The sequence below is a fragment of the Microbacterium sp. CIAB417 genome (genome assembly GCF_022788845.1).
Genome location: NZ_JAHZUT010000004.1, coordinates 393,654 through 448,349, shown reverse-complemented (window position 1 = coordinate 448,349; position 54,696 = coordinate 393,654). Strand labels below are relative to the sequence as shown.

The 54,696-nt window shown below is 69.9% G+C and carries 55 protein-coding genes (2 of these 55 running past the window's edge); 23 read left to right on the top strand and 32 right to left on the bottom strand.

Annotated features, from left to right (window positions below):
• The 5 genes in view from KYX17_RS19600 to KYX17_RS19580 are tightly spaced (at most 40 nt apart) and all read right to left on the bottom strand, a layout consistent with a single transcriptional unit that may run on beyond the window.
• Positions 1-255, bottom strand: the beginning of a protein-coding gene (locus KYX17_RS19600) for an SDR family NAD(P)-dependent oxidoreductase (RefSeq protein WP_243228752.1). It extends 525 nt beyond the left edge of the window; the window shows 255 of its 780 coding nt (coding positions 1-255); its start codon is at positions 253-255; the stop codon falls past the left edge of the window.
• A complete protein-coding gene (locus KYX17_RS32335) occupies positions 252-1,334 on the bottom strand; it encodes an enolase C-terminal domain-like protein (RefSeq protein ID WP_243228750.1) in 1,083 nt (360 codons plus the stop codon). Before KYX17_RS32335 ends, KYX17_RS19600 begins: the two co-directional genes overlap by 4 nt.
• Positions 1,331-2,092 (bottom strand): SDR family NAD(P)-dependent oxidoreductase, encoded by a 762-nt coding sequence (locus tag KYX17_RS19590; protein ID WP_243228748.1) that lies wholly within the window; start codon positions 2,090-2,092, stop codon positions 1,331-1,333. Before KYX17_RS19590 ends, KYX17_RS32335 begins: the two co-directional genes overlap by 4 nt.
• A 40-nt stretch (positions 2,093-2,132) precedes the next feature.
• Complete coding sequence (locus tag KYX17_RS19585; RefSeq protein ID WP_243228746.1) at positions 2,133-3,545, bottom strand: hypothetical protein; 1,413 nt, start codon at positions 3,543-3,545, stop codon at positions 2,133-2,135.
• Positions 3,542-4,897 (bottom strand): MFS transporter, encoded by a 1,356-nt coding sequence (locus tag KYX17_RS19580; protein ID WP_243228744.1) that lies wholly within the window; start codon positions 4,895-4,897, stop codon positions 3,542-3,544. Before KYX17_RS19580 ends, KYX17_RS19585 begins: the two co-directional genes overlap by 4 nt.
• A 96-nt stretch (positions 4,898-4,993) precedes the next feature.
• Between KYX17_RS19580 and KYX17_RS32330 the strand changes: the two genes are divergently transcribed.
• Positions 4,994-5,659: a GntR family transcriptional regulator gene (locus KYX17_RS32330; protein WP_243228742.1), complete on the top strand. Its 666-nt coding sequence runs from the start codon at positions 4,994-4,996 to the stop codon at positions 5,657-5,659.
• A gap of 61 nt (positions 5,660-5,720) precedes the next feature.
• Here KYX17_RS32330 and KYX17_RS19570 read toward each other — a convergent pair whose 3' ends face one another.
• From KYX17_RS19570 to KYX17_RS19535, 8 genes are all read right to left on the bottom strand, one after another.
• On the bottom strand, positions 5,721-7,856 hold the full coding sequence (locus tag KYX17_RS19570) for a peptidase C14 (protein ID WP_243228740.1): 2,136 nt from the start codon (positions 7,854-7,856) through the stop codon (positions 5,721-5,723).
• Positions 7,853-8,818, bottom strand: a complete 966-nt coding sequence (locus KYX17_RS19565) for a hypothetical protein (RefSeq protein WP_243228738.1) — start codon at positions 8,816-8,818, stop codon at positions 7,853-7,855. Before KYX17_RS19565 ends, KYX17_RS19570 begins: the two co-directional genes overlap by 4 nt.
• Before the next feature lie 2 nt (positions 8,819-8,820).
• Entirely contained in the window at positions 8,821-9,819 is a 999-nt protein-coding gene (locus tag KYX17_RS19560) for a hydroxyacid dehydrogenase (protein WP_243228737.1), read from the bottom strand.
• Positions 9,816-10,877, bottom strand: coding sequence for a dihydrodipicolinate synthase family protein (locus tag KYX17_RS19555; protein WP_243228735.1), 1,062 nt, complete (start codon positions 10,875-10,877; stop codon positions 9,816-9,818). The genes KYX17_RS19560 and KYX17_RS19555 overlap by 4 nt, the downstream gene beginning before the upstream one ends.
• Positions 10,877-11,911 carry an NAD(P)-dependent oxidoreductase gene (locus KYX17_RS19550; RefSeq protein ID WP_243228733.1) on the bottom strand — a complete coding sequence of 345 codons (1,035 nt, stop codon included), beginning with the start codon at positions 11,909-11,911 and terminating at the stop codon, positions 10,877-10,879. The genes KYX17_RS19555 and KYX17_RS19550 overlap by 1 nt, the downstream gene beginning before the upstream one ends.
• 17 nt (positions 11,912-11,928) lie before the next feature.
• A complete protein-coding gene (locus tag KYX17_RS19545; RefSeq protein ID WP_243228732.1) occupies positions 11,929-12,807 on the bottom strand; it encodes a carbohydrate ABC transporter permease in 879 nt (292 codons plus the stop codon).
• On the bottom strand, positions 12,804-13,709 hold the full coding sequence (locus KYX17_RS19540) for a carbohydrate ABC transporter permease (RefSeq protein ID WP_243228730.1): 906 nt from the start codon (positions 13,707-13,709) through the stop codon (positions 12,804-12,806). Before KYX17_RS19540 ends, KYX17_RS19545 begins: the two co-directional genes overlap by 4 nt.
• A 67-nt stretch (positions 13,710-13,776) precedes the next feature.
• Entirely contained in the window at positions 13,777-15,012 is a 1,236-nt protein-coding gene (locus KYX17_RS19535) for an ABC transporter substrate-binding protein (RefSeq protein ID WP_243228728.1), read from the bottom strand.
• Positions 15,013-15,212: 200 nt separating this feature from the next.
• Between KYX17_RS19535 and KYX17_RS19530 the strand changes: the two genes are divergently transcribed.
• From KYX17_RS19530 to KYX17_RS19505, 6 genes are read left to right on the top strand one after another with little or no spacing between them, the layout of a single operon-like run.
• A complete protein-coding gene (locus tag KYX17_RS19530; protein WP_243228726.1) occupies positions 15,213-16,367 on the top strand; it encodes an ROK family transcriptional regulator in 1,155 nt (384 codons plus the stop codon).
• A 17-nt stretch (positions 16,368-16,384) separates the two neighbouring features.
• Positions 16,385-17,371 carry a Gfo/Idh/MocA family protein gene (locus KYX17_RS19525; protein ID WP_243228724.1) on the top strand — a complete coding sequence of 329 codons (987 nt, stop codon included), beginning with the start codon at positions 16,385-16,387 and terminating at the stop codon, positions 17,369-17,371.
• Entirely contained in the window at positions 17,368-18,381 is a 1,014-nt protein-coding gene (locus tag KYX17_RS19520; RefSeq protein WP_243228723.1) for a Gfo/Idh/MocA family protein, read from the top strand. Before KYX17_RS19525 ends, KYX17_RS19520 begins: the two co-directional genes overlap by 4 nt.
• Before the next feature lie 24 nt (positions 18,382-18,405).
• Complete coding sequence (locus tag KYX17_RS19515; protein ID WP_243228722.1) at positions 18,406-19,623, top strand: aspartate aminotransferase family protein; 1,218 nt, start codon at positions 18,406-18,408, stop codon at positions 19,621-19,623.
• The gene (locus KYX17_RS19510; RefSeq protein ID WP_243228721.1) at positions 19,620-20,369 is read left to right on the top strand and encodes an amidohydrolase family protein; all 750 of its coding nucleotides are present in this window, start codon (positions 19,620-19,622) and stop codon (positions 20,367-20,369) included. Before KYX17_RS19515 ends, KYX17_RS19510 begins: the two co-directional genes overlap by 4 nt.
• Positions 20,366-21,169 carry an amidohydrolase family protein gene (locus tag KYX17_RS19505; protein WP_243228720.1) on the top strand — a complete coding sequence of 268 codons (804 nt, stop codon included), beginning with the start codon at positions 20,366-20,368 and terminating at the stop codon, positions 21,167-21,169. Before KYX17_RS19510 ends, KYX17_RS19505 begins: the two co-directional genes overlap by 4 nt.
• 9 nt (positions 21,170-21,178) lie before the next feature.
• Here KYX17_RS19505 and KYX17_RS19500 read toward each other — a convergent pair whose 3' ends face one another.
• A complete protein-coding gene (locus KYX17_RS19500; RefSeq protein ID WP_243228719.1) occupies positions 21,179-22,189 on the bottom strand; it encodes an NAD(P)-dependent alcohol dehydrogenase in 1,011 nt (336 codons plus the stop codon).
• Positions 22,190-22,263: 74 nt separating this feature from the next.
• On the opposite strand from KYX17_RS19500, the gene KYX17_RS19495 reads away from it, so the two are divergent.
• Both KYX17_RS19495 and KYX17_RS19490 read left to right on the top strand, forming a co-directional pair.
• Positions 22,264-23,058, top strand: coding sequence for an SDR family NAD(P)-dependent oxidoreductase (locus KYX17_RS19495; RefSeq protein ID WP_243228718.1), 795 nt, complete (start codon positions 22,264-22,266; stop codon positions 23,056-23,058).
• 81 nt (positions 23,059-23,139) lie between these two features.
• On the top strand, positions 23,140-23,865 hold the full coding sequence (locus KYX17_RS19490) for an alpha/beta fold hydrolase (RefSeq protein WP_243228717.1): 726 nt from the start codon (positions 23,140-23,142) through the stop codon (positions 23,863-23,865).
• 3 nt (positions 23,866-23,868) lie between these two features.
• Here the strand turns inward: KYX17_RS19490 and KYX17_RS19485 are convergent, their stop codons facing one another.
• Positions 23,869-25,314, bottom strand: coding sequence for a lipase maturation factor family protein (locus KYX17_RS19485; RefSeq protein WP_243228716.1), 1,446 nt, complete (start codon positions 25,312-25,314; stop codon positions 23,869-23,871).
• A 99-nt stretch (positions 25,315-25,413) separates the two neighbouring features.
• Here KYX17_RS19485 and KYX17_RS19480 point away from each other — a divergent pair, with 99 nt between their 5' ends.
• Entirely contained in the window at positions 25,414-26,016 is a 603-nt protein-coding gene (locus tag KYX17_RS19480; protein WP_243228715.1) for a bifunctional 4-hydroxy-2-oxoglutarate aldolase/2-dehydro-3-deoxy-phosphogluconate aldolase, read from the top strand.
• A gap of 52 nt (positions 26,017-26,068) precedes the next feature.
• Here KYX17_RS19480 and KYX17_RS19475 read toward each other — a convergent pair whose 3' ends face one another.
• The 7 genes from KYX17_RS19475 to KYX17_RS19445 form a co-directional block, all read right to left on the bottom strand.
• Positions 26,069-26,980 carry a glycine betaine ABC transporter substrate-binding protein gene (locus KYX17_RS19475; protein WP_243228714.1) on the bottom strand — a complete coding sequence of 304 codons (912 nt, stop codon included), beginning with the start codon at positions 26,978-26,980 and terminating at the stop codon, positions 26,069-26,071.
• A 41-nt stretch (positions 26,981-27,021) separates the two neighbouring features.
• Complete coding sequence (locus tag KYX17_RS19470) at positions 27,022-27,930, bottom strand: glycine betaine ABC transporter substrate-binding protein (protein WP_243228713.1); 909 nt, start codon at positions 27,928-27,930, stop codon at positions 27,022-27,024.
• 101 nt (positions 27,931-28,031) lie between these two features.
• Positions 28,032-28,946 (bottom strand): glycine betaine ABC transporter substrate-binding protein, encoded by a 915-nt coding sequence (locus tag KYX17_RS19465; protein ID WP_243228712.1) that lies wholly within the window; start codon positions 28,944-28,946, stop codon positions 28,032-28,034.
• Between the two features lie 56 nt (positions 28,947-29,002).
• Positions 29,003-29,917, bottom strand: a complete 915-nt coding sequence (locus KYX17_RS19460) for a proline/glycine betaine ABC transporter permease (RefSeq protein WP_243228710.1) — start codon at positions 29,915-29,917, stop codon at positions 29,003-29,005.
• Positions 29,917-31,227, bottom strand: a complete 1,311-nt coding sequence (locus KYX17_RS19455) for a glycine betaine/L-proline ABC transporter ATP-binding protein (RefSeq protein WP_243228708.1) — start codon at positions 31,225-31,227, stop codon at positions 29,917-29,919. Before KYX17_RS19455 ends, KYX17_RS19460 begins: the two co-directional genes overlap by 1 nt.
• A gap of 330 nt (positions 31,228-31,557) precedes the next feature.
• Complete coding sequence (locus KYX17_RS19450) at positions 31,558-32,703, bottom strand: class I SAM-dependent methyltransferase (protein ID WP_243228706.1); 1,146 nt, start codon at positions 32,701-32,703, stop codon at positions 31,558-31,560.
• A gap of 9 nt (positions 32,704-32,712) precedes the next feature.
• Entirely contained in the window at positions 32,713-33,033 is a 321-nt protein-coding gene (locus KYX17_RS19445; protein WP_243228704.1) for a helix-turn-helix transcriptional regulator, read from the bottom strand.
• A gap of 16 nt (positions 33,034-33,049) precedes the next feature.
• Between KYX17_RS19445 and KYX17_RS19440 the strand changes: the two genes are divergently transcribed.
• The 7 genes from KYX17_RS19440 (at position 33,050) to KYX17_RS19410 (ending at position 38,144) form a co-directional block, all read left to right on the top strand.
• The gene (locus KYX17_RS19440; protein ID WP_243228702.1) at positions 33,050-33,526 is read left to right on the top strand and encodes an SRPBCC domain-containing protein; all 477 of its coding nucleotides are present in this window, start codon (positions 33,050-33,052) and stop codon (positions 33,524-33,526) included.
• Between the two features lie 39 nt (positions 33,527-33,565).
• Positions 33,566-34,237 carry a TetR/AcrR family transcriptional regulator gene (locus tag KYX17_RS19435; protein WP_243228700.1) on the top strand — a complete coding sequence of 224 codons (672 nt, stop codon included), beginning with the start codon at positions 33,566-33,568 and terminating at the stop codon, positions 34,235-34,237.
• Positions 34,234-35,262: an ABC transporter ATP-binding protein gene (locus KYX17_RS19430; protein WP_243228698.1), complete on the top strand. Its 1,029-nt coding sequence runs from the start codon at positions 34,234-34,236 to the stop codon at positions 35,260-35,262. The genes KYX17_RS19435 and KYX17_RS19430 overlap by 4 nt, the downstream gene beginning before the upstream one ends.
• Positions 35,255-36,058, top strand: coding sequence for an ABC transporter permease subunit (locus KYX17_RS19425; protein ID WP_243228696.1), 804 nt, complete (start codon positions 35,255-35,257; stop codon positions 36,056-36,058). The genes KYX17_RS19430 and KYX17_RS19425 overlap by 8 nt, the downstream gene beginning before the upstream one ends.
• A gap of 123 nt (positions 36,059-36,181) precedes the next feature.
• Entirely contained in the window at positions 36,182-36,571 is a 390-nt protein-coding gene (locus KYX17_RS19420) for a GntR family transcriptional regulator (protein WP_243228694.1), read from the top strand.
• Positions 36,568-37,458 (top strand): ABC transporter ATP-binding protein, encoded by an 891-nt coding sequence (locus tag KYX17_RS19415; protein ID WP_243228692.1) that lies wholly within the window; start codon positions 36,568-36,570, stop codon positions 37,456-37,458. Before KYX17_RS19420 ends, KYX17_RS19415 begins: the two co-directional genes overlap by 4 nt.
• The gene (locus KYX17_RS19410; RefSeq protein WP_243228690.1) at positions 37,458-38,144 is read left to right on the top strand and encodes a hypothetical protein; all 687 of its coding nucleotides are present in this window, start codon (positions 37,458-37,460) and stop codon (positions 38,142-38,144) included. Before KYX17_RS19415 ends, KYX17_RS19410 begins: the two co-directional genes overlap by 1 nt.
• 142 nt (positions 38,145-38,286) lie before the next feature.
• Here the strand turns inward: KYX17_RS19410 and KYX17_RS19405 are convergent, their stop codons facing one another.
• On the bottom strand, positions 38,287-38,874 hold the full coding sequence (locus KYX17_RS19405; RefSeq protein WP_243228688.1) for a transcriptional regulator: 588 nt from the start codon (positions 38,872-38,874) through the stop codon (positions 38,287-38,289).
• 74 nt (positions 38,875-38,948) lie between these two features.
• Here KYX17_RS19405 and KYX17_RS19400 point away from each other — a divergent pair, with 74 nt between their 5' ends.
• Complete coding sequence (locus tag KYX17_RS19400) at positions 38,949-40,430, top strand: MFS transporter (protein WP_243228687.1); 1,482 nt, start codon at positions 38,949-38,951, stop codon at positions 40,428-40,430.
• 28 nt (positions 40,431-40,458) lie between these two features.
• On the opposite strand, the gene KYX17_RS19395 is transcribed toward KYX17_RS19400, so the two are convergent.
• Entirely contained in the window at positions 40,459-41,976 is a 1,518-nt protein-coding gene (locus KYX17_RS19395) for an MFS transporter (protein ID WP_243228685.1), read from the bottom strand.
• Between the two features lie 73 nt (positions 41,977-42,049).
• Between KYX17_RS19395 and KYX17_RS19390 the strand changes: the two genes are divergently transcribed.
• Positions 42,050-42,736: a TetR/AcrR family transcriptional regulator gene (locus tag KYX17_RS19390; RefSeq protein ID WP_243228683.1), complete on the top strand. Its 687-nt coding sequence runs from the start codon at positions 42,050-42,052 to the stop codon at positions 42,734-42,736.
• A 158-nt stretch (positions 42,737-42,894) separates the two neighbouring features.
• Here the strand turns inward: KYX17_RS19390 and KYX17_RS19385 are convergent, their stop codons facing one another.
• Positions 42,895-43,113 (bottom strand): SCO4848 family membrane protein, encoded by a 219-nt coding sequence (locus tag KYX17_RS19385; protein WP_243228682.1) that lies wholly within the window; start codon positions 43,111-43,113, stop codon positions 42,895-42,897.
• A 101-nt stretch (positions 43,114-43,214) separates the two neighbouring features.
• Here KYX17_RS19385 and KYX17_RS19380 point away from each other — a divergent pair, with 101 nt between their 5' ends.
• Genes KYX17_RS19380 through KYX17_RS19370 form a run of 3 tightly spaced genes read left to right on the top strand, consistent with a single transcriptional unit; the run spans position 43,215 to position 45,886 of the window.
• Complete coding sequence (locus tag KYX17_RS19380) at positions 43,215-43,814, top strand: RNA polymerase sigma factor (RefSeq protein ID WP_243228680.1); 600 nt, start codon at positions 43,215-43,217, stop codon at positions 43,812-43,814.
• The gene (locus KYX17_RS19375) at positions 43,811-44,251 is read left to right on the top strand and encodes a hypothetical protein (RefSeq protein ID WP_243228678.1); all 441 of its coding nucleotides are present in this window, start codon (positions 43,811-43,813) and stop codon (positions 44,249-44,251) included. The genes KYX17_RS19380 and KYX17_RS19375 overlap by 4 nt, the downstream gene beginning before the upstream one ends.
• Positions 44,252-44,302: 51 nt before the next feature.
• Positions 44,303-45,886: a S8/S53 family peptidase gene (locus tag KYX17_RS19370; RefSeq protein ID WP_243228677.1), complete on the top strand. Its 1,584-nt coding sequence runs from the start codon at positions 44,303-44,305 to the stop codon at positions 45,884-45,886.
• A gap of 5 nt (positions 45,887-45,891) precedes the next feature.
• Here KYX17_RS19370 and KYX17_RS19365 read toward each other — a convergent pair whose 3' ends face one another.
• The 5 genes from KYX17_RS19365 to phnD are packed head-to-tail and all read right to left on the bottom strand — an operon-like array spanning position 45,892 to position 49,864.
• Positions 45,892-46,530, bottom strand: coding sequence for a TetR/AcrR family transcriptional regulator (locus KYX17_RS19365; protein ID WP_243228675.1), 639 nt, complete (start codon positions 46,528-46,530; stop codon positions 45,892-45,894).
• Positions 46,527-47,285 carry a tyrosine-protein phosphatase gene (locus tag KYX17_RS19360; protein WP_243228673.1) on the bottom strand — a complete coding sequence of 253 codons (759 nt, stop codon included), beginning with the start codon at positions 47,283-47,285 and terminating at the stop codon, positions 46,527-46,529. The genes KYX17_RS19365 and KYX17_RS19360 overlap by 4 nt, the downstream gene beginning before the upstream one ends.
• Complete coding sequence (gene phnE / locus KYX17_RS19355) at positions 47,282-48,124, bottom strand: phosphonate ABC transporter, permease protein PhnE (protein WP_243228672.1); 843 nt, start codon at positions 48,122-48,124, stop codon at positions 47,282-47,284. The genes KYX17_RS19360 and phnE overlap by 4 nt, the downstream gene beginning before the upstream one ends.
• Positions 48,105-48,965, bottom strand: a complete 861-nt coding sequence (locus tag KYX17_RS19350) for a phosphonate ABC transporter ATP-binding protein (protein ID WP_243228670.1) — start codon at positions 48,963-48,965, stop codon at positions 48,105-48,107. Before KYX17_RS19350 ends, phnE begins: the two co-directional genes overlap by 20 nt.
• Entirely contained in the window at positions 48,962-49,864 is a 903-nt protein-coding gene (gene phnD / locus KYX17_RS19345) for a phosphate/phosphite/phosphonate ABC transporter substrate-binding protein (protein WP_243228668.1), read from the bottom strand. Before phnD ends, KYX17_RS19350 begins: the two co-directional genes overlap by 4 nt.
• 181 nt (positions 49,865-50,045) lie before the next feature.
• Here phnD and KYX17_RS19340 point away from each other — a divergent pair, with 181 nt between their 5' ends.
• Positions 50,046-52,475, top strand: a complete 2,430-nt coding sequence (locus tag KYX17_RS19340; protein ID WP_243228666.1) for a CHAT domain-containing protein — start codon at positions 50,046-50,048, stop codon at positions 52,473-52,475.
• A 224-nt stretch (positions 52,476-52,699) separates the two neighbouring features.
• Here the strand turns inward: KYX17_RS19340 and KYX17_RS19335 are convergent, their stop codons facing one another.
• The gene (locus KYX17_RS19335; protein WP_243228664.1) at positions 52,700-53,914 is read right to left on the bottom strand and encodes an MFS transporter; all 1,215 of its coding nucleotides are present in this window, start codon (positions 53,912-53,914) and stop codon (positions 52,700-52,702) included.
• Positions 53,915-53,918: 4 nt separating this feature from the next.
• On the bottom strand, positions 53,919-54,696 hold the final stretch of the coding sequence (locus KYX17_RS19330) for a DUF4091 domain-containing protein (RefSeq protein WP_243228662.1). It continues 923 nt past the right edge of the window; only the last 778 of its 1,701 coding nucleotides appear in the window; its start codon lies off the right edge, out of view — the gene reads right to left on this strand; the stop codon is at positions 53,919-53,921.

Sequence of the window (54,696 nt, the reverse complement as noted above, 5' to 3'; positions counted from 1 at the left end):
CGTGCGCCTGGTGATCCCGGCGTTGTTGACCCAGCCGCTCAGCGGTGCCCGCGCCGTCGCCGCTGCAGCCGCGCGCTCGTGCGTCGATCGGTCGGCCGCGTCGCCGAGCACGACCTCGGCGCACAGCCCCTTCTCCACCGTTCCCGATCCCGGCGAGCGCTCCACTCCGACGACGATCCAGCCGTCCGCGGTCAGACGCTCCGCGATCGCGCGACCGATCCCCTTCCCGCTCCCGGTGACGACGACGCTCTTCATCCCATGCCCCTCTCGAATTCGAAGACCGACTCGACGAAACCGAACCCCAGCCCCGGCGCCGCGGTCGGCCGGACCGTCCCCGTGAACAGCGGACCTCCGCGGATGAGGGACGGGGACGGATCGTATGGATTGCCCTCACGGGCGAACGTCTCGACGCCGATCCCGAGGTGCGCGGTGACCTCGGGATACACGTGCCCCGACACGGGCACGCCGCGCTCCCTCGCCCAGGAGATCAGGTCGAGCGCCGGGGTGACCCCGCCGATCGCCACGACGTCGAGACGGAGCACGTCCACCGCATCCTGCTCGACGAGCGCGCGCAGCACGGCCGGATCCGTGACCTCGTCACCGACCGAGAGCCGCATCCCGGTCTCGCGCCGGATGCGGGCGCATCCCGCCACGTCCTCTGGGAGCAACGGGTCCTCGAGCCACGCGAGTTCGGGGTCGCCCCACTGCACGATCTCCGCGAGCGCCTCGTCGGCGTCGCGCCACCCGAACCCGACGTCCACGACGAGTCCGGTCCCGGTCGGGAGGTCCCGGGTGATGCGGGCGATCAGTTCGCGCATGTAGGCCGGATCGGGTGAGCGGGAGATCTTCACGGTGGTCCATCCCGCAGCCTGCTCCAGCACCTCGTCGGCCACCTCCCCGGGGGTGCGATCGGGTGTCGGATAGGCGGCGACGAGCATCGACGGCCGCGGCGCGTCGCCGACGCCGAGCAGGCGCCACAGCGGTTGTCCGGCGCGGCGCGCGGCGATGTCCCACATGGCGATGTCGACGAGGCCGATCGCGCGCCGCACGAGGCCGACCCGCCCCACGATCGCACTGCCCCGAAGCATCCGCTCCCAGGCCGCCCCCGGATCGTCCGCGTCGGCGCCGAGGGCGTGCGGAGCGATGAGCCGGTCGACGATCTGGGCCATCGGCGCTTCGCGGGAGAGACAGTACGCGTGCCCGGTGTTACCGTGCGCGTCGGTCGCACGCACGGCGCTGTACTCCCGCCGCGTCACGGTCATGGCACCGAGCCGCAGGGGTGCGGGCAGCGGCAGCGCGGAGGTCGCGGTGGCGACGGAGACGATCGAGGTCACTGCGGCCTCTTCGCGAGCGGGATGCCGTAGTCCACCATGAACCCGCCATCGACATACAGGGTCTGACCGTTCATGTACCGGGAGTCGGGACCGACGAGGAAGCTCACGGCTGCGGCGATCTCGCTCGCATCGGCGAGACGCCGGGCCGGGATGCGGTTCAGGATCGTGTCGAGGTCGAGCGTGCCCTGGTCGATGCCCTGTCGGAAGACGCCCGTGTCGACGTAGCCCGGAGCCACGGCGTTCACGCGCACCCCGCGCCCGGCCCACTCCGCGCCCGCGGTCGCGGTCAGGCCGATCACGGCGGCCTTCGTCGTCGCGTAGGGCGCCCGGCCCGCCGAACCGCGCGACGAGATGGAGGAGATGTTGACGATCCGGCCGGCGCCGCGCGCCACCATCCGGCGCCCGGCTGCCTGCAGGCACAGGAACACGCCGTGCAGGTTCACGTCGACGACAGCCGACCACTCCTCCCAGGTCAGGTCCTCGATGGCGCGATGGCGCTGGATCCCCGCATTGTTGACGAGGACGTCGATCGGGCCGAGCTCGGCTTCGATCTCGCGGAAGACCCGCTCGACCGCAGACGGGTCGGTGACGTCGAGTTCGCGCCACAGGATGTCGGCTTCCTCTCCCGCCGCGGTCAGGCCGGGAACGCGGTCCGCCGCGACGACACGGTAGCCGTCGCCGACGAGGCGGCGCCCGATGTCCCAGCCGATTCCTGCGGCACCGCCTGTGACGACGGCGATGGGGGCGGTGGGGGTCATGTCTCTCCTCGGCTCGGGTGCGGTGGTGGTTCGTGGTGCATCAGGTCAGAAGACCTCGGATGAGCTCCGCGGCGTGCTCGATCAGCTCTTCCAGCGCGCCGGGCGCGAGCGGGGTCTGCCAGGCCTGGTAGCCGCCGCGCTCGTAGGCGTCCGTCGTGGGCAGGTAGACGAACCCCGGCCCGTTCGTGAGGTTCATCACGATGAGGGCGACGTCGGGGAACCTCGCGCGCAGCGCGCGCTGCAGGAGGGAGTACGCCTCGCCGGGATGCCCCACGATGATCGCGTCGCCGAGCCGCCAGGCCCAGACGGGATGCCTCACGGTCGGTCTCTCGTCGATGTAGCCCTCGCGCAGATTCCGCGCCCGCCCCAGGCGCTCCTCGCGGGATCGGGGGTCGATGTCCTTCCACTCCTCGGCGAGTTCGTCCAGGGTCGGGAGGTCCCGACGCCGCAGCTCGACGCTGCGCGACGCGCCCGCGACCTGTCGGCTGCCGCCGACGGGGCGCGCTTCCCACATCGCCAGCGGCGCACCGGATTCGACGACCCCGGTGAGCGTGACCTCGTTCCCGGGATCCGGCAGCGCGTCCAGCGCTGCGAGGACGGCGTGACCGAGGGAGCGCCCGTGCCGATCCGCGACGGCGACGTCACCGGTGTACTGCTCCCGCGGGGCGAGCTCTCCCGAAGCGCCCTGAACGAACAGGCACGGCGCTCCGGTGGCGGTCTCCACGATCTCGCGCATGCCGCCCACGTAGTCCGGCGAGACGGTGCGGTTCTGCCAGGCGAGGGTCGTCGGGTGGCACGCGTAGTTCACGAGCGTCGCTCGCACCGCGCCCGCGGCATCGGTCACACGACCGATCACGACCGTGTCGTCGGCTTCCTCCCGCGGATTGAAGCCGACGAGCGCGCGCCCGTCGAGGTCGAATTCGCGGTCGGCCGCGAGCGCGCAGCGTCCGCTGGTCCACTCGATGAGGGCGGGAGAGGCGTTTTCGAGCGCTTCGCGCCCGGCGGCGATCCCGGCTTCGGCCAGTGCCTCCAGGTATCCGGGGATGAGGTCTCCGCCGGGAAGGTGGGCATCGGCCGCGCACAGCACGGCTCCCGCATGCGTGTGCGAGAGCGACAGCATGACCTGGTCGTCGACGAGGCCCAGGCCCGCGAGGATCGCGCCGCGCACCGCCCGCTCGTCGGCGACGCGACGCCACCAGGTGCCGTCCACGGCCAGCAGGACGCGCGGGCGGGCGTCGTCGCCGATCAGCGCGAGGGCGCTGAGGGTTAACGGCCGGTGAGCGCCCTCCGACCGCTCCCAGTCCGCCGGCCCCCAGTTCTTGGCGCGGATGCCCGTCGGCGGGGTGATGTCGCGCCGCGCGACCCCCGCGTTCAGCGAACTGCGCGGAACCCGGATGCGAGCGCCGACGGTGATCGCCCCCGCGGTCGCGTCCGTCCCGGTCTCGCGTGTCATTCCTTCGTCCCTTCGACCGCGACGGCCGATGCCGCATCGACCGGCGCGGTGAACTCCGATCGGCGGCTGAGGACGAACCCGATGCACGCACCGAGCAGCGTCAGCGCGGCGATGAGCAGAAGTCCCCAGATCGCCGACCCTGTGGTCTCGCTGATCCAGCCGATCGCGTACGGACCCGCGAATCCCGCGAGGTTGCCCACTGAGTTGATGAAGGCCAATCCGGCCGCCGCCGCGGTGCCGGTCAGGACCATGGGCGGAAGGCTCCAGAACAGCGGTGTCGTCGAGAACAGTGCGCTCATGCCGATGCATAGGGCGACGAGCGACACGGCGGGCGTGGACTGCGCCACGACCGCTGCGATCAGCGACAGCGCGGTGATCGACAGGGTGATGCCGATCTGCAGCGGGATGTTGCCCTGCCGGCGCGCCGCCCTCTCCCACGGGATCATCGCGACGGCGGCGCAGAGGTTGGGCAGCGCGACGAGCCATCCGGTCGTCGAGTTCGAGAAGTCGCCCATGGCCTGGACGATCGTCGGCAGCCACAGACCCAGCCCGTACGCTCCGAAGACGACACCGAAGAAGAGCAGGATCAGTGTCCACAGCCGCCCGTTGCTGAACACCTCGGCCAGCCGGAGCCTGCCGTGGCGCTGCTCGGTCGCGGCCGTCTCGCGCGCGACCGTGTCGGCGATCCATCGCTGCTCCACCGGGGTGAGCCAGCGGGCGTCCTGGGGCCGGTCGGGCAGCCAGAAGAACACGACGAACGCCAGCAGGACGGCCGGGATGCCTTCCAGGACGAACACCAGCTGCCAGCCGTCCAGGCCCCACATCCCGTGCAGCTCCATGATCCAGCCGGAGAGGGGCGCGGCGACCGCATTGGCGATGGGGTTGGAGAGCGCGAAGACGACCAGCACCTGAGTGCGGTACTGGCGGGGGAACCACAGCGTGAGATACAGCAGCACGCCGGGGAAGAACCCCGCCTCCGCGATGCCGAGGATGAATCGGGCGATCGCGAACTGCGTGCTGTCCTGCACGAAGGCGGTCAGCACGGCCACGATGCCCCAGGACACCATGATCCTCGCGATCCACTTGCGGGCTCCGAACTTCTCCAGCAGCAGATTGCTCGGCACCTCGAACAGCAGGTATCCGATGAAGAAGATCCCGGCGGCGAAGCCGAACGCCGCCTCGGTCATCTGCAGGGCCTCGGTCATCTCCAACTTGGCGAAACCGGCGTTGTTCCGGTCGATGTACGCCACGAGATAGAGCAGCCCGAGGAACGGACCGAGCCTCCAGATGGCCTTCTTCATCGCGCCGGCGCCGACTGCGGCGTCGGCGTCGAGAGCACGCGGCTGGGACATGACAACTCCTTCGTCATCGATTCGGGACTTTGCTATAGCATCTAGCAAAGTCCCGAGGTTGTCCAGCGGCCGACCGGATGCCATAGCATCGGACACGTGCGCAGCGTCTCGGACCAGAACATCGCCGAACAGGTCACGGACGAGCTTCGCGCGGCCATCCACTCGGGCGAGCTCGCACCGGGCGAGCGCCTGGTCGAACGCCGGCTCGCCGCGCAGCTGGGTGTCAGCCACATCCCGGTTCGCGAGGCGCTCACGCGGCTGAGCGAAGAGCGTCTCGTGGTCAGGGAACCGCGCCGCGGCGCACGCGTCGCAGAACTCACCGCGCGCGATCTGGAGGAGATCTCCAGCCTGCGGATCGTGCTCGAGCAGTTCATGGCGACCCGAGTGCAGGAGCGCTGGAACGCGGAGTCCGCCGCCAGACTGGGCGCCGTCGTCGATGCAATGTCCCGCGCCGAGCCGGGCGACATCGCCGAGGTGCTCCGCCAGGATCAGCTGTTCCACGCCACTCTCGCCGAGTTGGCCGATCACCGCTTCCTCGATGAGGTGAGTGCGCAGCTCCGCGGTCGGATCGCCGGATTCCTGCACGCTGCGAACGCCGCGCTGGACCCGGCCGAGCAGCAGCAGCACGTGCACAGTCATCAGCAGATCCTCGATGCGATCGCCAGCGGAGACCCGGACCGCGCCCGCGACGTCATCGCGGCGCATGTCACGGCGGCCTTCGCGCGCATCCGCCTGGCCGAGACCGCGGACGCCGAAGGCTGAGCCCCCGGGAACGCCACCGCGGGGACCGACCGATCCGGCCGATCCCCCGCGGCGTTCCCGATCAGACCGCAAGGTTGCCGGCGAGCACGACGTGCTCGGCCTCCTCGGGGACGGTGCGCTTCACGCCGGTCTCGGCGTTGGCGGTGTGCAGGAGCGTGGAGCCGGAGCCGAACGCCGCGGCGGCCAGCTCGATCTCCCCGCCGTCGAAGCGGCAGCCGCTGGCACGATAGTGGTTCTGCCCGCCGGTCAGCGAGATGTGCTTCGCGTCGCCGGTGAACGTGCTGTCCGCGAGCAGGACGCTCAGCACGCCGTCGCCGCTGCGCGACAGCATCGTCCCCTTCGTGCCGGTCACGCTCGTGCCGCCGATGATCTCGACGGACCGATCGCCGGCGGCGGCGACGACGCGCACGCCGTCGAGGTCGACGCCGTCGAAGCGAAGCCGTGTCGACGACGAGGTGAGGCCGCCGTCGCGATCGCCGCCGGTCAGCCGGCCGCCGCGGAACGTCACGGGGGCGCTGCCTCCGAGCGCGATCCCGTTCACCCCGGCCAGCGTCGTGTCCACGAAGACGACCGGCTTCTTCACCGTCGCGTTCGTCAACTCGCCCCCGGCCGCGAACGTGAACTCGGATGCTTCGATGACGGTGGGCCTCCGGGAGGCATCCGATGCCTGCGTGATGATCAGAGTGTCCGTGGCCGAGCATCCGCGCAACTGCGCGCCGTCCGCGTTGATCCACAGCATTCCGGATCCCTCCAGGGACGGCTTGCCGATGACCTTCACGTCCTCGAGGGTGAGGTCGGTCACCTTCACGCGTGCGACGAACCACGAGCAGACGTGCTGACGGACCGTGATCCGCTTCGCCGCCGACCCCCACGCCGCACCCGAGTTCGCGAACGTCATCAGCCCCGAGTTGCCGACGTAGGTGAGGTCGTGCTCGAACTGGCCGTGCGTCACGAACGGTCCCTGATCGTCGCCGTCGCCGTGGCAGTTCTCGACCAGCCCGTACGCGCTCGCGGTCCAGTCGTTCAGGTGCCGGGCATTCGACGTGTGGCAGTTCGCGACGTAGCCGTACAGACAGTAGATCTGCTGAGTGAGGTAGCCGGCGCCGCCCCAGGTGACGGATGTCGGGTTGGTCAGGTTGCAGCTGTCGGTGGTGAAGTACGTGTTCCAGCGCCGCATCACCAGCGGCCAGAACGTCGCCGTGCCGTCGATGTGGTCGACGTCGCAGCGCACCGCGTACTCGAATGCGATCGGATGCGAACCCGTGAACTGGTCCGTGCCCTTCCCCCGGAACCGCAGGTTCGAGATGCGCACGTCCTGCACCGGCTCGACCCGCCTCCAGGTCATCGAACGATCCTTGCCGAGCGGCCAGCCGTTCTGGTAGTTCACCCGGATGTGACGTCCGTCGACGATCTGGGTCACCTGCACCAACCGCTGCAGCTCCCGCTCCCAGCGGCCGGAGAGCGCGTTGACCTCGGCCGCGTACCAGGCGCCGACCTCGAAGAACGAGGAGTCGCCGACCGGGAACACATCGGCCAGATCGGGGACCGCTTCGCCGAGCTTCGCCTCGTGCACGGCATCCGTGACGGTGCCCTGGAAGAAGAGGACGGCGGCGAAGGGGTCGTCCTCGGCGGCGTTCTCGATGCCCTCGGTCGTCATCAGGTGATTGCCGAAGTCCAGGACGATGTTCGATCGGGTCAGGCGGTGCCGACGGACGAAGTTCAGGTCCGAGTGCGCCTCGATCCGGTGGATCGCCGCGTCGTCCACCATGACGTCCAGGGCGTCGTCCGCAGGCGTCTCCGGACCGAAGATCCCGAAGGCGCGGAAGTCCAGAGTCCCGGTGTGCACGCGCACCCAGACGCCCTTCTTGCCCGCCACGACCGTTCCGCCGTTCGGCTTCGGAGCATCCTTCGACACGAAGCGGAAGAGGCCCCCGCCGCCGTCCCCCGGTGTCGCGTAGCCCGCGACGGCGACGATGTCATCGGCCTTCGCGCTGAGCTTCGCCAGGGCGGCGACGTCGGAGGCCGAGGCGGCCTCCCTGGACATCCGCACGATCGCGGGCTGCGCCGCACTCGCCGGCTTCGCGCTGCCGACGGCCGCGATGCCGCCCAGAGCCGCCGCTCCGAAGCCCGCCAGCACCATACGACGAGTGCGCCCGGTGGCGGTCAGCGCCGTGTCGTTCTCGACGATCTCGGTCATGGATCCTCTCTCTCCGCGGCACCGCCGCGATCAGGGGCGGGCGTGCGCCCGCCGGGTCTCCTCCCCAGAGGTCTGCGGCCTCGCGCTGCGGCGGCCGAGGCGATCGTGTTGCGGTACACCGCGAGGGTGCGATCCGGCGCGACCGGGACGACGGCGTGCTCGCCGAGCCGGAGGATCGCGTCGGCCGCTCCGCCGTACCCCAGGCCGTCGGAGTCGTCCGGAAGCACGAGGTCCCGGATCCCGTCGTCCGTCCACACCCGGAGCGCGTACCGGTCCGAACCGCTGACGCCCGAGACGGTCACCGTCACCGCAGTCTCGCCGACGCGGGCGTGCACGGATCCGAGCACTTCGGATGCCGTCCCGATCGCTCCGTAGGTGCGGACGGCCGAGAGGATCTCCGCGTCGGCCCCGGGCATCAGAACGTCGAGCATCTCCCACGCATGGACCCCGATGTTGATCATCGTGCCGCCCGCCCCGGCGGGATCGTCCTGCCATGCCCGGTCGCCGGAGAGGAAGCCGGCGATGTCGTGCTGCGCGTGCACCTCGATGGCGTGCAGCGCCATCCCTCTCAGGCCGGCGGCGAACTCCTCCAGCGCAGGGGCGAAGCGCAGCACGGAGGACGTGAAGCGCGCAGCGGGCGACACGCTCGCCCACCGCTCGAGACCGGCCGGGTCCGCGGCGACCGTCTTGTTGAAGAAGGCGGGAACGCCCGCATCCGCGCAGGCCAGGGCGACGGCCGCGGCACGAGGCGTTCGCACCGTGACGACGACGACGTCCGGCTCGATGGCGAGCAGGCCGTCGAGGCCCTCGTGCACATCGGCGGCGAATCGCATCGAGAAGTCGCTCAGCCTCGCCGGATCGTCCGCATCCCAGACCCCCGCGATCTCCGCACCGCGCGCCACGAGGTTCGCGGCGTCCGCGAACGGATGCGAATGGGCGACACCGGCGAACGCGATCCGCATGCTCAGCCCATGATCGCGCGCTGCTCGCGGCTGATCGCGTGCTCCAGCGGGCGACCCGCGGCGAAGGCCGCGATCTCGGCCGTCACGATCCTCCCCTGGCGCAACCGCCCCTCGTGCGTACCCGCGGCACGATGCGGCGTGAGCAGCACGCCGGGCGCGGTGCGGAACGCGCTGTCCACCGGCAGCGGCTCCTCGTCGAAGACGTCGATCGCGGCCGACAGTCGTCCGGTCGCGAGCTCGGCGAGCAGAGCCCTCTCGTCCACGAGCCAGGAGCGCGCGGTGTTCACCAGCGCTGCCCCGTCCGGCAGCAGGGCGAGCTCCGATGCGCCGATCAGGTGGTGCGTCTCGGGGAGGGTCGGGGCATGCAGGGCGACGACGGATGCCGTGCGCAGCGCCTCGTCCAGGCTGCGCAGCGGCGCGCCGAGCTGCGCAGCTGCCTCCGGATCCAGAGTGGGATCGACGAGCACGGGGTCCGCACCGAGTGCGCGGACGAGCTCCAGATAGGCCCGTCCGGTGCGGGATGCGCCGACGATGACGATGCGGGCGCCCAGGATCTCGTGCTGGACGAGGGACGGGTCCCACCACCCGGCGCCGCGGCGCAGCGCGTCGTGCATCTGCGGCACGCGGTGCAGCAGCGCCAGGGTGAACGTCAGCGAGACCTCCGCGACGGAGCGCGCCATGCCCGCACCGGCCTGGGTGACGACGATGCCGCGGTCGTACAGCTCGTCCGTGACGAAGGGGCGGATGCTGGCGCCGGTGTGCGCGACCAGCTCCAGCGCCGGGAGGCCGTCGAGGACGGACGCGTCGAACGGACGCGCTCCCCAGCTGGTGACCACCACGCGCACCGCGGTCGCATCCGGCACCTCGGCGAGGTCATCGACGCGCAGGAACGCACCGCCGAGCGAACGAGCGGCCTCCGTGAGCGCATCGAGGTCCTCGGGCGCGAAGAACTCCCGCGCGAGCCCCTCCGGCACGACGGCGACGATCGTCGGCGCGCTCATGAGAGCCACGCGTCCCGGTGCTCGGCGATGAAGGCGTCGTCGTGCAGCTGCGGATAGGCCCGTCGCACGCGGGAGATCTCCTCCGCCTGCCCGGGCGACAGCCCTTCCGAGGGGTCCAGGCACCATATGCCTTCGAGCAGACCCTGCTGACGCAGCACCTCGTGGACGCCTGCGATGACGCCGTGGAAGTCGTTGCCCGGGTCGAACACGGCCTGATTCACGTCGACCATGTCCGCGGACGCCGATCCCAGGTCGCGATAGGCCTGCACGTCGCCCGCGGCCGCGCGATGCGCGGTGTCCAGCATCCGGACCGCCGCCCGCGTGCCCACGGCCCACTGACCGAGCAGGCCGCCGACGAAGCGCATCGTCCGAGGCCCCTCAGGGGAGTCGACGTGGAACTCGGCGAGAAGATCGGACACGATCGCGTCGTCATTGCCGGTGTAGAGCGCGATGTCGTCCGCCCTGCCCGACTCGGCGACACCCCGCACGAGCTCGAGCGTGCGGTAGCGGTCGAACGGAGCGGACTTGACCGCGACGACGGACGGGATCTGCGCGAACTCCCGCCAGAACGCCCGGTCGAGCACCGGCCCGCCGATCGCCTCCTGGAGGTAGAAGCCGATGATCGGCAGCACCTCGCCGACCGCGCGGGCGCGATCGAGCAGTTGCGCGTCATCCGCTCCCGGCACGCGCGGGCTCACGAGCACGGCGTCGTAGCCGAGCGAGCGGGCCAGTTCCGCCTCCGCGACGGCCTGCGCCGTGCCGCCGGACACCCCGGCCACCCGGACGACGTGCTCCTCGGCGGCGTCGAGCTCCTCCGCGGCGAGCGCCAGCACGGGTTCGAACAGCGCGTGCTCGGGATCGCGGATCTCGAACTGCGTGGTGTGGACGCCCACGGCGACACCGCCGGCGCCCGCCGCGATGTAGTAGCGGGTCAGCGCGCGCTGGCGCCGCTCGTCGAGGGCGCGCTGGGCGGTGAGCGCGAGCGGATGCGCCGGGATGACGGCACCGGTGGACAGTGTCTTCGCTGCGGCGGCGCGCATCGCGGGAACCACGAGCATCAGAACTTCCCGTCCCGCACGGCCCACTTCGTCGGCTTGGCGATGAGCGGGAGTCCGTCGCGCAGCCACTGCGCCTGCCACTCGATGAGCGTCTCCGCCGATGCGCTCGGGTAGCCGAACAGCGCCATGCACCGCCGCGCGTCGCTGAGCAGCGCCGTGGGCTGGGGATCGTCGACGAAGGCGACCTCGGTGCCGAGCAGATCGGCGAAGCGACGGGCGATCGATTCGACGCTGAGCAGTTCCGGGCCGGTCAGGTTGATCGTGAAGACGTCGGATGAGGCGTGGGCGAGGCTGCGCAGCACGACCTCGTTCGCGTACCCCTGCCAGATGACGTTGACATTGGACGTCGCGAGCGAGACGGGCTCGCCCGCGTGCACGGAGCGCCCGATGTCCGCGAGCACCCCGTAACGGAGGTCGATGGCGTAGTTCAGGCGGATGATCGCCACCCTCGTCCCGCGCTCCTGCGCGCCGAACTCGAACACCCGCTCGCGGCCGAGGCAGGACTGGGCGTACTCGCCGATCGGCGCCGGCGGCACCTGCTCGTCCGCACCGCCGGATGCCGCGGGGACGAAGGGATACACGTTGCCGGTCGACAGCACGGCGATCGCACTGTCCCGGTAGCGGCGCGCGATGCGATCCGGCAGCGCCGCGTTGACCTCCCACGCCCAGGACGCGTTCGTCGCGGCGCCGAACTTCGCACCGACCATGAACACGACGTTCTCGGCGTCCGGCAGAGCGGAGAGGTCGTCGTTCTCGATGAGATCGAAGGGCACGACCTGCACGCGGGCCGCCTCGAGCCGAGCGCGCACGTCGGCGTCGCCGAAGCGGGAGACCGCGTACACGGTGTCCTGGGTCCGCCCGGCCGCGTCGAGCCCTCGCCGCGCGAGCATCGCGAGCGTGGGCCCCATCTTCCCTCCGGCGCCCAGGATGACCAGATCGCCGCTGCCCTTCGCCAGGTCCTCGACGAGTCCGTCGCTCGGCGTGCCGAGAGCCTGCTCCAGCTCCGCCTCGGAGGCGAATCCCTGCTGTGTCACGTGTCCTCTTCCTTCCATCAGCCCTTGATCCCCGTACCGGTGACGCCCTCTTGCACATACCGCTGCGCGACGAGGTACGCCATGAAGATCGGGATGAGCGCCACGACCGAACCGGCCAGCATCACGCTGAGCGGCACGTTCTGCTGCTGCAGCGACGAGATGCCGACGGTCAGTGTGAACATGTCGTTCGACTTCGCGATGATCAACGGCCAGAGGAAGTCGTTCCAGTGCCACAGGAACACGAAGATGCCGAGAGTCGCCAGCACGGGCTTGCACAGCGGCAGAACGATCTGCAGGAAGATCCGGAACTCCCCGGCGCCGTCGATGCGCGCCGCTTCGAACAGCTCGTCCGGCAGTCCCTCGATGAACTGCCGCATGAGGAAGACCGCTTGCGCGTTCGCGAGGGTCGGCAGGATCAGACCCCAGTACTCGTCAACGCCGCCGAGGTTCGCGATGAGGATGAAGGTCGGGATGAGGGTGACGTGGAACGGCACCATGACCATCGACAGGAACGACCAGAAGATGACCTCTTTGCCCGCGAAGCGCTTCTTGGCGAACGCGTACCCGGCCATCGCCGAGAGGAACAGCACGGCCACGACCGAGACGAGCGAGTACACGAGCGTGTTGAACAGCCAGACGAGCAGGTTCTGCCCGCCGAGCACCTGCTCGTAGGAGGCGAGGGACAGGTCTCCCCAGGGAAGCAGGGATGCCGGGAAGTCGACGACCTTGTCGGGCTTGAGGCTGAGCACGACCATCGCGTAGAAGGGGAAGAAGCTGAAGATCGCAGCGAGGCCGAGCCAGAGCCAGCGCAGCACGATGCCCTTCCCGGAGGGCTCCAGCGCGCGGTAGGAGCGCTGCTTGCCCCGCGGGTTCACAGTGGACAGAGCGGTGGTCATTTCTGCTTTCCGATCACGAGGCGCTGGATCAGCGCGACGATGAGGGTCATCACGAACAGGGCGACACCGGCTGCGGCGGCATAGCCGTACTCGAAGTACTTGAAGCCCTGGTCGTAGATGAGATAGACGAGGGAATAACTGGCGTTGGCCGGGCCGCCCTGGGTCATGACGTAGATCACGTCGAACACCTGGAAGGCGGCGGTCGTCTCGATGACGGCGAGGAAGAAGATCGTGGGCCGCAGGTGCGGCAGGATGATGAACCGGAAGCGCTGCCAGCCGCTCGCGCCGTCGACCAGCGCCGCCTCCTCGAGCTCGCGCGGGATGTCCTGCATGGCCGCGATCATGATCATCATCCCGTATCCGAAGCGCGACCAGACCCCGACGACGACGATCGCCGGGATCACGAGCACCGTGCTGGCCAGCCACGATCCGCCGAGCCCGAGGGGCGTCATCAGCGCCGACCACGGGCCGTCGCTGGAGAAGATCCAGACGAAGATCGATCCGGCCAGCACCAGCGAGGTGATGACGGGCAGGAAGAAGATCGAGCGGAAGAAGCGCGATCCGCGGAACGCGCGGCGCACTCCGAGCGCCATGACGGTCGAGAGCACGAGCGAGATGGGCACCGCGAAGACGGTGTACAGCACGGTCGTCGACAGCGCGCGCCAGAACAGCGGATCGGCGATGAGGCGCTGGAAGTGGTCGAGACCGCGCCACGCGATCTCTCCGGAGATGTCGTAGTCGAAGAAGCTCAGGGCGACGCCGGCGATCGCCGGGCCGAAGCGGAAGGCGAGGAACAGGAGGAACGCGGGCAGGACGAACAGGAGCGCCACCCGCGCTTCCCGCCGCGCCAGGACGCGGGTCGTCAGGCCCGGCCGCTTCCTCGTGGGACTGGTCGTGGTCATGTGCTCAACACCTCATTCGGCTCGATGCCGGGACGCGCCCGCGCGGGCGCGTCCCGGCATCAGCGGGTCACTTCAGCAGCGGCTCTGCGGCGGTCGCGGCATCGTTCAGCGCGTCCTCGGGGGACTTCTGCCCGAGCAGCGACGCCTGGACCTCCGGCGACAGCACGCCCATCAGGGCGCGGGAGCTCTCCGCGAGCTCGCCGACGGTCGTCAGCGGGACGTACTGCTCCACCTGGCCGAGCAGCGAGTCCGCCGCGTAGATCGGGTCGGTGTCGAGCGCGGAGAAGAAGCCGGACGCCTCGAGGTACGGCTTGATCACGTCAGCGCTCGTGGCGAACTCGGCGAAGGCACCGGCCGCTTCCTTGTCCCCCGCGCTCTTGAGCATCGACAGCGACCCGACCGTGCCGTAGGCCACGGACTCCTCGTCCGTGAGCGGCGGGAGGACGCGGATGTTCTCCTCACCCCAGAACGGCTCGAGCTCCGGGACCGAGTTGTTCCAGGTGCAGCCGACCGTGCCCTGGGCGATGGCCGTCTGCTCCAGCGGCACGGACGTGGTGAGCGCGTCGGGGTCCAGAGCGCCCATGTCCGCGAGCTCGGTGATGAACTCGAGCGCGCTGACGCCCTCCGGGCTGTCGAACCCGACCTCGCCCTCGTCCGTGTACACCTCGCCCCCGGCCTGCCAGAGAAGGGGGTAGTAGGTCATGTTGAGGGTGTTCTCTGCGGATGCGGGGTAGTTCAGCACGTACATGCCGGCATCGACGAAGGCGGGCGCGATCTCGCGGATGTCATCCCAGGTCTCCGGGAACTCGGTGACGCCGGCCTTGTCGAACGCTGCCTGGTTGCAGATCAGCGTCATGGCGCTGGTGAGCATCGGAGCGCCCATCATGCCCTCGTCGAGAGTGACGGATTCGGTGACGTTCTCGAGGATCTGGTCCTTGTGGCCGTCGCTCAGGTAGTCGTCCATCGGCTCGATCGACGACTCGTAGGCGGTGAGCTGGTCCGGGATGAGGTAGACGAGGTCGGGACCCTTGTTGGCGGCGATCGCGGTCTGCAGGCTCTCGTCGCGGTTCGCCCAGGGGAAGATCTCGTAGTCGACGGTGATCCCCTCGTTCTCCGCCTCGAAGTCTGCGATCGTCTGATCCCAGAACTCCTTGTGGGCGGCCTCGTCGGCGATCACGGGGTACAGCCACACGGTGACGTGCTGGTCGCCGGAGGCCGCGTCCCCGCCTCCAGCCGAACATCCGGCCACAAGGCCGACGGCGGCAAGTCCTGCGACTGCGCCGATGAACTTCTTGACTCGCATGGTGCTCCTTTGCTGAACCGTCCAGGGTGGTGCCATTATGACAGCACGCTGTGATAATTGGTCAAGAGCTCGTATGTAACGAGTTCGTTAACCGCAGAATCACGACCATTACGCGAGCCGACCGCAATGCTCGATTTTCGCGAGAACGGTGTGCTAATTTGTTCGCACGTTCCCGCCGCCATGAAAGGGAGGAAGGTCGAATGAGCCAGCAGCAGGCGCCGACGCCGCTCCCGGTCCGACTCGCCCTTCATCTGCGCGAGCATGGCGCAGCGACGGTCACCGAACTCGCGCACGCGCTGCTCGTGTCCCGCACCTCCGTCGAGACCGCCCTGGGCGCTCTCCTCGACAGCGGTCTGGTGTCCGACGCACCCGCGGCCGAGGCGAAGGGGGCGGGCCGTCCGGCGCGCCGGTTCGCCTTCCAGGCGGACGGCGGCGTCGTCGTGGGCGTCGATGTCGGCGCCCACAGCATCCGGGTCGTCCTCGCCGATCTCGCCGGAACCGTGATCGCGCAGACCACCGCCGCCGGCCTGGCGGCCGACGCCGACGGCGCCGCCCAGGTCGTCCAGGTCGTCCAGGTCATCACGGATGCCGCACAGGACGCCGGGATCCCGCTCGGGCGCTTCCGCGCCGTCGGCGTCTCCCTCCCCGGGATCGTCGACGACAGCGGGCGGGTGATCGCCTCGGTCGTGATCCCCACCTGGGCGGGAATCGACATCGTCGCTCATCTGCGCTCCGCCTTCGGATGCCCGATCGTCATCGACAACGGCGTGCGCCTGGCGGCGGTCGCCGAGCACCACCTCGGCGCGGCCCGGCTCGTGAACGAGGTCCTCTACCTGTCGGTCGGAAACCGCGTCGCGGCCGGGCTCATCTTCGACGGGCGAGCCCGCCGCGGCGTGCACAACGTGGCCGGGGACATCGGACGCCTCGCATTCCGGGGACTGAACGCGCGAACCGGTCAGATCGACTGGCGCAGCGCAGAGTCCGCCGAGGCCGTGTTCCGACGTGCCGAGGAGGGCGATGGGGAGGCACAGGGAGAGCTGAGCTCTTTCGTCGACGAGCTGGCGCACGGCATCGCCACGCTCGTGATGACGGTCGACCCCGCCATCGTCGTCATCGGCGGCGGCCTGTCCCTCGCGCGAGAGCGGCTTCTCGTGCCTCTCCGCGAAGCCGTCCGCCGGCACATCGGGCTGCCGATCGACGTCCCCATCGTCGGCGCGCGCCTCGGTGCAGACGCCGCCGCCCATGGCGCCCTCATCTTCGCCTTCCACCGCTGCATCGCGGATGTCTACGGCATCCCGCAGATGTCCCCTCCCCCGCTGACACCGCTCGCACCGCCCGAGACGGTCGGCGCCTGATCCTGCAAAGGAGCCCCATGTCCGAGCTCAGAGTCGGCCTCATCGGAGCCGGCGGCATCTCGCGCGTGCATGCCGACGCGTGGCGCGCCCTCGGTGCCCGCGGGACCGTGACGTCCCTGGCCGGCGCGGAGGCGATCGCCGCAGAGTACGGCATGAGTGTCGCCCCCGACGTTCCGACGCTGCTCGCCGAGGTCGACGTCGTGGACATCGTCACCCCGAGCAGTACGCACGCCGCCTTCGCCCTGGCCGCGATCGAAGCCGGCGTCCACGTCGTGTGCGAGAAGCCGCTGGCGGCGACCGCGGCCGAAGCGCAGCGCATCGTCGAGGCCGCCGACGACGCCGGTGTGCGCCTGTTCCCCGCCCACGTGGTCCGATACTTCCCCGAGTACGCGCACATCAAGGCGCGGATCGACGCCGGCGAGATCGGCGAGGTGGCGACCCAGCGCTTCTTCCGAATGGGTTCGGCGCCCGCCGCACCCTGGTTCTTCCAGGAGAGCAGCGGGGGCGGCGTGATCCGCGATCTGATGATCCACGACATCGATCAGGCGCTGTGGTTCGCGGGCCCGGCCGTGAGCGTGTACGCGGTGCAGAACCCCCCGACGGTCGATGACGTCGTGCCGAGCCCCGTCACCGCCCAGGTCGTGCTGACCCACGCCGGTGGCGCGATCTCCCACCTGCAGGCGACCTGGGTCTCACCCGGGCTGCCGTTCCGGACCAGCGTCGAGGTCTCCGGCGATCTCGGACGGCTCGCCTACAGCAGCGCGGACGACTCCTCGCTGCGATTGGACGCCCTGCCGTCCGCCGCGACGGACTACATGCCGCCGATGTCGCCCGCGGACAGCCCCTATTTCCGTGAGATCGCCGACTTCATGACCGCCCTGGGCCAGGGGATCGACGCCCGCGTCACCGGAGCGGACGGCGTCGCGGCCGTGGCCATCGCCGAGGCCGCGTACGCGTCGATCGCGTCCGGTCATCCCATCGCTCTCCCGGAGGTCTCCCGATGACGCTCAAGATCGCGATCCTCTCCTTCGCGCACGGGCACGCCCTCAGCTACGTCGCCGCTCTGCAGCAGATGCCCGGCATCGACCTGCTCGCGGCCGATCCCGACGGCGCGTCGGCCCCGGATGCCGCACCGCGCGGCGCCGCGCTGGCGGATGAACTCGGAATCGCGTACGTCGACAGTTACGACGAGGTGTTCGCCTGGGGTCCGGATGCCGTGATCGTGACGGCCGAGAACTCCCGCCATCGGGACCTCGTGATCCGCGCCGCCGAGGCCGGTGCGCACGTGCTGTGCGAGAAGCCGCTCGCCACGACCGTCGAGGACGCGATGGCGATGCGCGCCGCGTGCGACGCGGCCGGCGTGATCCTCATGGTCGCGTATCCCGTGCGCTTCGCCCCCGAGTTCCGCGATGCGCTCGCCCAGGTGCGCAGCGGAGCGCTCGGGCGGGTCATCGGCGTCACCGGCATCAACAACGGCAAGCTCCCGGCGGATCGCGCCTGGTTCACCGACCCGGCGCTCGCCGGCGGCGGCGCACTGGTGGACCACGTGGTGCACTGCGCGGATCTGCTCGATGAGCTGCTCGGAGAGCGCGCCTCCTCGGTCAGGGCGGTCTCGAACGGCATCCTGTACGCCGACCGCGACCTGCCGGTCGAGACCGGCGGGATGGTGACCGTTCGGTATCCGAGCGGCGTCATCGCCACCATCGACTGCTCCTGGAGCTGGCCCGTCTCCTCCCCCACGTGGGGCGGCCTGACCCTCCAGATCGTCGCCGAGCGCGCCACGCTCACGGTCAGCCCGTTCGCCAAGGGCATCGCCGGTCATGACGCGGCGGGCGAGACGTGGGCGCCGACGGGTCCGGATCTCGACGGTCTGCTGCTCGCGGAGTTCGTCTCCGCACTGCGCGAAGGCCGCAGTCCCCAGCCGGACGCGGGCGTCGGCGTTCGGACGGTCGAGATCGTCAGGGCGGCGCAGGCGTCGGCCGCCGACGGCGGTTCCGTGGTGACCATCGGCTGACGGCCGCGCGAGAGCAGACGGACGATGACGACCACGAACCCTGCGGAGAGCTGGCGGGAGCGGGCTCTCGCCGTCATGCCCGTCGGCTCGAGCACGAACTCGAAGGCTCCGACGCTGCTGCCGGAGGAGCCGGAGGTCATCGTCCGCGGGCTCGGGTGCCGGGTCTGGGACGACCGCGGCCGGGAGTTCATCGACTTCCGCAACGCGCTCGGACCGGTCACTCTCGGCTACGCGGATGCCGCGGTGAACGCCGCGATCACGGAGCAGCTGGCCGACGGCGTGCTCTTCGGGCATCCGCATCCGCTGGAGACGATCGCCGCCGAGCTCTTCTGCGATCTCGTCCCCGGGGCGGAAGTCGCGCGCTTCCTGAAGACCGGCGGCGAGGCGCTGGCCGCCGTCATCCGGATCGCCCGTGCCCGCACGGGCCGTGATCGCGTCGTGCAGATCGGCTACAACGGATGGCTGAACAGCGTGGCCGCGGGCGCCCGCGTGCTGCCCGGAGCGCACGCCGACGCGGTCCCTGGTGTGCCGACGGCGGTCGCGGCGCTGCACCACCAGGTGGCGTGGGACGATCGGAACACCCTGTCTGCGCTGTTCCGGGAGCACGGATCCGACATCGCCGTCGTCCTCGTGGCGGCCGACTATCCCTCGCTCCCCGATGCGGCGGGTTTCTACGCGTACCTGCGCGAGATCACGACGCAGCACGGGGCGCTGCTGGCCTTCGACGAGATGGTGACCGGATTCCGCATCGCGGTCGGCGGCGTCGCCGAGCGCTTCGGCATCGCGCCGGATCTCGCCGTGTTCGGCAAGGGGATCGCCAACGGCATGCCTCTCGCCGTCTACTGCGGCCGCCGCGAGATGTTCGCGTCGCTCGACCGCGGCGAGGTCGTGATCAGCTCCACCTATGCCGGCGAGACGCTCTCGCTCGCCGCCGCGGTCGCCGTGATGACGGCGTACCGGGACGAGGACGTCGTCGGGAGGCTTCATCGCACGGGACGTCGCCTGCAGGCCGGCGTCAACGAGATCCTGTCGCGTCGCAGCATTCCCGCGCGCTTGACCGGACTCGAGGTGTGCCCGCAGTTCGTGGCGGAGGATGCGAGTGTCCTGCCGCGTCTGTTCCGCGCCGCGTTCGCCGCCGGGGTCTCGCTGTACTCGGTCGTATACGTGAACCGCGCCCACACGGATGCGGACATCGACGAAGCGCTGCGGAGACTGGACCACGCATGGGGAGCGCTCCCGTGAGCGGGATCGACCTTCACACGCATCTCAGCGACGGGCGCTTCGATCCGGCCGTCTTCGCGCAGGGCGAGCGTCTCGGTGTGACGAGATTCGTGTGCAGCAACATCGGCGCCTACGCCCATCACCCGAGTCCCGACGACGTGCGCGAGATGAACGCGATCATGATCGCGGAGATGGCTCGGCACCCCGGCCGCCTTCTCGGCTACTGCTACGTCAACCCTCGGGGAGGCACCCGCACCCTGAGCGATCTGCGCCACTGCGTCGAGGACGCCGGGATGGTGGGGATCAAGCTCTGGGTGTCGGCCTTCGCGGATGACCCGCTCGTCGACCCGTTCCTGGAGTATGCGGCAGAGCACCGGCTCATCGTGCTCACGCACGCGTGGCGGAAGACCACCGGTCAGCTGCCGTTCGAGAGCACCGCGGACCATGTCGCTCGCGTGGCCGCGCGGCATCCGGACGTCCGCTTCCTCATGGCGCATCTGGGCGGCCAGGTCGAGTCGGCGATCGATGCCGTCCAGCCGTTTCCGAACGTCGCCGTGGACACGTCCGGCACCATCATCGGGGCGGGCGACGTCGCCATCGCGGTCGAGCGTCTCGGCGCCGATCGTGTGGCCTTCGGATCCGACCTGCACCACTCCGGTCTCGCGGAGAACGTCGGCAAGGTGCTGGGCGCCGGTCTGGACGCGGCAGCCCTCGACCGCGTGCTCGGCGGCAACGCGCGACGGTGGCTGAGCGAGGTGACGCAATGATCGGCTCCGAAGCACTCAGGCTCCTCGACGGGTTCCGCGCCGAGCGCGCGATCGACACCACCTGCCACCTGGGCCAGTGGCCCTTCCGTCTGGAGGCATCCGCATCGGTCGGGGACCTGCGTGCGTACGCCGTCCGGCACGGACTGTCGGAGGTCTGGGTGTCGCATCTCGCGTCGCTGTTCGGCTTCGGCACCCGCGCCGGAAACGAGCAGGCCCTGAGGTCGTGCGCGGACGATCCCTTCCGCGTCTTCGTCGTCCTCGACCCCACCGCGACCACGTGGGAGCGGGAGCTCCGGTGGGCCGTCGCCTCCGGTGCCGCAGGCGTCCGGATCGCGCCCGGGTTCCACCGGTACCGCTCGCCGGCGGCGACGGAGGTCGCGATCGCGTGCGCCGAGCTGGATCTGCCGCTGCAGGTGCTGGTGCGGCTCGACGACGGCAGGGTTCGGCATCCGCTTCTCGCCGTCGAGGATCCGCGCCCCGAGGAGCTCGCCGAACTGCTCCGCGCGGCGACGGACACCCGCATGCTGGTCAGCGGGCTGCGCATCGAGGAGTGGGAGCAGACGCGTCGCCATCTCGACGACATCGACCTCCCGCGCGTGCACCTCGACCTGTGGCACGTCAACGGACCGCTGAACATCGTCGACGTGCTGGCGAAGGAGGAGGATCGCTGGGTGTTCGGCAGCGGCTATCCGGTGCAGACCCCGGAGGCGACGATGCTCCAGCTCGCCGCCTCCGCGCTGGAGACATCGGAGCTCGCCGCCCTCACGAGCGGCAACGCCCGGCGCCTGATCTCCCGCTGAGATCGCCGCTCACCGCTGCGGATGGATGATCGCCTTCATCGACTTCGGTTCCGTCTTCGCCAGCATCAGGGCGTCGGCGGTCGCGGCCAGCGGGAAGTGATGCGTCACGATGGCCGCAGCATCCACCCGTCCGTCGGCGACGAGCGCCATCGCGGTCGGCCACGTGTGCGCGTAGCGGTTCACGAGGCTGATCGACAGTTCCCGCACGTTGAGCTTGGACAGCGGCAGCTCGACCGACTGCTTGGGCATCCCGACCATGGCCGCGCGCCCGCCGTTCATCAGGCGCCACAGCCCGTCCGCGAGCGCGTCGGGTGCTCCCGAGCATTCCAGCAGTACGTCGAACTCCGCCTCGTGCGACGTCTCGCCGCTCACCTTCTCGACCTCGAACCCCAGGGATGCCGCGAGATCCAGGCGGTAGTCGGACACATCGGCCACGACGACGCGCGAGGCGCCGAAGGCGCGGGCGACCTGCGCGGCGAGCACGCCGACCGGCCCCGCTCCGGTGACGAGGACGCTGTCCCCTGCTTGGAATCCCGCACGCCGGCACGCCCAGATCCCGACCGACAGCGGCTCGAGCATCGCCCCCTCGTCGAAGGACATGGTGTCCGGCATCCGGAAAAGGTTCCGCTCGTCCATCGCCAGCCGCTGCGTGAGCGCGCCGTCGTGGGGCGGGGTCGCGAGGAAGACGAGGTCGGGACACAGGTGATACCGGCCGGCGAGACAGTCGGCGCAGTCGCGGCAGGGCGTTCCGGGCTCGATCGCCACCCGGTCGCCGACGGCCACCCGCGTCACCTCGGCTCCGACGGCGACGACCTGGCCGGATGCCTCGTGCCCCAGAACGATCGGTCCGTCCACGACCCAGTCGCCGATGTAGCCGACCGTGTAGTACGCGGCATCGGAACCGCAGACGCCGACCGACTCGATCTGCACGAGCGCCTCCCGAGGCGCGAGCGTCGGCTCCGGGCGGTCCACGAGCTCGATGCGTCCGAGTTCGGGCATCACGGCGGTGTGATTCGTCATGCGATCAGCTTAGGTGCGGGCATGCCGGCGGGCTGTGACGCGTTGCACCTGTTCAGCGAAGAAAGGACTCCCCCATGCGCATCGACCTCTCAGGCAGGACCGCCCTCGTCACAGGCTCGACCCAGGGAATCGGTCGGGCGATCGCGGCGACTCTCGCGGATGCCGGCGCACGCGTCGCCGTCAACGGCCGCAGCGCGGCGACGGTGGCATCCGTGATCGCCGAACTCCAGGCCGAGAACCCGGACCGCTCGCTGGTCGCCGCGCCCGGTGATGTGACCACGACGGAGGGCGCGGATGCCGTGCTCGCCGCGACCGGCCCCGTCGACGTGCTCGTCAACAACCTCGGCATCTTCGGCTCGGAGAACGCGCTCGAGATCCCGGACGACGAGTGGCGACGGTACTTCGAGGTGAACGTCCTCGCCGCCGTGCGCCTGATCCGCGCGACCCTCCCGGGTATGAAGGAGAGGGGCTGGGGCCGCGTCCTCAACATCGCCAGTGACTCGGCCGTCGTGATCCCGGCCGAGATGATCCACTACGGCATGTCGAAGACCGCGCTCCTCGCCGTCTCGCGCGGGTTCGCGAAGGATGCCGCCGGCACCGGCGTCACGGTCAACTCCGTGCTGGCCGGGCCCACGCACACCGGTGGTGTCGAGGCCTTCGTCTACGAGCTCGTGGATCCGGCGCTGCCGTGGGACGAGGCTCAGCGCGAGTTCATGCGGGTTCACCGCCCGCAGTCTCTGCTGCAGCGGCTGATCGAACCCGAGGAGATCGCGAACATGGTCGCCTACCTCTCCTCGCCGCTCGCCTCCGCCACGACAGGAGCCGCCGTGCGGGTCGACGGCGGCTATGTGGATTCGATCGTCCCGTAGCGGAGCGGCCGCCAAGACGCTTCGCGCACCGGCCTGCCCTGAGCGGCCGACGCGGGCAGATGTGCGCGGTAGGGTGGCGACATGCACGTCGAGCGCCACGGAGACCCGTCGCGCCCGCGCATTCTGCTGCTGCACGGCGGGGGCGTCGCCGGCTGGATGTGGACGCCCGTGCGAGAGCACCTCGATCCTCGAACGCGGCTGCTGATCCCCGACCTCCCGGGCCACGATCGGAGCGCACACGAGCCATACACCTCGCACGAGCGCACCGTGGGCGACCTCATCTCGATCCTCGAGACCGAGAAGGCCGGCCCGACCACGGTCGCCGGGTTCTCCCTCGGCGCACAGCTGGCGGTGCTCCTCGCGGCGGAACGCCCCGACCTGGTCGACCGCGTGGTCGTGATCAGCGCCCAAGCGGAACCCACCCCCGCACCCCGTCTCGTGCTCGCCCTGCTACGGTCTGCATCGGGGCTGGCGCGCTTCCGATGGTTCGCACGCCTGCAGGCGAAGGAGTTGTTCGTCCCTCCCGCGTTGCTCGACGACTATCAGCGGACCTCGTCGGCGATGACGACGCCGAACCTGGTCGCCGCAGTGGGCGAGAACATCCGCTTCACCATCCCCGACGGCTGGAGGGCCTTCCCCGGGCAGGCGCTGATCCTCGCCGGATCTCGCGAGAAGGCTCTCATGAGGAGGTCTGCAGAGGCGCTTCACCGCTCGTCGCCCGGGAGCACGCTGGAGTTCGTCCGGGATGCCGGACACGGCATCCCGCTGCAGCAGCCGGAGCTGCTGGCACGATGGCTCGAGCACTGAGGATCACCGCAGCGACACCGGCCCCATGACCTCTCGTCGCCGGTCGCGCACCCACACGACCCCCTCCTCCCGCCGCTGGGCGCGAGAGGCGAACCGGTAGCGATACGACACCGCGCGCACCCACCGCGGGCGCTCCCCGTCGAACGGGTCGTCGGCGAGCAGGCGCAGCGTCGGGGCATCCGCCTCCAGCAGCCGCACGAGGAAGGCGGTGAACCAGTCGTCCAGCGAGCGCCCGAGCGGCAGGAACCACATCAGCCAGTCCAGCCGCAGGTGATACGGGGCGAACTGCCGCGGTACGCGACGCACCGCTCCCGGCTTGCCCTTGAACGCGTACTCCGCCCACTCCGCAGCATCCGGATCCGCGTCGCGCGTCCCCTCGACCACGATCTCGATGCGCTCCTTCGTGACTGTCCCGAACGCCCCGTACGCGTTCGCCAGCTGCCATCGGTTGAAGCTCGCGTTCATCAGCTGCCGGCGGGCGAACAGGTTGCGCAGCGCGGGCCAGCTCGGCACGAGGTACAGCACCCCGACAGCCGAGGTGATCACGACCCAGTACGGCGGGATCTGCTCGACGGGGCCGGAACCCGGAATCCCGAACGCCGAGAAGGCGAGCACGATCGTCGCCCAGTTCAGCCACGCGAAGTTGCCGGTCAGGACCAGCCACAGCTGGGTCGCGATCACGATGACGGCCGCCACCGCGCCGACGAGGATCGGCACCGGTCCCGGGACGAACAACGACAGGATCGGGGCGAACAGGAAGAACGGCACGACGAGCTGCGCGAAGTGATTGCCGAGCACCTCGCCCTGGTGGAACCACCGGGGCAGCAGGTGAGCCTGGCGGCTGAGCGGGCCCGGCATGGGCTGGGTCTCGTGATGGAACGTCAGGGCGGTCAGGTCCCGCCACTCGCGGCCGCCACGGATCTTGATCATGCCCGCGCCGAACTCGAGCCGGAACACCAGCCACCAGAACAGCACGATGACCACGGTCGGCACGGGCTCGTGCACAGATCCGAGGAACGCCGCGAGGAACCCCGCCTCGAGCAGGAGCATCTCCCATCCGAATGAGTAGAACGTCTGGCCGATGCTCGTGATCGACATGTACCCCAGCCACAGGGCGAGGAACAGGATCATCGGCACCCAGCTCGGGCCCTGCTGCGGGATGCCGAGGACGAGGGATGCCGAGACGACGATGCCCGCCCAGCACAGCGCCGCGAGGCGCCGATCCGTGTAGCGGAGGCGGAGGAAGAGCGTGGGGTGCAGCATCCGGCGCCGGCTCTTCGACGCCGCCACCCACTCCAGCAACTGTGGAGCGGGGAGCAGGCCGTTCTCTCCCAGCAGCGGACGGAACTGGTTCAGCGTGGAGACGAAGGCGACGAGATACAACGCCGCGATGCCCCGTTGCAGGACCTCGCGCGCGAAGAGGAAGTCGACAGCCGCGAAACCGTCCATGCCGCCAGGCTACGCCTCTCGCACCCGCCGGGTCGGGCGATAGGCTTCCCCGGGACGCCTGCGGACGGCTCCGGTCGTCGGGACATCGAAGGGATGCTCATGGACAACACCGGGTTCGACGAGCTGTTCGGCGGCGCGCCGCTGATGGCGATCCTCCGCGGCATGGGCCCGGAGAGAAGCCTCGCGGTGTCGACGACGGCGTGGGACCTCGGCATCGACGTGGTCGAGCTGCCGATTCAGACCGACGAGGACATCGAGGCGCTGCGCGTGGTCGCCGCCGCGGCGAAGGAACGCGGCAAGCTCGTCGGCGCCGGCACGGTCGTGTCCGCCGAGCATGTCGCCCAGGCGGCGTCCGCGGGCGCTTCGTTCACCGTCAGCCCTGGCTTCGATCTCGAGGTCGTCCGCGCATCGCATGACGCCGGGCTGCTCAGCATGCCCGGCGTCGCAACGGCCAGCGAGGTGCAGCTCGCCATGAAGGCGGGGCTCACCTGGCTGAAGGCCTTCCCTGCCTCGGTGCTCGGGGCATCCTGGCTGAGCGCCATGCGCGGCCCCTTTCCCCAGGCGCGTTTCGTCGCCACCGGCGGCATGAGCGCTGCCAACGCCGGCGAGTATCTGCACTCGGGCGCTCGAGTCGTGGCCGTCGGTTCCGCGCTGGAGGATCCTGCTCAGCTGCCGATGCTGGCTGAACTCCTCGGCCGATGAGAATGGGGCGCCGCCGCGGGCGCTGCGACGCCCCAGACCCTTCAGATGTGGATCACTCAGTCACGACCCAGTCGAGCTGGTCGCCGTTCTCCTCGAGCCATGCGTCGACCGCCTCGGGCTCCTGACCCGAACCGAACTCGTTCACGACCAGGTTCTCGAGCGAGCCGTACTGCGCGTCGTCGAGGGTGATCCGCCCGATCAGCTCCGCGGCCTCCGGGAACTCCTCGGAGAAGCCCTTGTGGCCGACGAAATGCAGCCCCTCGGGATCGCCGTACCCGTCCTCGGTGTCCTCCAACTCCTTGATGTCGAAGACGTCGTTCACCCAGTAGGGCTTCCACAGCGTGACGACGATGTCCTCCTGGTTCCGGATCGCGTCCTCCAGCACCGTCAGCATGGCCGGCGTGGACGACGTGACCAGTTCGTACTCGTCGTCGAGGCCGTAGGAGGGCAGCAGGGACTCCTGGGCGTACGTCGCCGCCCCCGAACCCGGCTCGATCGTGTAGATCTTGCCATCGAAGCGATCTGCCTGTCCGCGCAGATCGGCGATCGAATCCAGTTCGACGTAGGAGGGGACCGCGAGCATGCCACTCGCCTGGTCGTAGTACGTGCCGAGATCCTCGAGATCGGACTCGTATCTCTCCCAGTACCCGGCCTGTGCGACGTCGATCCACGCCGACGGATAGATGTCGATGTCCCCTTCGGACAGCCCCGTGTACAGAGGCCCGGCCTCGGTGAGCGTGGTGAGCTCCACGGTGTAGCCCTGCTTCTCCAGCTGGTCCTTCAGCAGGAAGCTCATACTGAGCGAATCCGTCCAGGCCGGCAGGTAGCCGACGGTGATCGTGCCCTTCTCGTCGGTCTGCGGTGCTGTCCCGGGGTCACCTCCGGATGAGCACGCGGTCAGCGCCAGGGCGCCCCCCGCGCCCAGGGCCAGGATGCCGAGGATGGGACGTGTGCGTCCGGTCATTTTCGTTTCCTTGTCCATGAGATCGGGATGCTGCGGGGAAGTCACTCGGTCACGGCCCAGTCGAGCTGGTCGCCGTTCTCCTCGAGCCATGCGTCGACCGCCTCGGGCTCCTGACCGGAACCGAACTCGTTCACGACCAGGTTCTCGAGCGAGCCGTACTGCGCGTCGTCGAGGGTGATTTGCCCGATCAGCTCCGCGGCCTCCGGGAACTCCTCGGAGAAGCCCTTGTGGCCGAGGAAATGCAGACCCTCCGGGTCGCCCATCCCGTTCAGCGGGTCATCGAGTTCCTTCAGGCCATAGGCGTCGATCGCCCAGAACGGCTTCCAGAGCGTGACGACGACATCCTCCTGCGACTGGACGGCATCGTCCACCACCGTCAGCATGGCCGCGAGCGACGAGGAGGTCAGGCTGTACTCGTCGCCGAGCTGGTGCGCGGGGAAGAGCTTCTCCGCCGCCATCGTCGCCGTTCCCGACCCGGGTTCGATCGTATAGATCCTGCCGTCGAATCGGTCCGCCTGCCCTTTGAGGTCCTCGACCGAGTCGATGTCGTCCACGTAGTCGGGAACCGCGAGGAACCCCTGTGCACCCTCGTAGTAAGTGCCGAGATCTTCCAGATCGTCGCCGTACTTCTCCATGAACGCCTTCTGCGAGATCTCCGGCCAGGCCGACGGATAGATGTCGACGTCCCCCTGGGCGAGCGCGGTGTAGAGCATGCCGGGCTCCGTGAGCGTCTCCAGCTCCACGTCGTAGCCGAGCTTGGTGAGCTGGTCCTCCAGCAGGTACGCGTTGTTGACGGCATCCGTCCACGACGGCAGGAAGCCGATCGTGATGGTGCCCTTGTCCGAATCTCCCGATGCCCCGGCCGAGTCGTTCGTGCAACCGGTCAGCGCCAGAGTGGCGCCCATCCCGAGAACGAGGATGCCGGCGGTGATGTGCGTGCGCTTCGTCATGTTCCGTATGTGTCTTCCGTGTCGTATGTCGTTCCTGCGGGCGCGATGAGAAAAGGGGCGCCGCAGCAGACGCTGCGACGCCCCCTTTCCTCAGGCGTGGATCACTCGGTGACGACCCAGTCGAACTGGTCGCCGTTCTCCTCGAGCCAGGCGTCGACCGCCTCGGCTTCCTCGCCCTCGCCGTACTCGTTCACGACGAGGTTCTCGAGCGCACCGTACTGCGCGTCGTCGAGCTTGATCTGCTCGACGAGCTCCGCGGCCTCCGGGAACTCCTCGGCGAAGCCCTTGTGACCGATGAAGTTCAGGGTCTCGGGGGTGCCCATGGCGCCTTCCGGATCCTCGAGCGTCTTGACGTCGTAAGAGCTGTTCGCCCAGAACGGCTTCCACAGCGTGACGACGACGTCCTCCTTGTTGTCGATCGCCTCGCCCAGCACCGTCAGCATGGCGGCCGTCGACGACGTCTGAAGGGTGTACTCCCCCTCGAGGCCGTAGGTCGGGATCATGGACTCCTGCGTCTGCTTGGTCAGCCCCGCACCCGGCTCGATGCCGATGATCTTGCCGTCGAACATGTCGGCGTTGCCCTTGAGCTCCGCGATCGAGTCGATCTCGGTGTAGCTCGGGACCGCGATCGTCAGGACGGCGTTGTCGTAGTAGGCGCCCAGGTCCTCGAGATCGTCGCCGTACTGCTCCATGTAGGAGGCATGCGTGACCTCGGGCCAGGCCGACGGGTACATGTCGACGTCGCCCTGGGCGAGGCCGGTGTACAGCGGGCCCGCCTCGGTGAGCTCTTCGAGCTCGACCGTGTAACCGAGCTTCTCGAACTGGTCCTGGAGCAGGTACGCCATGCTCAGACCGTCGGTCCACGCGGGCAGGAACCCGAGAGTGATGGTGCCCTTGTCTCCGTCGGCGGAGCCTTCGCCGCCGTCTCCGCCGGCCCCCGTCGCGCAGCCCGCGAGGGCGAGGGATGCGGTGACTCCAAGTGCTGTGATGGCTGTGATGTGCCGGGTGTTCTTCATGGTGCTTCCTTTCGTATGCTGTGATGCGTTCCGTATGGGTTCAGGTGAGTAGTGCGTCAGGCCAGGGCGGACGCCGCGGCAGACGATGCCTGGTTGCGCTGCGCCCTGCTGCGGGCGAGCACGCTCAGCAACGACGAGCCGTACTCGTTCGGCGTGCCGAGCGCGGCCGTGACCCGGTCGAGGTAGACGGCCACCAGCACGACGCCGAGTCCGGCCTCCACGCCCTTGGCCGTGTCGACGGTCGAGATCGCCAGGACGACCTCCTTGCCGAGTCCGTCGGCGCCCGCCATGCCGGCGATGACGACCATCGACAGCGAGAGCATGATGATCTGGTTGACGCCGGCCATGATCGACGGCATCGCGAGCGGCAGCTGGATGCCCCGCAGGATCTGTCCCGGCTTCGCGCCGAACGCCTGACCGGCCTCCACGGTCTCGGAGTCGACCCCGCGGATGCCGAGCTCGGTGAGCCGGACGCCAGGGGGCAGCGCGAAGATGACGGTCGCGACCAGGCCCGGAACGACGCCGATGCTGAAGAACACGATCGCCGGGATCAGGTAGACCATCGCCGGCATCGTCTGCATGAAGTCCAGGACGGGCTTGAGGATGAGACGGACGGTGTCGTTGCGCGCCGACCAGATGCCCAGCGGGACGGCGATGGCGATCGCCACGAGCGCCGAGACGAGGACCAGCGCGAGCGTCTGCATGGCCAGCTCCCACAGCCCCATCGAGACGATCAGCAGGAACGAGATGACCGTTCCGACCGCCATCTGCCAGGACCGCACGAGCCACGCGATGAGCGCGAAGATCGCGATCATGATCGGGAACGGCGTGCCGACCAGGATGTCCGTGAGGCCGTCCACGAGGAAGCGGACGACGAACGAGATGACGTCGAGCAGACCCGCGAGGTTGTCCTTGATCCAGTCGACGACGGCCGAGACCCACTCGCCGAGCGGGATGCGGAAGTTCTCCATCACAGCACCTCCTTCTCGGTCGCGGATGCCACCGGCGCGGCGGCATCCGCGGCGAAGCCCTCCTGGAGCACCGCGTCGATCTCGGCCTGCGGAACCGGCAGGTGCGGCAGGGTGATCTCCTCGGTCGCACCGGGGCCGGGGCCGAGGGCGGCGAGCAGCGTGACGCGCGGGATGACGCCGACGAGGCGCCCTGCGGCGTCCGTCACTGCCAGCGGCAGCGGAGACTCCACAGCGGGGACGAACAGGTTCATGAGGATCTCGTCCTCGGACACGCTCTGCGGGACCGGCTTCACGATGGAGGCCAGCTGCGAGTCCCCCTTGCGGATCATCTTGACCGCGTCGCGGTCGGTGACGATGCCGATGAGCTTGCGATCGCGACCCGTGACGTATGCGGCCGACATGTAGGCGTCGCGCATCTGGCGCAGTGCGGTGCGCGGGCCGGCGGACTCGGCGACGACGGGACGCGGCCGCTCCATGACGTTCGCCGCGGTCAGCACGCGAGCGCGGTCGACGTCCTGCACGAACTGCTCGACGTAGTCGTTCGCAGGATCGGTGAGGATGTCTTCCGGCGTGCCGATCTGGACGATGCGGCCGTCGCGCATGACCGCGATCCGGTCGCCCAGGAACATGGCCTCGTTGAGATCGTGCGTGATGAAGACGATGGTCTTCTGCAGCTTCTGCTGGAGCTCGAGCAGCTGCTCCTGCATCTCGCGGCGGATCAGCGGGTCGAGCGCGCTGAACGCCTCGTCCATGAGCAGGATGTCGGTGTCCGCGGCGAGCGCTCGGGCGATGCCGACGCGCTGCTGCATCCCGCCGGACAGCTCGGAGGGCAGCTTGTCGCCCCAGCCGGCCAGCCCGACCATGGCCAGCACCTCTTCGGCCTTGGCCAGGCGCTCGGCCTTGGGCACGCCCTTCAGCTCGAGCGGATAGGCGACGTTCGCGGCGACGGTGCGATGCGGCAGCAGCGCGAAGTGCTGGAACACCATCGAGACGTTGTCGCGACGGATCTCGCGCAGGCGGGCAGCAGGCACATCGGTGATCTGGTCGCCGCCCACGATGACGGTGCCGTCGGTCGCGTCATGCAGACCGTTCAGCATGCGGATGATGGTGGACTTGCCGGAACCCGACAGTCCCATGATGACGAAGATCTCGCCTCGGTTGACGGTGAAGCTCGCGTCGATGACGGCGGCCGTCCCGGCGTCGAGGACGTCGGTGCGGGATTCGCCGGCCTTCAGGCGGCGGACGGCTTGGTTCGGGTTCCGTCCGAACACCTTGAAGAGATGGCGCGCAACAAGTGCGGTTTCGGTCACGTTTCCCCCGCGGCTCACCGTTCCAGGGTCGCGGTGAGGCCGCTTCGGTTACGCCCGGGTGATGTTCACAAGGCCGTTTCGACGACGCTGCACTGGCGGCACGGACGGCGGATTTCGGATCCCCCGCAAAAGAACATCGACCGTACGCCCACGCCTCTTCGGTAGCACAGCGATTCGAAAGAAGGACGCGGCCGCGGACTGGTCTTCGAGCCACAAGGCCCGCATTCCACCGTAACGAAATGGCCGGTCAGGGCCAAATCCCGGCGTGTCGGACCCCCGTGGAATGGGCGTCTGATCGGGGGATTAGACGATACATCCGCGTATCGGGAATCAGCGTCGGACGCTGCGGGTCACCGTGAACTTCGGGGTGCGGCGGACCTGCCGGGACGGCCCGATCAGGCGGGTCAGTTCCCCCCTGTACCCCAGGCTCGAGTTGTACACGGTCCACAGCTCGCCGCCGGGGCGGAGGATGCGCGCCGCAGCTTCGAACAGGCGCGACGCGGCTGCGGTGTGGACGCTCGTCCCGAGGTGGAACGGCGGGTTCAGCAGGACGACATCCGCAGTGGCATCCGGGATCTCCGACGCGGCGTCGTCGTGCACGACAGCGACTCGGTCGCCGAGTCCGTTCGCGTTCATCGTCTTCCGGGCGGATGCCGCGGCCGCCGCCGAGCGATCGGTCGCGATGACGCGGTCGTCGGGATGGGCGAGGGCCCAGGCCGCTGCGAGGGCGCCGGTTCCGCACCCCAGATCGACGACGGTCCGGTTCCTGGTCCCGCTCGTCTCTTGCGGACTGCGCTCGGCCAGGACGTCGAGCAGCACTCGGGTTCCGATGTCGATGCGCGCCCCGGCGAAGGCCCCTCCGTGCGCGACGAGGGCCAGCCCGAAGTCGGGATGCTCGTGGCGGACCGGGTACGGGGGATGTTCCGGCACGGGACGCGGATGCGCGGCGACGATGAGCCGCGACTTCCGCTGGGCACGCTGCGGCTGCACCTGCGCGAAGGAGCCCGCGAGCACCTCGTTCTGCGCGAGAGTCATGTGCTTGACGCGGCCGCCGGCGACGAGCACGACATCGTCCGCTGCCCACCTCGCCACGGCATCCGCGATCTCCTCGAGCTCGGCCAGCGCTTTGGGCAGCTGCAGCAGAACGAGCCGTACTCCCGTCAGCAGCGCGTCATCCAGTTCGTGCGGCACGAAGCCCGCGAGCCCGAGGGCGAGGGCGTTGCGCGCGAGTGCGCGCCGTCCGGTCGCCAGGTCCTGATGGACGCGGACACCGTCGAAGCCGGCATCCAGCAGAGCCAGCGTGATCGCCCCGTAGCCGTCGCCGATCACGGCGAGCTGAGAACCGGTCAGTCCGCGCTCCGCGGCGAGCTCGATCCCGCGCTCGACGAGCAGCGGATCGGTGGCGTCGTGCGCCTGCAGGTTCGGCGCCTCCACGTCGGGAGACCGGCTCAGCCGGTCGTACGGGAACTCGGGCACGAACCCACCCTAGGCGTCCAGGTCGTCGAGCAGTTCGACGGCCGCCCGCGCGTAGTCCCCGATCCAGCGATCGAAGATGCGCTTGATCGGCAACGGGGCGAGCGTCAAGTGACGCTCGCGCCCGACCTTCCGACCGATCACGAGTTCGGCCCGCTCGAGCACCCGCAGATGCTGCAGCACCGTGGTGCGGTCGAGCTCGGCGAACTGCGCGCACAGTTGACCGGTCGTGCACGGGGAGAGCCGCAGTGCATCGAGCATTCGACGCCGGATCGGCGCGGCCAGAGCCTTGAAGACGAGATCGTCGTCGCCTCTGGCCTCATCCGAATTCATGTTGTAATCTTACAACATGTCTGACACCGAAAACCTCACCGAACTGTCCTTCACGGTATCGGGGCGCATCTCCAAGCCGATCGCCGAGACCTATGAGGCGGTCGCCGATCCGGCGCAACTGTCGCGCTACTTCACGACCGGAGGCGCTCGCGGGCGCCTGGAGGCCGGAGGCGAGGTCTCGTGGGACTTCGCCGACTTCCCCGGACGCTTCCCCGTCACGGTGGTCGAAGCCGTGGCGCCGGAGCGCATCGTCATCGAATGGGAGGGCGAGAACACCACCGCCGAGTCCGGTACGACGACGACCACCTTCGAGTTCGCATCGATCGACGACGGCACCCGGACGCTCGTGACGATCACGGAACGCTCCTGGCGCCCGACCGCGGACGGCGCGAAGGCGGCGTTCGGCAACTGCGAGGGCTGGACGGGCATGCTCGCGGCACTCAAGGCCTGGGTGGAGTACGGCATCGATCTGCGCGAGGGCTTCTACCGCTGAGCCTTGACGGCGACTGAACAAATGTTTAGTCTGCTGTACATGCGTTCAGCATCCGAGGATCTCACCGCCCGAGCGCGCATCCGCGACACCGCGATCGCTGCCTTCGCCCGCGACGGGTTCGACGCGACGAGCCTGCGCGCCATCGCGCGCGAAGCCGGGGTCAGTCCCGCCCTGATCGTGCACCACTTCGGCGATCGCACGGCTCTGCGCGAAGCGTGCGACGACTACGTGGTCGCAGCGTTCATGGACGAGAAGCACGACCTCATCTCGGCCCCCACGCAGGATCGCATCCGCGCCGCACTGAACGATCTCGAGCAGTACGGCGCCTACATCGACTACCTCGGGCACATGCTCCGCGACGGCTCGGCCGCGTCGGACAGACTGTTCGACAGCATCCTCGCCGCCACCCGGTCCGTGCTGGACGAGCAGCGTGCGGCAGGCCTGCTCGAACCCACCAGCGACCCCGAGATGACCACGCTCCTGCTGACCCTCATCGGCCTGGGCCCCGTCATCATGCGCGGCCAGATCGCGCGCGTCCTCGGTGAGGATCAGCTGAGCGCCGAAGGACTCCGGCGCACCACGGTCCCGACGCTCGAACTGCTGACGCACGGCATCTACGCCACGGACGCCTTCCTCGAGGGCGCGCGCAGCGCGCTCGCGGCGGAGAAAGCGGATGCCGAGGCATCCGAGAACGCGGAGGAGCGGCCATGACCGACATCATCGAGACCCGCGGGCTGCACAAGCGCTACGGCCACCGCATCGCACTGCACTCGCTCGATCTGCGTGTGCGCCCCGGCACCGTGTTCGGGCTGATCGGGCCGAACGGTGCCGGTAAGACGACGACCCTGCGCACGCTCGTCGACATCATCCGCCCCTCGTCGGGCTCCGTGCGGGTGCTCGGCGAGGACCCTCGTCATGCGGGAACCGCGCTGCGCCGGCGGATCGGCTACGTACCCGGCGAGCTGCGCCTGGACGGGCGTGTGACGGGGCGCCGTCTCCTCGGGTTCTACGGAGAGGTGTCCGGGTCGCGCGCGGACAACGCGGCTACCAGGCAGCGCGGACACGAGATCGCGGAGCGGCTCGGTGTCGATCTCGACCGGCCGGTGCGATCGCTGTCCAAGGGGAACAAGCAGAAGCTCGGGCTCATCCAGGCCTTCATGCACGAGCCCGAGCTCCTGATCCTCGACGAGCCGACGAGCGGACTCGACCCGCTCGTGCAGCGCGAGTTCCTGCAGATGGTCCGCGAGGCGAGGGATGCCGGCCAGACCGTGCTGCTCAGCTCGCACGTCCTGAGCGAGATCCAGCAGACGGCCGACGAGGTCGCCGTCCTCGCGAACGGACGGGTGGTGGCGGACGGGGACGTCGCGTCGCTGCGACTCGGCTCGATCCGCCGCGTCCGCGCCGGACTCGGCGGGGTGGATGCCGCGGCCATCCGTGCCGTCTTCGAGCGGATCCCCGGGATCGAAGCGCTCGAGGTCTCCCCCGACGACGGCGGCGTGCGGCTGTCCGCCACGATCGAGGGAGCGATCGATCCGTTCGTGAAGGAGCTCGCGCGCCATCCGGTGCACGGCCTCACCGTGGAGGAACCCGACCTCGAGGAGTCGGTGCTGCGACTGTACGGTTCGGATGCGGTCGCCATAGATCCCGCCGCGGCGACGGCATCGATGGAGCGCCCGCCGGCCGAGCCGGCGACGCGACGAGCGCGGCGCGCCATGAGGGGAGGACGCGATGCGTGACAGCTTCCTTCCGGTCTTCCGGCGCAGCGTCCGGGAGTCGTGGCGCGGCGTCCTCGGCTGGACGATCGGCCTGGCCGCCGTCCTGTTCCTCTACCTGCCGCTGTACCCGAGCCTGGGCGGCGACGGGCAGCTGGAAGAGATCATCTCGGCCCTTCCGAAGGAGCTCGTCGAGACGCTGGGGTACGACCAGATCTCCAGCGGAGCGGGGTATGCCCAGAGCACGTTCTTCGGACTCATGGGGTTCCTGCTGCTGACGATCGCCGCCGTCATCTGGGGCTCCGCCGCGATCGCCGGGTCCGAGGAGAACGGCCGTCTCGAACTGGATCTCGCGCACGGCATCGGACGTGGGCAGTACGCCCTGGAGTCGGCCCTCTCGGTGCTGGTGCGGCTCGCCTGGCTCGGCGGTTTCTCAGGCCTCGTCATCTGGGGGCTCAACAGCACGGCCGAACTGGAGCTCGAAGCACCGCACCTCGTGGGCGCCGTCGCCGCGCTGACCGGGCTCGCGTTCCTCACCGGATCCGCCGCCCTGTTCGCCGGCGCCGCCGCCGGCCGGCGCGCGTGGGCGACCGGGGCGGGAGCAGGCATCGCCGTCCTGGGGTACATCCTGCAGGCCCTCGCCAAGCAGTCGGATGATCTGGAGTGGCTGAACGCGCTGTCCCCCTACGCCTGGGTCTACCACCAGCCGCCCCTCGCCGACGGCGTGCACGCGGGCGGCCTGGCGCTGACGTGGGGCCTCGCTCTCGCGCTGTGCGCGGCATCCGCGGTGGCGCTGCGCCTCCGCGACCTCCGGGGCTGACGGCCGACGAAGCGGGTCCGGCGCCATGAGGCGCTGGACCCGCTTCCTCGATGCCGGGGTTGACACGCCTTGGGTTGTATGGTTACTTAGTCGAGTAACTAACCGACCAACCGCGGAGGCATCGTGATCGAAGAAGGCAAAGCGCTCTTCCTCCAGATCGCCGAGCAGATCGAGGACTCGATCGTCGACGGATCGCTGGAGGAGGAGACCAAGGCGCCCTCCACCAACGAGCTCGCCGCCTTCTTCCGGATCAATCCCGCCACCGCAGCCAAGGGAGTCGCCATGCTCACCGACAAGGGCGTGCTGTACAAGCGGCGCGGCATCGGCATGTTCGTCACCGCCGGCGCCCGCGACCACCTCCTCGGCGAGCGCCGCGCCGCCTTCGCCGACCGCTACATCGACCCGCTCCTCGCCGAGGCCCGCACGCTCGGGCTCGGCGCGGAGGACCTCACCGCCCTGCTGCGCGAACGCGCGGCAGCATCCGCCACCGCAGAAGGGAACACCCGCGCATGACCGCCGTCATCGAGGTGCAGAACCTCACCAAGCGCTACAAGGACAAGCGCGCGCTCGACAACGTGTCGCTCGCGATCGAAGGCGGCGCCATCTACGGCCTCCTCGGCCGCAACGGCGCCGGCAAGACCACGCTGATGTCCATCCTCACCGCGCAGAACTTCGAGTCCTCCGGGACCGTACGCGTGTTCGGCGAGCACCCGTACGAGAACGCGCACGTGCTCAGCCGGATCTGCTTCGTCCGGGAGAGCCAGAAGTACCCCGACGACGCGTATCCCAAGCACGCCTTCACGGCGGCGAGCCTGTTCTTCCCGAACTGGGACCAGGAGTTCGCCGACGCGCTCATCGCGGAGTTCCAGCTGCCGATGAAGCAGACCATCAAGAAGCTCTCCCGCGGCCAGCTCTCCGCGGTCGGCGTCATCATCGGACTCGCCTCGCGCGCCGAGATCACGTTCTTCGACGAGCCGTATCTCGGGCTCGACGCGGTGGCCCGGCAGATCTTCTACGACCGCCTCGTCGAGGACTACTCCGCACATCCGCGGACGATCATCCTGTCCTCGCACCTCATCGACGAGGTCTCCAACCTCATCGAGAAGGTGATCGTCATCGACAACGGGCAGATCCTGCTGAACGAGGACACGGACGCCGTACGCGACCGTGCGGTCACCGTGATCGGCAACGCCGCCGAGGTGGACGCCTGGGCCGCCGGGCGCGACATCCTGCACCGCGAGGCGCTGGGACGCGTCGCGTCGGTCACGGCGCTCGGGGCACTGTCCGACGACGAGCGCGCCGAGCTCACGGCATCCGGACTCGATCTCGCACCGGTCTCCCTGCAGCAGCTCGTCGTCCGACTCACCCAGAAAGCCGCCGCGGCGGAGGAGGTCCACTGATGCGACGCACACTCAACGTCATCCGGCTCCAGCTGATCAACAAGGGCACCTTCATCTGGTACCCCCTGATGATCCTGGGCGCCGCGGTGCTCATCTCGGTGCTCATCTACGCGATGATCCCCGTCGACGAGCCCAAGTACGGCGGGGGCGGGCAGGCCCCGCTGTGGTACTTCTTCGCGATCGGGATGTCGGCGATGACCCTCACCTTCCCGTTCTCGCAGGCGATGAGCATCACGCGCCGGGAGTTCTTCCTCGGGACGCTGCTCACCGCGATCCTCGGCAGCGCCCTGATGGGCATCCTGTTCCTGATCGGCGGCGGCATCGAGATGCTGACGAACGGGTACGGCGTCAACGGCTATGTCTTCTACCTGCCCTGGCTGTGGGAGGCGGGCCCGCTCGGAGCGTTCGTCGTCTACTTCACGCTCGCGCTGTTCTTCTTCGTGATCGGTTTCACCGGGGCGACGATCTACAAGAGCTGGGGTCAGATGGTGCTGCTCATCGCCAGCTTCGCGATCGCGCTCGTGCTGGTGGGGCTGGTCTTCCTCGTCACCCGTCTCGAGCTGTGGGGGCAGGTCTGGGAGGGCATCCTGACCCTCGGCGCCGTGGGCCTGGCCCTCTGGGGTCTGGTCGCCGTCGCGGTGCTCTCGGTGGTGTCGTTCTTCGCGTTCCGCCGGACGATCCCGTAGGTCGTCACGATCCGCAAGTCGTCGAGACCCCGTCCTGTTTACGAGACCTCTCGTTGTTCACGCGAACAGCGAGAGGTCTCGTCGGCAAGACGGGGTCAGTTGCGATTTCCGGCAGAAGGACGGATGCCGCGGCATCCGTCCGTCAGATCGCGTCGTCCGCGGCGACGACGTCGATCTGCCACATGCGCGAGTCCGGATCGGAGCGGTCGTGCGATCGCTCCGCCTCACGGATGAGGCGCGAGAGCGCATCGCGGAGGGCCCCGAACTCGGCCTCGGTCAGGTGCAGGTTGCTGACCATGAGCGTTGCGTGCGTTCCAGGATCGGGATCACCCGCGGTCGCGACGGAGTGAGCGACGACGCGCCGCACGAGCTCGGTGTGATCCTCGGCGATCGCCGCGATCACGGTGTTGCCGAGTTCGATCTCCTCGGCGTCGGCACCCGCTCCGATGCTCAGCGAGTCCCGGATCGGGGTCCAGACGCGGTCCCGGCCGTCGCGCGCCTGCTCGGGCGCCTCGACGATGATGCCGGCATCCGCGAGCACCCGCAGGTGGAAGCTGATCTTGTTGGCGGGCTCGCCGAGGTCCTCGGCGATGTCGGCGGCGCGGACGAACTCGCGCCGCGCGAGCACCCTCATGATCCGGCGGCGCAGCGGATTGGCGAACGCCTTGAGCATCGCCGTGGTCATCGTCCGGTCCGGACGCACCTCCGGATCCTCCGCCTTCTGCGCCATGCACCGATCATACTCACACCAAAACTTGCGCAATAGTACTTGCGCAACTCTTCTTGCGGATCTACTCTGAACGCATGACCACCACGACGACGCCCGCGAGCCTCTGGAGCAACACCCGCTATGTGCTGTGGCTCGTGAGCGACACGAGCAAGGGTCTCGCGACTGCGCTCGTCGGCTTCGCGATCCCCCTCATCACGCTGGCCGTGACGAACGACCCTGCGCAGGCAGGGATCGTGGGCGGTGTCGGCATGGTCGTCCGCCTGATCACCACGCTCTACGGCGGAGTGCTCGCCGACCGCCACGGTCGGATCGCGCTCATGCTCGTCGGCGCCGGAGTCGCGACGATCCTCGCGGCGGGCTTCACCCTGCTTTCCGTCGGCGACGCGCTCACGTTCGGGACGATCCTCGTCATCGAGGTGCTGCTCATGATCCGCGCGGGGCTGTTCGAACCGGCGAGCGAGAGCGCACTGAAGGAGATCGTCCCGGACGAGACGATGGGCCGCGCCCAGGCCGCCAACCAGGGCAGGGACGCCGCGCTTCAGCTGGCCAGCGGACCGCTCGGCGGCCTTCTGCTCGGCGTCGGCGCCTGGCTCGTCGGCGTCGTCATGACTCTCGGCTATGTCCTCGCCGGCGCCACGGCCTGGATGCTGCGGCGTTCGGCCCGGCGTGCCGGCATCCGGGATCGTCCGTCGGATGCCGCGGCGGACCGCGACGCGCTGCTCGAGGGCGCCGCCGTGCCAGGCGCGACGCTCCCCCACGGCGGAGTGGACGCCGTGGAGGCCGCCGCCGTGCTCGAGGGCTCGGTCCCGGATGGCGTGTCCGCGGCCGGGCGCGTCGTCTCGGAACAGGCAGAACCGGCGACGGCCGTACCCGGTACTGCCGCGGCGAGCGCGTCCACCGCTCCCCCGAAGGCGAACGCCTGGAACGAGATCCGCACGGGATTCGCCTGGCTGTTCTCCCGCCCTGATCTCAGCGGCGTGCTGCTGATCATCACGATCGTGAACCTCGGCTTCAACGCCGCGATCACGACGGTGATCTACGGACTGCAGCAGGCCGGGTACTCCGAGCTCACGATCGGCACGCTGTCGGCGATCCTGGGCGCGGTCATGCTCGCGGGCGCGCTCGTGGCCCCGATGCTCGTGCCCCGCGTCAAGGCGGGCACGCTGACGATCGTCGGACTCGCCGCCGTCACGATCGGCGCCGCCGTGGTCTCGATCGTGGAGAACCCGTGGTGGATGGCAGCGGTGCTGGGGGCGTCGGTGTTCCTGCTCCCGGCGCTGAACGCGTCGATGATGGGCTACTTCATGGTCGCGACTCCCACCGAGCTGCTGGGCAGGGCGAACAGCGCCGCGGGGGTCCTGGGCATGGGAGCGATGCCCCTCGCCCCGCTCATCGCCGGTTTCGGGCTCACCCTCGTGGGCCGGACGAACACGATCCTGTTCGCGGCGGCGCTGTGCGCGGTCTCGGTCGTGCTGGCCGTCACCAACAGGTGGCTGCGCGCCCTCCCTGCCGAGTCCGGCTGGGCGGCGCACGCCAAGCAGTTCGAGATCCGCTGAGCTCGGCATCCGGCGCAGCCCGGTCGGCTCAGGGCTGTCGCCGCATCCCGATCGCAGCGATGACCGCCCCGAGGAGCAGGACGACGGCCACCCCTGCCACGGTGCGGAACTGCGCCGCACCGGCCGCGTGCACGACGTCCAGCAGCGAGACGGATGCCGCGGCCGCATCGACACCGGCGGCGAGTCCTTCCCCTGCCCGCTCGGCGACGACCGAATCCACATCGCCGGGAAGTGTCGCAACCAGCGATGCGCGGTACGCGAGCGTGCCGATCGCACCGGCCGCCGCGATCCCGAAGGCCGATCCGAGTTCGCCGGCGACCTCCTGCACGGATGCGGCCGATCCGGTCTTCGCGATCGGCGCGCTGGAGATGATCAGATCGCTGACCAGAGGGTTGACCACGCCCTGTCCGAGCCCGGTGACCGCCATGGCCGCGACGATCCAGACGGCGGGCGCCTCGGGCCCGAGAATCGCGAACAGCACCGACATGCCCGCGACCGCTGTCACGAGTCCCGCGACGACGGCGGTGCGAGCACTCCAGATCCGCGCGAGCGTCGGAGCCAGAAGCGCACCCGCGATGTTGACCGCGACATAGGGCAGGGTCCATATCCCGGCTTCCAGAGCACTGAGGCCGATGACCCACTGCAGATGCTGCGCGAACAGGAAGAAGGTCCCGACGACGGCCAGCAGCGTCAGGACCAGCGTGATGAGCGCCGAGGCGACGCGCCGCTCGGTCACGATACTGATGTCCAGCAGCGGATCGCTCAGCCTCCGCTGCCGGCGGACGAACAGCGCGATCAGCACGACCCCCGCCGCCGCGATCGCGGCGTTGACGGCGACGGATCCCGGCGAGTGCGACGCGGCGGTCGCGAGCTCCTGCAGCCCGGAGACGACCGCGAGGATGCCGGCGGACGACAGCAGGATGCTGAGCAGGTCGATCGATCCGCGGTTGCGCTCCTCGCGTTCGGGCAGGCCGGCGCGCCCCAGGACGACCAGGACCAGCACCGCCGGCACGTTGACGAGGAAGACCGCGCCCCATTCGAACCACTCCAGCAGCACGCCGCCGACGAGCGGTCCGATCAGCCCGCCGACGCTGAAGGCGCTCATCATCACGGCGATCGCGGTGCGCCGCTGGCCGTCATCGGCGAACATCACCCTCAGCAGGGAGAACAGCGACGGCATGAGGGTCGCGCCGGCGACGCCCATCAGCGCGCGAGCGCCGATGAGGAACTCGGCGCTGGGTGCGAAGGCGGCCGCGGCGGACAGCGCGCCGAACGCCGTCGCACCGATGAGCAGCAGACGCCGGGGCCCGAATCGGTCGCCGAGTCTTCCCATCGTCACGAGGAAGCCCGCGACGAGGAACCCGTACGCGTGCACGATCCACAGCGACTGCGAGGCAGTCGGGTTCAGGTCGCTGCTGATCGCGGGCAGCGCGAAGAACAGCACGGTCAGATCGATGGACAGCAGCAGCATCGGAACGACCAGCAGCGCGAGCCCGAACCACTCGCGGCGGGTCGCCCGGGTGACGGCGGGCACGGTGGTGTTCATAGGGCTTCTCCTGTCAGCATCCGTTTGATTACGTACTGTAACGTAACGCTTCGTTCGGCGGTAGAGTGACTCCGTGTCCCAGGCAGAGGAAAGCCCATCGCGGGCGACGGCCGGCCGGCCCCGCGACCGCCAGATCGACGACGCGCTGCTGGATGCCGCGTTCGCCCTCCTGAACGAGCACGGGTACGCCGCCCTGTCGCTCGACGCCGTCGCGCGCCGCGCCGCCACCTCTCGGCCGGCGCTCTACCGGCGCTGGCCGAATCGGGCCGCGCTCGCGCTGGACGCGATCGCGCGAAGACTGGAGACGCCCGCCGTGCCGGACACGGGTTGCACCCTGTGCGACATCGCCGAGGGGTTCGGCGTCTTCCTGTCCGCGCTGCGCAGCATCCGACCCGATGCCCTCGGCGGGCTGTACGGAGAGTGCTACCCGGATGCCGAGCTGAAGGAGCGGTACGCCGCCACCATCGTGCAGCCCGCGCGCCGCGCGGTCGCCCTCATGCTCGATCGGGCCGTCGATCGCGGCGATCTGCGAGCGGACGTCGACCGGGAACTGCTGCTCGACATCCTCGGCTCGCTCGTCCAGTACCGGGCGATGTTCGGTCGCGCCCATCTCACCGACGCCGAAGCGGAGTCGGCGATCGAGATGCTGCTGCGCGGCGCCGCGGTGGACTACGACGCGCTCCTCGCGCACAGCCTCGCGGAGCCGCGGCCGCATGTCGACGATTCCGGAGCCCACGTCGTGCACCTGCACGAAGGATGACCCCGCCTGCCACAACCCCTAGTCACCGCTGAGTGCACGGGATGCCGTCGAGTGCACGGCCTGGCGAGGTCTACGGGCCGTACTTTCGACGCGACGTCGTGCTGTCGGCGGAGACGCGAACGGCGATGCGCGCAGAAGCCAAGCTCCGGATGCCGGGGCTACAGTGCCCCGACGAGAGCCGCTATGCCCGCGACTGCCGAGACCGCGGCCAGCACGAGGGCGATCGCGATGAGCACCACGTGCACCTTCAGGAAGGCCGTGGCCCTGCCCTCGGCATCCCTCGCGCGCGGGTCCTGAGCAACTCGGACGTAGAACCGCGGCCACACGATGACGTTGAACGCGGCATTGAGGAAGAGGAGGATCGCGAGCGGAATCACCCCTCCACGGTATCCCGCCCCAGAAGAGCCCCGTTTGCACGGAGTCCATGTATCAGATGGCTCTTGCCCTCCTCCTGGTAGTTGTGAGCACAATGAGCACCATGACCGACGCCTCCCCCGAAGGCGCCGTCGGCGACGGGACCGCGCGGTGGGAACGCGCGGCCGCGCTCTTCGCTGACTGGCGTGCCGGCGATGCACGCGCCATGGACGACCTGGTGCGCCTCATGACCCCCGTACTCTGGCACGTCGTGCGCGCCTACGGCCTCGAGCGCACCCTCGCCGAGGATGTCGTGCAGTCCACCTGGCTCGCGCTCGTGCGCAGTCAGGAGTCGGTCGCCGATCCGAAGGCGATCTCCGGCTGGTTGACGGTCACCGCCCGCCGCGAGGCGTGGCGGGTCGCCAAGCAGCATCGCGCCGCGACCGCGACCTCGGACGAGGTGCTCGAACCGCTGCTCCCGCACCAGGCCTCCACGGAATCCCAGGTGGCGGATGCCGATGAGGCCGCGCGGCTCTGGGCGGCGCTCGAGACGCTCACCGAACGATGTCAGCGTCTGCTGCGCGTCGTCGCGTTCGACGACCGGCCCGACTACGCTTCGATCGCCGCAGATCTGGAGATGCCGATCGGGAGCATCGGCCCGACCCGTCAGCGGTGCCTCGCGAAGCTGCGCACCGCGCTGGTGGACGCCGGAGGTGCACGATGAGCGATGACGAGCTGTTCGCCCGCCTGCGCGCGGCTGCCGAAGCGCTCGATCCGGTCCCCGAGGACCTCGCGGACCGGATGGTCGCCGTCGTCGCGGTGGCGGACCTGTCCCGCGAGTACGCGCTGCTCACGCTCATGGAGGGCATCGAGTCGCCGGTGCGAGGAGACGCCGAGACCACCACCCTGCAGTTCAGCGACGGCTCGGCCACGGTGCTGCTGCACATCAGCGGGGCCGAGGGCGGCGCCCGCCGCGTGGACGGATGGATAGACGCCGAGGCGTCCGAGGTGCGCCTCACCCAGGGTGAGCGCACCTGGACGACCGAACCGGCCGAACACGGCCGATTCGCGTTCGAGGACGTGCCGGCGGGGCTGTGCCGCGTGCAGGTCGTCACCCAGGGCGACGTCAAGGATCTGCTCACGCCTCAGTTCGAGGTGTGAGCGTCACGGGGGGAATGAGCGCGGCGGCCCGCCCGCCGGGAGGGGACATCCATGGAGCAGCCGAGGAACTGGAACTGGCAGGACAGAGCCGAGGGATCGATCCCCCGCGGCAGAGCGCTGGATCCGAGCGTCGACCCCGTCGACGGCATCCGGGCGTTCCCGACGGCCTATCTGCCGACGCGGATGCTGATCGCGGAGAAGCCCGATGAGGACAACGGCGCCTACGATCGCGACCTGAAGATCCTGACGGATGCCGCCCGGTCCTTCGGCTGGCGCCTCACCCTCGAGCCGACGGATCTCGTGCGCTCTGGCCTGCGCTCCGACAGCCTTCCGGGCATCGCCGGGCTGCGCCGCGCCCACCTCACGACACCCGACGAGCCGGGCGAGGGCGAATCGCCGGTCGCTCCGGATGCGTGGCGCGTGCTGCAGCGGGCCCGCAAGGTCTCCCGCGGACCGCTGCCGCGCGCGAGTCTCGAGCATGTCCTGTCGATCGACCCGGTGGGCCTGAACCCCTTCACTCGGACGAACCCGTTCACCCGCACCAATCCGTTCACCCGGACGAACCCGATTCGGGGCGCGGGGGGCGTGGGCAGCGACGACTACCTGGAGCCGGGACGTGGCGGACGCCAGCCGATCGCGTGGATCGGTCCCGAGCCGGTCCGCGGACCCGACCCGAAGAAGGGGCGCCGCGCGGTCATCGCGGTCCTCGACACCGGCTGCGGAATCCACGACTGGCTCCCCGATTCGATCGTCACGCGTGGTCTGACGCTCGACGGCGTGCCGATCGGGCTGACCGGAGACGACGACCCGGAGCGCTTCCCGGATCTGTACGGGCAGCTCGACGGGGACATCGACGCCGTCGCCGGGCACGGGACGTTCATCGCCGGCATCCTCCGTCAGACGGCGCCGGACGCCGACATCGTCTCGATCCGCGTGGCGGGTTCCCTCGGCGTGGTCGACGAGAGCACGTTCCTGGAATCCCTCGCCGCCGTGGTCGAACTGCATCGCCGGTGGGTCGCTGGCGAGCCGGACGGCCACCCGATCGACGTCCTCAACCTCTCGCTCGGCTACTACCACGAGACGCCGACCGACGGCCTGTTCTCCCTGACGCTGTACGACCTGCTGCGAGCGGCCCGCGAAGCGGGGATGGTCGTCGTCTGCTCCGCAGGCAACGATGCGGTCGATCGCCCCTCGTTCCCGGCGTCGCTGTGGGCATGGCCCGGTTCCGACAACGGTCTGCCCAAGCCCGACAAGGGCGTGCCCCAGGTGTCGGTCGGAGCGCTGAACCCCTCGCTGCGCTCGCTCGCGCTGTTCTCGAACGTCGGCCCCTGGGTGCGCGCGTACGCCCCCGGCGCCGCGGTCGTGTCCACGACACCGGCGTTCACCGGCGGCGCTCAGGCGATGACCCGTTCCGACTTCGACGGCTTCGACCGCCAGACGGTCGACCCCGACGACTACCGGGGCGGCTTCGCGGCCTGGAGCGGCACGTCGTTCGCCGCCCCGTACGTCGCGGGGCGCATCGCCGCGGCCCTCGCGCCCGCCCTGGCACGCTCCACGTCGGTGCCGGCGGCGGGTGTCACGGCGGCGGTGGATGCCGTGCTCGCCACGCTCCCGCCGGACACCCCGTTGCACTGACGGATCTACGCCTGCATGCCGCGCCAGACGACGTCGAACGCGGCGTGCAGGCGCGCCCGGGCCTCCGGGGAGTCCATGCCGTCGCCGCGCACCACGATCTGGTAGTACGCGGCACCCGCGATGGCGTCGAAGCACGCCTCGACGTCCAGATCCGGTCGCAGGATGCCGCGTTCGATGCCGGCGCGGAACGCGTTCTCCATCGGCACGCGCCGCCGCGCGACGTGGGAGTGCCAGTAGGCCTTCTGCAGCGCCCGATCGGCCATGACGAGCCGGATGCGCTGCCGGAAGCGGATCTCGGAGTACCCGGCCGCCGTCACGGACGCCGGCTCCCCGAGCATCGCCGCGAACACCGCCTCCCGCAGATCTCCGTCCGTGCGCACCGGCGGCGGGACCGTGCGCCCCACGTCCAGAGCGGCCGCGATGAGCGCGGTCAGCGACGGCCACCGGCGGTACAGCGCGGCGCGGCTCACCCCGCTGCGCTGCACCACCCGCGAGACGGTGACGTCCTCCTCGGCGTCGATCAGCGCGAGCGTGGCCTCGATGATCTGGCCGTCGATGTCCTCGTCGCGCGGGCGCCCGGGACCGCGGCGCACCGCGGTCCCGGTCTGCGTCGCCGTGGCGTCCTGTACGAGCGGACTCGTCATGCGGCCAGGGCCTTCTCGCGCAGTCGCGCGATCGTGTCCTCGCCGAGCCCGGCGGCCCGCAGCGAGGCGAGCGGGTCGCCGTGTTCGGACCGCAGCGTCTCCAGGACGATCCGCATCGAGACCTCCATCGAGCCCTCGAGCAGGCCGGAGGTGTCCGGCTGGTCGAAGTCGAACCCGAGCGCCTTCCACATCGCCCCCATGACGGGGCGGTTGCGCTCCATGATCGCCGCCATGTTCTCGCCGGTGCGAGCGTAGTCGGCGATGATGTCCTCGTCCGAGGCCCCGAGCGTCAGCAGCAGCAGCGCTGCGAGGACGCCCGTGCGGTCCCGACCGGCCGCGCAGTGGAACGCCGTCGCGCCGAGCGTGTGGGCGATGACGTTCAGCGCGGTGACGAGTTGTGGCGCCGCGCCCTCGATCATGCCGAGATACATGCGTCCCATGCCCTCATGGCTGAAGTCCGCGGCCGACCTCGGGGTGGCGCCGCCGATGTCCGCGATCAGCGGCAGGTGATGGTACGAGACGGGGTAGCCGGCCAGCGGCCCGCGGCCGGTCGTCGCGACCTCGAGCGGCGAGCGCAGGTCGATGATCGCGGTCAGCCCTCCTGCCACGAGGCCTTCGGCGACCTCCGCAGTGACGTAGGCGAGATCGTCCGTGCGGATCGCCATGCCCTCGCGCAGCACTCCCCCCTCGATGGGGATCCCGCCCAGATCGCGCAGGTTCACCGGGGCGCTGAGAGTGAGCTCGATCGTGGTCATGTGATTCTCCTTCGGATGAGGGCGCTGCCCTGGTCGATCAGCGTGACGAGCACGATGATGCAGATGATGATGGCGCTGAGGTGTCCGTAGTCGTACATCCGCATCGCCGTGGTGAGCTCGAGACCGATCCCCCCGGCGCCCACGAGGCCGAGGATCGTCGCGCCGCGCACGTTGCCCTCGAACAGCAGCAGCGTGTACGACACGAGCAGGGGCGCCGCCTGCGGCATGACGCCGTACTGGATGACCTGGCGTTTGGAGGCGCCGACCGCCTGCATGGCGACGATGGGGCCGTTGTCGACGGACTCCATCGCCTCGGCGAAGATCTTCCCGATCGATCCCAGCGAACCGAGCGTCATGGCGAGGATGCCGGCGAACGGCCCGAGCCCGACGGCCGAGACGAACATCAGCGCGAACACGAGATCGGGAACGGAGCGGATGATGTTCATCACCCACCGGGAGGGGTAGTACAGCCATTTCGGGGCGAGGTTGGATGCCGCACCGAACGCGACGATCAGCGACAGAACCGCGCCGAGCACGGTGGCGATGATCGCCATCTGCAGCGTCTCGAGCAGCAGCGCGAGGATGACCCCGATCTTCGAGAAGTCCGGCGGGAACAGCCGGGAGAGGAACTCCCCCATGTTCACCGCGCCCTCGCCGAGCTTCACGAAGTCGAAGTCGACGCCTCCCGCCGACCACAGCAGGACGATGATCGCCACCGGGATGCCGATGAGAAAGCGGGTCCGGGGGATCGAGAAGGCCCGTTCGAGGCGCGAGCGCTCGGCGGCGGACAGTTCGGGCGCCTCGCGCCGGGTGCGCGGTTCAGGCGTCGTCGTCGTCATCGTCGTCCTCCTCGTCGTAGAGCACGGCCAGCTTCTCGGCATCCAGGTCCGCCGTGCGGGCGGAGACGAGCATCTCGCCGTGACGGAGTCCGACGATGCGATCGCTGTGAGCGAGGGCGAGCGGCAGCACGTGCAGGCTCACGAGCACCGGGATGCCGTCCTCGGCGGCGATGCCCCGCAGGAGCGCCAGAACCGAATCCGACAGCTTCGGGTCAAGTGAGGCGACCGGCTCGTCGGCGAGGATCACACGCGGCTGCTGCATGAGCGCCCTGGCGATCGCGACGCGCTGCTGTTGTCCGCCGGACAGCGAACGCGCCGGTTCCTTCGCCTTGTGCGCGATGCCGACACGGTCGAGGAGCTCCATGGCGCGGCGGCGGTGCGCGCTGGAGAAGCCGCCGATCAGGTTCAGCGGGCCGGCCTCGTGCAGCGCCCCGGTGAGCACGTTGGTGAGCACGCTGAGCCGCGGGATCAGGTTGAACTGCTGGAACACCTGCCCGACCTCGCTGCGCACCGTGCGCAGCTCGCCGCGACCGAGGTTGGTGATGTCGTGTCCCGCGACCCGGACCGAGCCCGCCGAGACCGGAGCGAAGCCGGTGAGACTCTTCATGAGCGTCGACTTGCCGGACCCGGAGGCGCCGAGCAGGGCGACCGTCTCGCCGGGGAACAGATCGAGGTCCACCCCGTCGAGCACGGGCTTCGCGCCCTGCTCGTAAGAGACGCGCAGTCCGCGCACGGTCACGAGGGGAAGCGCCTGGCGCAGCTCGGCGGTCGTCACCGGGACGGTCCCGGCCTGGGGGACGGATGCCGCGGCATCCGTCCCCGCCTTCGTCACGGTGCTCATTCCTTGAGGTCCTCGAGCTCGACACCGGCCACCGACGCGATCTCGGCGAAGGAGGCGAAGACCTCGGGCTCGGGGGCGATCTCCACCTCGAGGCCGATGAAGGAGCTGTAGGCCGACAGCGCCTCGGCGTTCTCCTCGGAGAACACAGCCGGGATCGCCTCCTCCAGGAGGGTGCGCGTCTCGTCGTCCAGCGACTGGCGAACCAGCACCGTGCCCATGACGTCCATGGAGGGGCTCTCGCCGATGCCGCGCCACTCGCCCTCCGCGAAGGGGAACATCGGCGCGCCCAGCTCCGTGAGCATGATGGCGGTGCACGCGGCATCCACCTGCCCCTGCTCGAGAGCGGCGAAGCTGCCCTCGTGTCCGCCGGCGAAGATCGCCTCGTAGTCCTCGCCCTGCTCGAGACCCGCCTCGTGCAGCATGTAGACCGGCATGAAGTATCCCGAGCTGGACGCCTGGTCGGCGAACGCGACGGTCTTGCCCTCGAGGTCCTCGAGGGTCTGGACGGGCGAGTCCTCGAGCACGACGCACGTCGACACCGGGTCGTCCGAGCCCTTCCATGCGAGGAGGGCGTCCACCTCGCCGGTGTTGACGGCGAGCGCCGAGGGGAAGCCGCTCATGATGCCGATGTCGACGTGGTCGCTGCGGATGGCCTCGACGACGCTCAGGTAGTCGGGGACGTCGGTGACCTCGACCTCGCGGCCGGTCTCCTCCTCGAGCAGATCGACGAGGGCCTCGATGGGGTTGACGGCGGTCGGATCGTCCGACACCGGCAGAGTCGCGATCGTGATCGGAGCGTCGGCGGACGAGGCGGCGTCCGCTTCCGGGGGCTGGCAGCCGGTGAGGGCGAGAGCAGCGATGCCGAGCATGCCCACCGCGGGGAGGGTGTAGCGGCGCATGGGTGACCTTTCGGTTCGGAGAGGAATTGCGAGAACACCTGTATTCGAACTCGCCCGGGTGTCCGGCAATTACGAGACCGGCGTACTTGAAACGGAACGTCGGGTGAACGATCGGTGACGCCGCTCCCGGCGTCATCTGCTCGCGGGCGGGGCGGGAACACGGCATCCTGGTCGGATGGGGATGACGGCGCGGGAACTGTGGGAGCGCGGACGCGCCGCCGCCGACTCCCAGCGGTTCGCGCAGGCCCGCCGTCTGCTCGAACGGGCCGCGGCTCATCCCGAGACGGATGCCGACCTGCGAGCGCGCATCGCCGGAAGCCTGTCCTACGTGCTCGCCCAGACCGGTGATCCTGCCGCGGGCGAGGCGATGGTCCGTGAGGCGCTGGCGGGCGAGGGCCTCAGCACCGAGACCACGGCCGTGCTCGCCGGCCAGCTCGGGGTGATCTGCACCAGGGCGGGACGACTGGACGAGGCCGAGGAGCTGCTGACTCGGGCGGTGGACGGACTGGACGGGATCGCCCTCGCGAACTGCCTCATGAACCGGTCTGTGGTCCACATGCAGCGGCGTGCACTCGCGGCGTGCCGGGCGGATCTGGAGCGCGCCACCGGGATCTACGAATCCGCCGGAGAGAGCGCGGCCGCCGCCGAGTCGCGCCACAACCTCGGCTATGCGGCGCTGCTCGCTGGCGATCTGCTGACGGCACTCGAGCTGATGGCGCGCTCACGCCCCGTGATCGCGGCCGAGTCCGACGTCAGCGCGGCGATGAGCGATCTGGACCGCGCCGAGGTGCTACGGGACGCCGGTCTCGTGGACGAGGCGGAGCATCTGCTGGAATCCGTCGCCGAGGTCTTCGGCGCCGCGGGGATGCGTCAGGCGCGCGCCGAGGCCGAGTTCCACCTGGCGCGCTCGCTGCTGCAGCACGATCCCGCCCGAGCCGCCGACGTCGCCCGGGTCGCCGAGCGCCGGTTCCGGGCGCTGGGGAGCGACAGCTGGGCCGCCCGCAGCGCCGCCGTCCGCCTGGACGCGCTGGTCGCGGCCGGGTCGCCGCCGCCGGCCGTGCAGTTCACCGACGTCGCCGCCGCGCTGGACGCGGGCGGGTTTCCCACCGAGGCCATCGCCACGCGTCTGACCGCGGCGCTCGCGGACGGAAAGCGCGGCGCGAGCTCCGACCCGCTTCCGCGGGTGCCCCGGAACGCGCCGACGCCGCTGAAGCTGCGTGCCGCCGAGGCCCGCGCCGCCCGGGCCACCGGAGCCCGGTCGCGGCGCATCGTCGCCGACGGGCTGGACCTGCTGTCCGACTGGCAGCGCTCCTTCGGCGCCCTCGATCTGCAGGCGTCCGTCGCCATGCACGGCACTCGGCTCATCTTCCAGGGGCTGCAGTCCGCGGCGCGGAGCGGGGATCCCGGCATCCTGTTCGACTGGTCCGAACGCGCCAGGCACCTCAGCCAGCAGGTCGTCCCGGTCCGCCCCCCGCGCGATCCCGCACTCGCCGACGACCTCGCCGAGCTGCGGATGCTGCGCGCCGAGCTGAGCGGAAGCGAATGGACCACGCATCCGCAGGTCCGCGCGCTCCGCGACCGCGTGCGCGATCGGCAGTGGACGGCCACCGGAGCCGGAGACACCCGGCGTCGGGTGTCGATCCAGGAGGTGCGCACCGCGCTCGATCCGGGCCCGGCCGTGCTGTCGTACGTCTTCACCGGCACGGAACTGCTGTGCGTCGTGGTTACGGCGGGGGACGCGCGGCTGGTCCGGCTGCGATGGGCCGACGTGGAGGCTGCGGTCCGCGGCCTGCGCGCCGATCTCGACGTCGCCGCCGCTGTGCGCTCGGGCCCGATGGCCGGGGTGGTCGGCGCGGCACTGGAGGAGCGGATGCGGGTGCTGGGCGACGCGCTGCTCGCTCCGGTGCTCGCGGCGGCGGGCGGCGCCGCGCGTCTCGTCCTCACCGTTCCGGGCGCCCTCGGCGGGATCCCGTGGGGGATGCTGCCCGTGATGGCGGGGAGGCCGTTCGTCCTCGCGAGCTCGGTGTCGCGGTGGCTCGACGAGCGCACCGGAGGCCGGAACGTGACCGGCGCGACGCGGACCGCCGGGTTCGCCGCCGGCCCGCGCGTTCCGCGTGCGATCGAGGAGACGCGCACGGCGGCATCCGCCTGGCCGGACGCCGTCGTGCTCAGCGGAGAGGACGCCCGCGTGGACGCGGTGACGGCTCTCGCCGACCGGGTCGATGTGCTGCACATCGCCGCGCACGGTCGGCACACGGTCGACAATCCGCTGTTCGCCGGTTTCGAGCTGCACGACGGGACGCTGTTCGGCTACGACGTGGACCTCATCCCGCAGGTCCCGACCACGGTGGTGCTCTCGGCGTGCGAGCTCGGCCGGTCCTCTGTCCGGTGGGGCGAGGAGGCGCTCGGGATGACGCGGGTCTGGTTGCACGCCGGCACCCGAACGGTGATCGCCGCGCCGACCGTGGTCGCCGACGACGTTGCGGGAGAGCTGCTGGCTGCCGTGCATGCCGGGCTCAGCGCCGGGGAGGATCCCGCCGTGGCGCTGGCCGAAGCGTCCGCGGCGACCGGACTGCGCACGCCTTTCCAGGTGCACGGCTCGGCCCTCTGATCTGCGCGACGGACTGGTCGCGAAGAATTTCTCGATTCGATGTATCAGATCGTCGGGACCGCGCTCCTGATGTTCAGACGATGTCACGCGAAGCGTCGGAAGGGCAGACGCGAGGGAGGCGCGGGAGATCTTCGATTCTGGGGAGGCGCATGGGGAGCGCCGGAGATCGACATCGGCTGCTCATGGGGGTGTCGCGGTATGCAGCCGCGGCACCCTCACTGGGTTCAGGGCGCTTGTCCGACTCGCCGCGCACCGAGCGCAGCGGTGGCACGGACGCCGAGGTGGAGTACGAGGGTGGCCAGGAGCACGGCGCCCGCCACGAGCAGCAGCTCATCGACGCCGAGTCCCGCAGTCAAGGATGCTCCTCCGAGGCCGGCCCCGAGCGCGGAGCCCAGCGAGATGGCGCTGCCGTTGAGGGCCATGACGACGGCGACGGACTCGGGCGCGAGCGCGCCGAGACGCGCCTGCTGAGGCACGGCGAATCCGCCGTTGCCCACGGCGCACACGAAGAACCACGCGATCGCGGCGACGGCGCCCATCAGACCAGGAAGCAGCAGCCCCGCCCATCCGAGGACCGAGGCGGCGAGCAGTGCGAGGATGACGACGCTCAGCACGTTCTCCGGACGGAAGCGGTCCGAGAGCCGGCCTGTGAGCACGTTCCCCATCAGGCTGGCCAGTCCGTATCCGAACATGACCGCCACGAGCGCGAGGCCTCCGCCGACTCGTGGCCCGACGATGAGCGCCGCGTAGGTGAAGCACGCGTAACTGGCGCACATGACGCCCGTGCTGACGAGGAGGCCCCCGAGCAGCCGGGGCCTGCCGAGTGGACGAAGGGCGTCGCGCAGGCCGCTGCCGGTCCCTCTCAGCAGGGGCAGCTTGATCCGTATGCCGACGAGCGCGACGAGGCCGACGGCGGCGATCAGGAACAGGGGAGCACGCCAGTCCGTCTGGCCGATCACCAATCCGACGGGCACTCCCAACGCGGTCGCTGTGAGCCAGCCGCCCAGCACGAACGAGAGAGCGCGGCCTCGCCGGTGCACCGGCGTGCGGGCGATGACGTAGGCGCTGACCGCGGCGTTGAGCAGGCTCGCGCCCAGCGCGGAGATGACACGACCGGCCATGGCCCAGCCATAGGCAGGAGCCACGGCGACCAGGAGGTTCCCGGCGATGAACACGGCGAGCGAGAGGACGATGACGCGGCGCCGCTCCCAGCCGCCGGTGAGCGCGCCGAGCACGGGACCGGCGACGGCCGTGGTCAGCGCGAACACCGCCATCAGCTGGCCCGCCGCAGCGACGTCGACGCTCAGATCCGCCGCGATCGCCGGCAGCAGCCCCGCGAGCACATAACCGTCGATGCCCATGGAGAACGTGGCGACCGCCAGCCAGAGCAGGACGGGGACGCCGATCCCCTGGTCGTTCTCCTTCGGGTCGTCAGCCACGGCTTTAGGCACGTGCGGTCGCGTCCGCCGGAGCGGCGGCATCGATCAGCTCCGCCGCCCTTGCGAGCATCCGCCGGTAGTGGTCGGCGTCGTAGCTGTACGCGGTCAGGGTGAGCGTGCCGTCCTGATCGGCGAGCTCCTTCGCCGCGGCAGGCCCGTGCAGGTCGCGGACGGCCTGCAGCGCGCGATGATCGAGAAAGGCCTCGGCGACGACACGGTGCCGGATCGACTCCCACGGCACTCCCCCCGGTCCGGGGTAGACGAGGAACGCATCTCCGCCGGGGAAGCTAGCGTCCGCGCACGTGTCCCGGAAGGGGTCGATGCGCCGTCTCGAGAGACTGCTGTTGTAGAAGTTGAAACCCCAGTGCAGGAACCCGGCAGCTCCCGAGCAGAACAGCTGCGCGCCGAGCACGCGGCTGCGTGACGACGGCAACGAGATGAACCGGTTGGCGACCAGACGGTTCTGGGCGACGCAGTAGTACAGCCACATCGGCGCGGCGCCCGCGGCGAGGAAGGGGCCCGCGTGGTCGTTGGCGACCACGGGAATCGGTATGAGACCGGATGCGTACAGCGAATAGTCGCTGATCGCATCGATCACCTGCCGGCCGTCGAGGAGGTCGGCGACGACGGCACGCGCCGCCGAGTAGGTCTCGACCTGCTGTTCGGTCGGCTCGTCGGAGATGTGGAAGAACACGCGATCCGGATCCCACTCCGCGTCCAGGACCTCGAGCAGCGCCGGCAGCAACTGCTCGAGGAGGGCGCGGTAACGGGGGTCGTCGGCC

What these genes read in the sequence shown, in the direction of transcription:
- KYX17_RS19590 (WP_243228748.1), bottom strand. Translation starts at nt 2,092, where the DNA reads ATGACCCCCACCGCCCCCATCGCCGTCGTCACAGGCGGTGCCGCAGGA.
- KYX17_RS19555 (WP_243228735.1), bottom strand. Translation starts at nt 10,877, where the DNA reads ATGCTCGTGGTTCCCGCGATGCGCGCCGCCGCAGCGAAGACACTGTCC.
- KYX17_RS19530 (WP_243228726.1), top strand. Translation starts at nt 15,213, where the DNA reads ATGAGCCAGCAGCAGGCGCCGACGCCGCTCCCGGTCCGACTCGCCCTT.
- KYX17_RS19460 (WP_243228710.1), bottom strand. Translation starts at nt 29,917, where the DNA reads ATGGAGAACTTCCGCATCCCGCTCGGCGAGTGGGTCTCGGCCGTCGTC.
- phnE (WP_243228672.1), bottom strand. Translation starts at nt 48,124, where the DNA reads ATGACGACGACGACGCCTGAACCGCGCACCCGGCGCGAGGCGCCCGAA.
- KYX17_RS19540 (WP_243228730.1), bottom strand. Translation starts at nt 13,709, where the DNA reads ATGACCACGACCAGTCCCACGAGGAAGCGGCCGGGCCTGACGACCCGC.
- KYX17_RS19425 (WP_243228696.1), top strand. Translation starts at nt 35,255, where the DNA reads ATGCGTGACAGCTTCCTTCCGGTCTTCCGGCGCAGCGTCCGGGAGTCG.
- KYX17_RS19560 (WP_243228737.1), bottom strand. Translation starts at nt 9,819, where the DNA reads ATGAGCGCGCCGACGATCGTCGCCGTCGTGCCGGAGGGGCTCGCGCGG.
- KYX17_RS19360 (WP_243228673.1), bottom strand. Translation starts at nt 47,285, where the DNA reads ATGACCACGATCGAGCTCACTCTCAGCGCCCCGGTGAACCTGCGCGAT.
- KYX17_RS19375 (WP_243228678.1), top strand. Translation starts at nt 43,811, where the DNA reads ATGAGCGATGACGAGCTGTTCGCCCGCCTGCGCGCGGCTGCCGAAGCG.
- KYX17_RS19410 (WP_243228690.1), top strand. Translation starts at nt 37,458, where the DNA reads ATGCGACGCACACTCAACGTCATCCGGCTCCAGCTGATCAACAAGGGC.
- KYX17_RS19570 (WP_243228740.1), bottom strand. Translation starts at nt 7,856, where the DNA reads ATGACCGAGATCGTCGAGAACGACACGGCGCTGACCGCCACCGGGCGC.
- KYX17_RS19515 (WP_243228722.1), top strand. Translation starts at nt 18,406, where the DNA reads ATGACGACCACGAACCCTGCGGAGAGCTGGCGGGAGCGGGCTCTCGCC.
- KYX17_RS19405 (WP_243228688.1), bottom strand. Translation starts at nt 38,874, where the DNA reads ATGGCGCAGAAGGCGGAGGATCCGGAGGTGCGTCCGGACCGGACGATG.
- KYX17_RS19380 (WP_243228680.1), top strand. Translation starts at nt 43,215, where the DNA reads ATGACCGACGCCTCCCCCGAAGGCGCCGTCGGCGACGGGACCGCGCGG.
- KYX17_RS19415 (WP_243228692.1), top strand. Translation starts at nt 36,568, where the DNA reads ATGACCGCCGTCATCGAGGTGCAGAACCTCACCAAGCGCTACAAGGAC.
- KYX17_RS19400 (WP_243228687.1), top strand. Translation starts at nt 38,949, where the DNA reads ATGACCACCACGACGACGCCCGCGAGCCTCTGGAGCAACACCCGCTAT.
- KYX17_RS19585 (WP_243228746.1), bottom strand. Translation starts at nt 3,545, where the DNA reads ATGACACGCGAGACCGGGACGGACGCGACCGCGGGGGCGATCACCGTC.
- KYX17_RS19395 (WP_243228685.1), bottom strand. Translation starts at nt 41,976, where the DNA reads ATGAACACCACCGTGCCCGCCGTCACCCGGGCGACCCGCCGCGAGTGG.
- KYX17_RS19370 (WP_243228677.1), top strand. Translation starts at nt 44,303, where the DNA reads ATGGAGCAGCCGAGGAACTGGAACTGGCAGGACAGAGCCGAGGGATCG.
- KYX17_RS19475 (WP_243228714.1), bottom strand. Translation starts at nt 26,980, where the DNA reads ATGACCGGACGCACACGTCCCATCCTCGGCATCCTGGCCCTGGGCGCG.
- KYX17_RS19495 (WP_243228718.1), top strand. Translation starts at nt 22,264, where the DNA reads ATGCGCATCGACCTCTCAGGCAGGACCGCCCTCGTCACAGGCTCGACC.
- phnD (WP_243228668.1), bottom strand. Translation starts at nt 49,864, where the DNA reads ATGCGCCGCTACACCCTCCCCGCGGTGGGCATGCTCGGCATCGCTGCT.
- KYX17_RS19485 (WP_243228716.1), bottom strand. Translation starts at nt 25,314, where the DNA reads ATGGACGGTTTCGCGGCTGTCGACTTCCTCTTCGCGCGCGAGGTCCTG.
- KYX17_RS19500 (WP_243228719.1), bottom strand. Translation starts at nt 22,189, where the DNA reads ATGACGAATCACACCGCCGTGATGCCCGAACTCGGACGCATCGAGCTC.
- KYX17_RS19350 (WP_243228670.1), bottom strand. Translation starts at nt 48,965, where the DNA reads ATGAGCACCGTGACGAAGGCGGGGACGGATGCCGCGGCATCCGTCCCC.
- KYX17_RS19490 (WP_243228717.1), top strand. Translation starts at nt 23,140, where the DNA reads ATGCACGTCGAGCGCCACGGAGACCCGTCGCGCCCGCGCATTCTGCTG.
- KYX17_RS19505 (WP_243228720.1), top strand. Translation starts at nt 20,366, where the DNA reads ATGATCGGCTCCGAAGCACTCAGGCTCCTCGACGGGTTCCGCGCCGAG.
- KYX17_RS19545 (WP_243228732.1), bottom strand. Translation starts at nt 12,807, where the DNA reads ATGACCACCGCTCTGTCCACTGTGAACCCGCGGGGCAAGCAGCGCTCC.
- KYX17_RS19340 (WP_243228666.1), top strand. Translation starts at nt 50,046, where the DNA reads ATGACGGCGCGGGAACTGTGGGAGCGCGGACGCGCCGCCGCCGACTCC.
- KYX17_RS19565 (WP_243228738.1), bottom strand. Translation starts at nt 8,818, where the DNA reads ATGCGGATCGCGTTCGCCGGTGTCGCCCATTCGCATCCGTTCGCGGAC.
- KYX17_RS19465 (WP_243228712.1), bottom strand. Translation starts at nt 28,946, where the DNA reads ATGAAGAACACCCGGCACATCACAGCCATCACAGCACTTGGAGTCACC.
- KYX17_RS19535 (WP_243228728.1), bottom strand. Translation starts at nt 15,012, where the DNA reads ATGCGAGTCAAGAAGTTCATCGGCGCAGTCGCAGGACTTGCCGCCGTC.
- KYX17_RS19580 (WP_243228744.1), bottom strand. Translation starts at nt 4,897, where the DNA reads ATGTCCCAGCCGCGTGCTCTCGACGCCGACGCCGCAGTCGGCGCCGGC.
- KYX17_RS19365 (WP_243228675.1), bottom strand. Translation starts at nt 46,530, where the DNA reads ATGACGAGTCCGCTCGTACAGGACGCCACGGCGACGCAGACCGGGACC.
- KYX17_RS19520 (WP_243228723.1), top strand. Translation starts at nt 17,368, where the DNA reads ATGACGCTCAAGATCGCGATCCTCTCCTTCGCGCACGGGCACGCCCTC.
- KYX17_RS19430 (WP_243228698.1), top strand. Translation starts at nt 34,234, where the DNA reads ATGACCGACATCATCGAGACCCGCGGGCTGCACAAGCGCTACGGCCAC.
- KYX17_RS19445 (WP_243228704.1), bottom strand. Translation starts at nt 33,033, where the DNA reads ATGAATTCGGATGAGGCCAGAGGCGACGACGATCTCGTCTTCAAGGCT.
- KYX17_RS19480 (WP_243228715.1), top strand. Translation starts at nt 25,414, where the DNA reads ATGGACAACACCGGGTTCGACGAGCTGTTCGGCGGCGCGCCGCTGATG.
- KYX17_RS19435 (WP_243228700.1), top strand. Translation starts at nt 33,566, where the DNA reads ATGCGTTCAGCATCCGAGGATCTCACCGCCCGAGCGCGCATCCGCGAC.
- KYX17_RS19440 (WP_243228702.1), top strand. Translation starts at nt 33,050, where the DNA reads ATGTCTGACACCGAAAACCTCACCGAACTGTCCTTCACGGTATCGGGG.
- KYX17_RS19525 (WP_243228724.1), top strand. Translation starts at nt 16,385, where the DNA reads ATGTCCGAGCTCAGAGTCGGCCTCATCGGAGCCGGCGGCATCTCGCGC.
- KYX17_RS19470 (WP_243228713.1), bottom strand. Translation starts at nt 27,930, where the DNA reads ATGACGAAGCGCACGCACATCACCGCCGGCATCCTCGTTCTCGGGATG.